The following is a 57671-nucleotide window of genomic DNA, read 5'->3' on the forward strand; positions in this document are numbered from 1 at the left end:
CCAGCCAATCCGTCCAGGGATTCCGGAGGTCGTTGGTTCGAGTTGCTGCCTCTCCGTGCGCGCTAAATAGGAATATAACTCAAAATCGCAGAACTCGATGGTCTGGTGACCGCCAGAGCCGCCTTCTCGAAGTCGTTGCATATGCGCCACAGGTAAGCCTCATTTCAAAGAGGCTTCGATCGGAGCTTGTCAGAGGCCGAGTTCCGGGCCCGAATCTCGTTGCAAACCCAGGTCGTACGCACCGCGTCAACCAGGACGGGTGCGCCGCTGCGGAGCAGGACCGTTTTAGCCGGGGAACAGACTGTCGTCAGTCTCTGCCGCGACACGCCCGGGCCAGCTCGCGAATCTGGTGTGCTGTAGAACGGGAGCTCAAGCCGCCGTGTTGTCGCCCATCTCATGATCCTGCCCCGATTTTGCGGACACGGGGTTGGCTTGCATTCCGTTCGGCTGCTCGGGGGTTATGGAAACGAGAGCCGAGTGGATGCGCTGCCGATTGTAGTAGCCCTGGATGAAGGCGAACAGGTCGCGTCGGGCCTCGTCCCGGGTCGTCCATCATCGCTGGTGGACGAGCTCGACCTTGTGGTTGTGGAAGAAGCTCTGCATCGGGGCATTAACGTGACAACAGCCGGTTCGGCTCATGGAGGGCGTCGCCTTCATGTCGGCGAGCTGGTTTCGGTAGGCCTCGGCCGCGTATTGACTGCCGCGATCCAAGTGGCAGATGAGGCCATCCCCAGGTCTTTCCCGTTGGGTCGCCATCATCAGGGCGGCCTGCGTCAGCGCGGTCCGCATGTGGTTGCGCATGGACCAACCGACGATCTTGCGGGTGGCGAGAGCGAGGATGGCCGCCAGGTAGAGCCAGCCCTCGCCGGTGGCAGGTAGGTGATATCGGCGAGCCAGACCGTGTTGGGCATCGCAGCCGAGAACTGCTCTTCGAGGAGGCTGGGCGCGATTGATAGATCGTGACGGCTGTCGGTGCTGCAGGGCCGGAATCGACGCGCTGCCAGTGCCTGGATTACGGCGGAGCACATCAAATCGCAGTCTGCCACGTATCGGCGGGGACAGATCGGCCGGCTTACGGGCGCCGTTACGATCTAGCTGCTCGGGCGGTGGGCATCTCTAGAAACTAAACATTAACCTTACAAAAATATGATTTTTAATCTGTCGTGGGGCATATGCCATGCTGAAATCGGTCTGTTTGGCAATAGCGGGCTTGTTTTGGAGTGGCATGGCGCTTGCTGAAACCGTTGAAACCACTTCATCCATCGGTCCTGAGATTGAAGGCATCAAGGCCATCCATAGAGATGGCATCGAATTTTGGCCCCGAGAAATCTTGCGCAGGCAGAATATCGAATCGATTGCGAGAATGGGCGTCTTTGAGCAACGTCTTGCGGGTCAAGCGCGACGGTCGATAAGATCGCTCTGCGATGGCTGCGTCTTATCTGGTGATCCTATGAAGGTTTCCGGACTTCGTCGTATTGTGAATCCGAGGGCGGACGAAATGAGAATCGACGATCCCGCGCAGGCGCCTCTCGACTAGCGCCTCGCCCCGGGGGGGGGATCCTGCTACTGACCTGCCAATCATCGCTCTATCTAACCGGTATGGCCAATACACACCCGACCACCGGCGAACTATTCAAGGCGAAGGCCGTGACCGACGCGGACATCGCCGCTGCGGTGGACGCCTTCCTGGCCGACCGGAGTACCTCGCCATCCTTGCTCGGCGAGGGCTACCAGATCGACCTCGCGGAGGCTGTGCGCGCGCACGAATGGGCCTCCGTCACAACGGCCAACGAGCCTGCGACGGATCATTGTGAGCGTGCTGCTGTGCGCACTGCGATCCTGCTCGCCCGGCCGGAGAGGGTGTGATCCCGAATCGGGAGGCACACAAGACCGCTTCCTTGAGCCAACACTTACGCTGTGGCTGCATATTACGATGGAGCTTCGTTGCGTACCGACTCAGGCGTGAGATGGACGTCACACCCCGCCGGTCCTGTCATCAGATCGGGCGGCGGGGTCGTTACCTCGATCGCTCCAGGCGTTCGCCGTCGGCAACTCCGTCACCTGCATCGTGTAGCGGGGGTGAGCGCACCTCGAACGATATTGGCTGTGACCGTTTCGAGGATCCAGTATCATCAGCGGAGAAGCTGATGCACTGCGGCTACGCTGCACGTACAGTGGTCAGGAACCGCTGGACCTCGGCGCTGAGATGCTCACTCTGACGGGAAAGCTCGGATGCCGCGCCGAGTACCTGGCTCGCGGCTGCTCCTGTTTCTTCAGCGGCGTCAGCCACACCCACGATGTTGGTCGTAACAGTCCCTGTGCCCATCGCCGCCTGGGCCACATTGCGTACAATCTCCTGGGTCGCCGCACCTTGCTCCTCCACCGCTGCCGAGATCGAAGTGGCCACGCCACTGATCTCGCGGATGCGCGCCGCAATTCCACTGATCGCCTCCACCGCCTGACCCGTCGAGCCCTGGATCTGACTGATGTGTCCGGCGATCTCTTCGGTGGCCCGCGCTGTCTGGTTGGCCAACTCCTTGACCTCCGCCGCCACGACAGCGAACCCACGCCCTGCTTCACCGGCACGCGCTGCCTCGATGGTGGCGTTGAGCGCCAAAAGGTTGGTCTGGCCCGCGATGCTGTTGATGATCGTCACCACGTCGCCGATGCGGCCCACCGCCGAATTAAGGCTCTGCACGAAGCTGGCCGTCTGGGCGGCTTCCGCTACCGCGGTTTGAGCCATGGCAGCCGAGCTACTAACTTGGCGGCCGATTTCCTGCACGGAGGAGCCAAGTTCCTCGGCGGCCGCCGCCACAGTGGTGACGTTGGAAGCAGCTTCGCTGGCGGCAGCCGCCACACTGTTGGACTGGTTTGCAGTCTGGGTCGCGGTACCGGCCATGCTCTGTGCGGTGGCCTGCAGCTCGGTGGCCGAGCTCGTTACCATGCTGATGATGCCGCCGACCGCGCCCTCGAAGCTGTCCGCCATGGACTGCATTGCCGCCTTGCGCTGCGCCTCGGCACCAGCTCGCGACAGCACCATCTCTACTTCGAGCTTGCGAGTTTGAAGCATATTGTCACGGAAAACGCTCACAGCGGCAGCCATGTCGCCGATCTCGTCGCGTCGGGCTCGGGACGGGATGTCAACGGAGGTGTCGCCGCCTGCTAGTCGGTCCATGGTGAGGGTCATGCGCTCGATGGGACGCGCGACGCCGAACAGGCTGAAGAGCATCGCACCGACAGCAGCGACCAGCGAGATCGCCATTGAAACCCAAGCCATGACCATGGCCGAGCCTGCGCTGGCCTTACTCAGCTCGGTGCTGCGCTTGGATTCCTCCCGGTTGAAATCGACGGCTCGTTGTAAGGCGCCGATCGCTCCGTTGTTCAGGGCAGCCATGTCCGCACTCGTCGTCAGCGCCAGCGCATCGGCCTTCCGTCCCCCCTTCATCAATTGGATGATCGCTTCCTGACCATCGACATAACGAGACCATTGAGGGCTAAACTGATCGTAGATTGCCTTCTCTTTGGCGGAGCTGATCAGGGGCTCGTACCGCCGGCGCAGGTCTTCGAAGGTCTGGATCGCCTTCCGCAGACCCTTTTCATTCTCGACCACCGCCTCCGGGCTCTCCGACGCTACGACGAAACGGTACAGCTTCACGCGCACGTCCCGGGTCGATGTGCTCATCGCGTTGACGACATCGACGGATGGAAGCCAGTTTGTCGCGATCTCATTCACTTCGTTTTCGATTGCGCTGAGCTTCACGACGCTCACCGCACCTTGGCCGATAGCGGAAAGACTGAGGAGGCCAATCGACATGGCGAGGATCGTTTTCAATGAGATGCGCATGGATCCTGCTACCGTCTTCTGCTCCGTCCACACGGGAGCATGATTTTGGTAAATAAATTGCTAGAAGCCATATTCTTTGACACCAGCACCTGATAGATCCTGCACTCTTTCTCCATCATGGCGTTCGCGCCAGTTGCATCGCTGTCGCATCGTTGTGCTTTTTGATAGATTCATAGAAAAACCCGCCACGGCACGAGGCCGGGCGGGTTGGGTGCAAGGCTCTACGGGTGATCGGGCGCGAGCCTCAGCCAAAGCAGCTTTCGCATCATCCCCATCCGCAAGGCAGTCACAATCCGGAGATCGGACGAAAACTTGCCACGGCTGGTGCCGAGCGGGTGAAGCTATTCGACAGGGGCGTTGTCGTTAGCGACTGCCACCGTTGGCACTGCCATTCGGGATCGCTTGCTCGGGGCGGGAGGCGTTGCCGCCAGCGGCGGAGTCGGTCGTCACGGTGTCGGCGCCGGTCGCCCCACGGGAGATAACGACGTTTTCGTCGTTGCCGGTGGTGTTCGCTTCGTTCTGGACGATAACGTCCGACTGACGCGGAGGGCCAACCTGGGCGAACGCGGGTACGGCGATCAGCATGGCGACGCCGGCGAGGATAGAGATTTTCACGGAATGCTTTCGATTGGCCATATGACAAAAGCGTCGTCGGCCGTGAGGGTAGGTAAAGTCGTCGTGGTGGCGACGGTTTCCCCGATGCTGTGTCGCACCCCAGGGCAGGTGCGCACGAAAAACCCGCCGCGGCGCGAGCCGGGCGGGTGAAGGCGATCCCTTGGGAGGAAGATGGTGGATGAACGGCTCGGCGGCCGGACAGTTCCGGTTTATCGCCGCACCGACCCTCCGACGATACCGCCTGGGGGATGTTGTTTGATCGGCTCGACGTGACGAGGCCGGTTGTCGCAGCCGCGCCGGCCCTGGTGATCGTCGGAGGCGCCGGCGGCGTCGGCTCAATCGCGATTCAGCTCGCCCGGCAACTCACCGATCTGACGGTGATCGCCACCGCGTCGCGCCGCAAGACGGCGCAATGGTACCGGGACTTCAGCCCCCACCACGTGATCGACCACGCAAAGCCGCATGCCGCTGAGGTCGCGGCGCTCGGTCTTCCCGGCGCGCCGGGCTTCGTGTTCGCGACCACTCAAACCGGCGCGCATCTCCTGCAGATCATCGAATTTATCGCACCCCAGGGGCGCCTTGAACCAATCGACGACCCGGAAACGCTCGACGTGATGCCGCATAAGCCCAAGAGTCTGTCGCTGCACGGGGATCTGATCTTTACCTGCTCGCTGTGCCACACCGCCGACAACGAGCGACAGCACGCGACCCTGACCGAGATCGCCGGCTTGGTCGATGCGGGACGGCTGCGCAGCACGCAGAGCGAGGCGTTCGGTCCCATTGACGCCACCAATCTGGCGCGACCTCACGCGCTCATCGAGAGCGGCCGCGCCAAGGGCAAGGTCGTGCTTTAGGGCTTCGGCGCCTGAGTCCAGCGATCGTAGGCCGCCGCCGTCAATCCGGTGTCGACCCAACCGGCCCGGGGATGAGATAGACGTCCCACCCCGCCGACCTGCGATCAAATCGGGCGGCGGGGTCGTTACGTTATGATTGGTCCTGGGAATTTGTACGATGGTTTGACGACCAACCGATTGCCTTAGGCCGCTAATCCCGATTGAGTGGTGATCTTTTTCTCTGCCGGAAGAGCTGGACGGCCAATTAAGTAACCTTGTACTGCGTCACAGCCGATCTTCCTCAAAAGATCAAGTTGATCCGCATTCTCCACACCTTCGGCCAAAGTCGGGATATTCATATCACGACCCATTTGGATCACTGCTTTGACAACGGCCAATGAGTTTTTGTCGGAGAGTGCTGCTGCAACGAAACTCCGGTCAATTTTTATGCGGTCGAGGGGAAGATCACGCAAATGGGCAAATGATGAATAGCCGGTCCCGAAATCATCCATGGCGATCCTGATTCCGAGTTGCCGTAGTGCGTTCAGAGTATGGGCGATCTGGTGCCCGTCCTCGACCAAAGCTGTCTCAGTCAGCTCAAGTTCCAGACGGTGCGGCGCCAGGCCACTCCGCGCCAGAGCATCCGCCACATGGATCAGCAGAAGCGGCGAGCGGAGTTGCACCGCCGAGACGTTGACGGCGAGATGCTGTTCGTCCGGCCAGCTTGCGGCCTCCAGGCAAGCCTGTTCCAGGACCCATTTTCCGATTTGGACAATGAGCCCGTTCTCCTCAGCCAAAGGAATGAACTCAGTTGGTGAGACCGCCCCTCGATGCGGATGCGTCCAGCGGATCAGGGCCTCGAACGACACCACCCGGTCGCTCGGTAGGGACATGATCGGCTGGTAGACGATGTGGAACTGGCTCAGGGCGAGGGCATGGCGAAGATCGTTCTCAAGGTGACCGCGCTCGGCGATGGCTTCGATCATGCCAGGTCGGTAGCGAACCGCCTGTCCGCGTCCGCGCCGCTTGGCCTCGTAGAGGGCAATGTCGGCCCGCTGCATTAGGTCGTCCGGGCCGCTGCTGTCGCGGCTGTCGCAGATCCCGATACTGCAGCCAATGACGATCGTGAGCCCGTTGAGTGTATAGGGAATTTCGACTCCAGCTACGATTCGCTCGGGGAGATCCTCGCCCCACGCTGTCTCGCAGCTCAAGAGGATCGCGAGTTCGTCGCCGCCGTGTCGGGCGATCATCCCCGCAACGTCGAGGCTGCGGAGACGGTCCGCGACTGCCTTCAACAACTGATCCCCGACCGCATGACCGAAGGTGTCATTGACGGATTTGAACCGGTCCAAATCGATCAGCATCAGCGTCGATGCGCGGCAATGGATTTGATCGGCCTTCATGCGCTCGCTCAAGGCACGACGGTTGGACAGCCCGGTGAGGGGGTCGTGGAAGGCCAGGTGCGAAATCTCCTCCTGCGCTCGTCGATCGCGAGTCACATCGTCATAGGTGAGGACGGCTCCGTCCTCGACGGGCTGGCATGAGATCGACAGAATGCGACCGTTGTCGAAATGGTGTTCGACGCGCGTTTCCGTACTCCTGCTCATCCAAATCCGATGGTTGGCAATGACCCGGGCGATGCGATCGACATCCCAGCCATTGATCCGCCCCGTCGTCGTTAAGAAGTCTTGTAGGCGCATGCCCATGGAGATGTCGCGCGGTGCAAGGTCGAGCATCGTGCACAGGCGGGTGTTGTAGAGCTGAATAATCCCTTCCGACGAAACCTTAAGAATACCGTTGGACATGTTCTGAAGAGCCGTCGCGAGTACGCGTAGGTGCGCGGCCTCCTGCGCTTCGAACCGGCGTGTCGCTACGAGGGCGATGAATGCTCCTGCCATGAGGATCGTCGCGCCGCCCGCGGTCAGAAGGCTGAGGACAAGCTGGATCTTCGGTAGATGCACACTCGCGACCTGTCCCTCGACGGTTGTCCCGGCAATGGAAACGAAGTGGGCCCCACAGACCGCGATGACAATCAGGGGGCAGGCGATGAGGTAGCTGTAGGGATAGCGCAGGGGCGGCAGGCCTCGCAGGAGGCCCAGAAATAGCCCGCCGATGAGGCAGGCCGCGACGTTAGCGGGAAGGGATTGGATCTGTGAGCAGCCTTCCAGGGCCGCCATTCCGGTGACGTGCATCACCCCGATGCCGATGCCCGCGACAGCCCCGAGGAGGATTCGGGCCCACCGCCGAGCAGGCAAAGCCGATAGGGCGAAGGGTACGCCGACGGCTAGGACCGCAATGAGTGCGGACGCGAGGGTGATGCCGTGAGCGTATCCAAGGATGATGTCGGTCCGGTAGCCGAGCATCGCTATGAAGTGCGTGGTCCACACGCCGAGGCCGGTCGCGAGGGCTGCACCACACAGCCACCACATGCGTTCACGACCGGCTTTGGCGGTCGCGCGGTCGAGCAAATGTACCATCAACGCAGCGCTCAACGCGCATATGGCTGCGGCTGCCAGCGTGGAAATAATGCCCTGATTGTCCAAGATTGTGGTGTTAAGGAACAGCATACCTCGCTGTAAGGCGCATCGAGTTGGTAGTCCGTCAAAATCCTAGGTTAATAGACCTAAATTGTCGTAGGTCGATATTTGCGTTTTATTAGGCAAATAAGAATAATAAAAAACATCCTGAGTTCGCCTAAATTGTTCAGATAACACAATGATCGCAATGGCACTGTGTGCAATGGATGCCCAAAGGGGTTGATGCTCATCCGGGGATAACAACCATTTCCATCTGTCGCCGAGCCTGAGGTGCCGGCTCAGGCGTCAATATTATGCCATTTCGGAAAGACCGCCGCGGCCGGAGCCGGGCGGTAGAAGAGTTTCCATGGAGGCGATGATCGCCCGGCGAGATTAGCCAGCGTTCTTTCGACCTAAAGCTTTGACCGGTTCTGCATGCTCGTCATGGCCACGAGGGCGCCCAAGGCCAATGGACTTCGCCAAAGCCGAGCGCTGCGCCGCGTAGCTCGGCGCGACCATGGGATAGTCGCTCGGCAGACCGAAGCGAGTGCGGTAGCTCTCTGGATTAAGACCGTTTGTGGTCAGGTGCCGTTTCATTGTCTTATAAGTCTTGCCGTCGACGAAGCTGACGATGCCGTCCGGACTGACGGATTTGCGGATTTGCGATGCAGTGGGTTTGTCGTGCGTTTCATTGCGCGCTTGTAGTGATCCGCCCACATGGAGACTGACCAAAGCGGCGTGGACATTGTGTAAGAGGATGGGTAACTCACCTGTTGGAACAGAGTTATTTGAAACATAGGCTGAAACAATTTCACCTGCGAGATTGAGCAAGTCGACCGATTGATATTCGGGTTCTGGTTGGATTTCGCTGTTCACGGTTGATGCCTCCTATTGAATCAAACTCGGACCGCTGTCCTTGAAACAGCTCGCCGCAGCACGATGTGGGGCAGTCAAGGTATAACCTCGTGATCTCAAGACACTAATCAAATTCGTATGACTGAATCTGGTATGCAAGTTGCAAAGCCCCACCTTGCCCTATCAAAGTGTTGAAAAACAGTGGCCTAAACAAAGACCCGCCTGGATTGCTCCGGGCGGGTTGAGGTGTTCCAAGTCCAGGAGAGGCTTGGATAGGGAAAGGAGAAGGGTTTAGCAATAGCCGTGCCAGCACTACCATGTCTTGGTCTGCGCCCCGACGATCGGTGCAACAAGGCTTCCCATCAGCACGGAGACGACGGTGAGGTCTCGGGGCTCGACGGGCGGGGCAAGTCACAGCCCGGCCTTCGGCAGGATCTCGAACTCCAAGGGGCAACAGCATCGAGATGATGGACCAGCCGAACGCCCGCTGCAGCGGGTTGCAGTCTTGAGGCCATGACGCCGCGGAGCACGCCCTTCCCCGCAATGGCATCATAGGAAATGGTCGGGCCAATGATGTCTTCTTCGCGGCCGAGCTCGCCATAGGCCTCGACGTGTTCGGGCTCGTGGTCGAGGCGCCGGCTGGACCTGACGAATCGGTATGCCGCTTGGTCTGCGCAGCTTCCGTGGTCCTTAACCTAGGGGCCTGAACCTTGGCCGGGTCGAGGGTCCCGTCGCTCTCAACAGGGATGCGGCCGGCGGTGATGACCTGTCAGATCGCGGCCTCGGTGCCGCCGTTGATGTCGGCACATTTTCTGCTGCTGACACTCACTGCGTACTTCGGAAATTAAAGCCGTGGAAACTCAAAAGTCGCGAGCGACTCTGCCCCCAGTGGGCTCAGACCGACCAGAGGAGCCACTTGCTGCGGCGCGGTGGTGCGGTGCAGCCCGTGCTCCGCGGGATGGGGCCTATCGAGCCGAGCGAGTGTGGGAAGCGGGCATTCCAGGCAACGCGCTCATCAATCGGTAACGGGGGCGCGCAACACCTCGCCACCGCGGGCCATCAAGACCTGCAGGGGGGATGGGGTAGAACGCACATGGCAACAGCATCAACCGAACTGGGCTACGTGAACCAAAACGACCAGATGGTCCTCCGGAAACCCGGCAGGCCGGGCAACGACCACATCCAAGAGGCCTACCTGATGCGCTGTCTTGAGTGCCAGCACGAGTACGACGCATTGGAATCAGACACTCCCGTTTGCCACTGCCCGTCGTGCGACGGCGGCCTCCAGGAGCTTGCTGAGGCGGCGTGATTAGGGAGCCCCGTCGAGTCCGTCGGCCTCACATTCTCGTTCGGAGCCGAGTGCGCAGCCCCTTCAATCGAGCGCCTCGACGTGACTGAAACGGGGCGTATCCTCGTGTCTGCTCGGTTTGGAGCAAGAGAGGAAAAATGTCCGTCAATCGGAAATCCGCTAAAGAGGACTTTGAACTCAGCTTAAACCACGGCGTCGATGTGAAGGGCCACGCTGAGCTCATGGAGGCATCCCGCAACGGTGATTTCGAGGGAATGGGACACGTGATCGAGGCGTTCAGAATGAGGCAGAGGGACATTCATAAGCTGGCCAACTTCAGGCGTTGTGCGTATAACAACGGGAAGTAGCTGTGAGACCTTGGACAAAAATATCGTCGAGGTGAAAGTTTTGTGTGCGATTACGCTGATCTAGCTCTCGTGGATCAGTCGCAGCCCCGATATGCTCATGAGCAGACCGATCTCGTGATTCAGCAGGGCTTCGAGCTCGCTGCCCACGATCCGGTGAAGACCGCGGTGGAGGCGCCCTGAAGCATCTCGTCGGGGATGTAGACGCCCGAGTTCTCCCGCCGCACCCTGCCGCGCCAGGCGTGGCCCTGGCTGACATTGGTAAATACGTACCTACCCATCATCGGGTCCTACCGGATGGGGCAGCTTCCGCCCTTGACCGGATCTTTGGACCTGAATGGCCTGTCTGCGAACTCAGAAAGACGGAACCGCTTGAGCGGCGACGGGTAAATTCGCACCGTTATTCGAAAGCTGTCCTCGAAGTCGCTTCGTCGCGCTAATATCGATAGACGATGATTGGGGGCTGGGACGTTGGGGGTCAAGGAATGGGTGTGATGGGATCCGAAGTTTTTAGTGGGCGGCGGACCCTTGTGCTCGTGATCGGGATGCATCGGAGTGGCACCTCAACCGTAGCCGGAGCCCTTGGGATTCTCGGTGCAACCATGCCCGCAACGGGCCTTGGACTTTCCGAAGACAACCCAAAAGGTCATTTTGAGCCAAGGGAGATCGTCGCTCTGCACGACCGAGTGCTGGCGTCGGCTGCAATGCATTGGTGGGATTGGGAAAAATTCCCTGACGCTTGGTACGAGTCAGATCAGGCGCAGCCCTTCGTCGATGAGCTAGCAGAGACCGTCCAGACCGAATTCGGGGATGCGCCGCTCTTCGTGGTGAAGGATCCGCGGTCGTGTTTGCTGATCCCGTTGTGGCGGCGAGTGGCGGCAAAGCTTGACTTAGAAATCAAGGCGGTCTTGCCGGTGCGGCATCCGGACGAGGTGGCGCGCTCGCTGCACGCGCGGGACGGATTTCCTTTACCGAACAGTCACATGGCTTGGCTGCGATATGTTCTGGAGGCCGAGCGCGAGAGTCGCGACCTGCCTCGCGTATTCCTTCGTTACGAGGACCTTCTCAGCGACGGCCCGGGTACGATGCGGCGGGTGGTCGAGACCTTGCAACTCCCTCTGAACACAGGCGAAACCGGCGCCGCGCTGGCCGACTTCATCGACCCCGATCTGCGGCGCAGCCGGACCGATTCGGCCCCGCTCCACCCCTGGCTGCGGGACACCCTCGCGGCCTACGAAGACGCAGCGTGGGCGCGGCCGGATGGAACGGCGCACGGGCCTGATGCGTCGCTCCTCGACCGGATTCACGCGGCGTATGGAACGGCGTGCGCCGCGTTCGTGCCGGCGCTGCGCGCGACGAACAAGGGATTTGAGGATGCGCAGGCGCTGAACCGGCTGATTCCAGGCGTTCAGGCCGAGCGCGACGCCGCCTTGGCCGAGGCGGCGTCTCTGCGGGCCGAACTCGCCGCGCGGGAGGCCGACCTCGCGGACCTGCGAGACCGGCCGCAACAGGGCCAATCCAAACCGGCGGTCAAATGGTGGCAGCGTGGCTGACACCCGAGCTTCGGGCCGGCGCGAACCCGGCCCGAAGCGATCTCACCGCTCCTTGAGGGCGCCGCGCAGGGAGTCGCGGACGGGGGCGGTGACGTAGTCGAGGACCGTGCGTTCGCCGGTGCCGATCATGGCGGTGGCCGACATGCCGGGGTAAAGGCGGATGTGCTTGACGAGGTCCTTCAGGGCCTCCGGTTCGATGTTGAGCTCGACGGTGAAGTAGGGCTCGCCCGTGCGCTGGTCCTGCTGGCGGTCGGCCGAGACTTTGGTGACGATGGCGGGGATCGGCGGCAGCTGGCGGGCCTCGTAGGTGGCGAGTTGGATGTGGGCCTTCATGCCCTGCGTGACCTCGTAGGCCTCGTCGGGCTTGAGCTTGGCTTCCACCACTAGGGGGGCGTCGGTGGGCACGATGTCCATGAGGCGCTCGCCGGGAGTGACGACGCCGTTCTTGGTGAACTGGGTGAGGTTCAGCACGTAGCCGTCGTCGGGGGCGCGGACCTCGACCATGTCGAGGGTCTCGCGGGCGGCGTGGAGGCGGGGCAGCGTGTCGTTGATCTTGGCCTGGACGTCGCGGAGCGATTCGGCGACCTCGGCCGAGCGGGTCTGGCGCATGCTGGCGATTTGGAACTCAGATTCGCTCATGAGCTCCTTGGTGCGGGCGACCTCCGAAATCTGGGCGCCGCGATTGCCTACGAGTTCGGCAGCCGAGCGTTCGAGCTGACGCACCCTAGCCTTCGGCACCAGGGCCTTTTCGTACAAGGACTGCACGCCCACGAGCTCGTCCTGGATCAGCGCGGATTGGCTCTCGATGGACTTGATGGTGGCGTCAAGTCCGGCGAGCCGGGTCTCGGACTGGTCCATGCGCTTCTTCAGCACGTCGACCTGGCTCTCGATGGCCGCCTTGCGGGTCTTGAACAGGTTCTGCTGGTCGCGGATCATCATGGCGATCTCAGGGTCCGACGCGCGGGCCTCGATCTCCTTCGGCAGGGTGATCGCGTCGGCGCCGTCGCGCTCGGCGTAGAGGCGGGCGCGCTGCACCAGCAGGCCGTCGAGGCTCGCCGAGAGCACATCGGCCTGGGCGCGGGGCATGGCGTCGTCCATGCGGATGAGCACCTCGCCCTGCTTGACCGTGTCGCCCTCCTTCACGAGGATCTCGCGGACCACGCCGCCGTCGCGGTGCTTGATAGTCTTGCGGCTCGATTCCACCCGGAGGAACCCAGGGGTGGTGATGGCGCCGTGTAGGCTCGCCACCGCCGACCACACAAAGGTGCCGAGCACGAACACCACCACCACGGCCATGCCGGCGACGATGGGCTTTCGGACGCGCGCTTCGAGTTCGGCCAGGATCGCCGCCTCGTCGGCGGCGTGCGGGATGGGCGCGGCGGGCGCGAGGGCGAAGGCCGGCATCTTCACGGGGACGATGCGGCCGAGGGTCTGGCCGAGGGTGGCGGGAAGCTTCATCGCGGTGCCTCGTTGGGCGCAAGTCTGAGTCGTGTGGTGCGGCCGGTCTGCGGCCGATGTTGGGCGGCTTATCCCGGTGGAGCGAACCGCCTGCTCATGGGCGCAACAGGCCCCCTCTCCTGGAAAGAGAGGGTTGGGGTGAGGTGTGTTCCCTCTCCGGAAAGGCCACACACCTCACCCTGTCCCTCTCCTTCCAGGAGAGGGAACCCACGTTACCTGCTCGTCATCACGGAGCGAGCGATGCCCCTACCCCTGCGCAGCCGCCGGGGGCGTCGCCGCGCGGGTCTCGGCGGTGCCCGGCACCGTGGCGGGGGCCATGAGCTGGCCCAAAATCACGTCGCGCTCGCCGAAGGACTGGACCTCGCCGCCGCGCACGAACAGGATCTTGTCCACATGCCGAAACACGCTCGCCCGGTGCGAGACGATGACCACGGTTACGCCGCGCGCCTTGAGGGCACCCAGCACGTCGAGGAGGGCCGCCTCGCCCTCGGTGTCGAGGTTGGCGTTGGGCTCGTCCAGCACCACGAGGCTGGGGTCGCCGAGCAGTGCCCGGGCGAGGCCGAGGCGCTGGCGCTGGCCGACCGAGAACACCGTGGTACCCTGGGCGCCGAGTTCGCTCTCGTAACCCTTCTCAAGGCGGACGATGAGATCGTGGATGCCGGCGTCCTGGGCGGCGCGGGTCACGGCCTCGTCGGAGACGTCGGTGCGGAACCGGGCGATGTTGTCGCGCACCGTGCCGGTGAACAGCTCCGTGTCCTGGGGCAGGTAGCCGACATGGCGCCCGAAGGCGGCCCGGTCCCAGGCATGGACCTCCATGCCATCGAGGCGGACATGTCCTTCGGTCGGCTTCCAGATGCCGATGAGCATCCGCGTCAGGGTCGACTTGCCGGCCCCCGAGGGCCCGATGATGCCGAGGGCTTCGCCGGGCTGAAGAGTGAACGACATATTCTTCAACAGCGGTTCCTTCGCGTTCGGAAGCGTGAAGGTCAGGTTCTGGACCTCGACCGAGCCAGTCGGGCGCGGCATGACTGTGAAGACAGGGTTGGGTTCATATCCATCGAGAAGGCTCGTGAGGCGCTTGTAGATTTGTCCGGCCTCAACGAGACTCTGCCAAGAGCCGGCGACGCGTTCAAACGGAGCCAAGGCTTTTGAAGAAAGAATCATATTTGCGAATAGAACGCCTGGGCCAATGACTTGCTTAAGGACTAGGAAGGCTCCGAGGGCGAGAACTAAAACCTGAATTAGCATTCGAGTGAACTTGATGAGCTCACCAATTTTACCGGCTAGCTCACTTGCACGAGCTTGCCCTTCGATCATCACCAGTCGATCAACCTGCCAACGCTTGGTCAACGCGGGCAGCATGCCAAGTGCTTTGACGACTTCAGCGTTGCGCAAGGCCATGTCAGTGAACTGATAACCACGAATAGCAGCGCTGTTCACACGGTTCAAAGCCGTGCGCGATACGCGATCCTGTAAAATCGCGAGTCCGAGCAGAATGAGACCGCCGACGAGGCAGAGGAGGCCGACCCAGGGGTCGATGATGAACAGGGCTCCCATGAAGATCGGCAGCCAAGGAAGATCGAAGAACACGGCCATACCACTGCCCGTCAGCGTCTGACGAAACACGTCGAGGTCACGCACGACTTGGCTTTGGCCTGCGTTACTTTTTAATTCTGCGGCGAAGAGAGCTCCAAAGACATGACGGGAAAGCAGGCGATCGAATAGAACACCAAAGTGGATGAGGACGCTTGACCTATAGTGATCAACGATTGCCGAAATCAAGAATGCACCTGTAACACTTGCCGCCATAATCACAAGTGTCGCGATGCTCTGACTGGCAAAAACGCGACCGTACAATTGCACCATATATAGTGGCAGCGACAGATATAGAATATTGATAACAAAACTGAATAGGAATGCATACCCCAGCGGCTTCAGGGATACTCGCAAAGCTTGATCAAGTAAATTGCGTGTTGGTTGTGACATCACAGCTTCCGGGTAGTTCAGTTATGTGCGCCCTGGTGTCAAACTATGTAGACCGCTCGAACAACACGAAATGCGACTTAAAGTGCCAATACGGCTAAATTTAGCATTGATAGTAAGACGCAAATGTAATGGATGAGCAGGATTTAAGTTTACAGGTCTGGGGGAGTAAAAAAAATGGGCAGCTTTCGCTGCCCATCGCTTAGACTATCTATTGGTTGTCGACCTTAGACAACAACAATGTTCGCGGCAATCGTAGCTGCGTCGGTTACACCGGTCAGCTTAATCGCGAGATCACTGTTGGCCTGGAAGCCAGAAACCGTGTCATTGCTGACAACGACGTAGGTGTCGCCGTTGAACACCACCGCCGAGACCGTTCCGGCCGCTGCAGTACCGTTCGCAGCATTGCCCGTCGCGTTGTTGGCAGCAAGATCCAAGGCCTGCTGAAGAGAACCACCGGCCGCGACGTTAGAAACCGTTACGGTCGCGCTACCGGCAACACCGTTGTTGACCTTCAGGATATCGATGCCAACAGCGAAGTCGGTGATCGAGATGCCGTTGCCGGAACCCTGAGCTGAGCCGTTGGCAGTCGTAACGTCTCCGTTGATACCAATCGCGAAGGTATCGCTACCAGCACCACCCGTAACAGACTGGGTACCAGTGGCGGCGGTGAGGCCGTTTCCGGTGTTCAGGATGTTGATCGAGTCGTTACCATTGCCGAGGAAGACAGTGGTGCTGCTCGATGCATTGGCGGTAGCGTTAGCGCCGCTGTTCGCGACGGCAGCACCAGTGGTAAGATTGGCGAGGTTACCAGTGGTGTTAATGACGACCGAATCGTCACCAGCAGCTGCGAAGATGGTCGCGGTGCCCTGACCCGAGAAGTTGATCACATCGGCGTTGTCGTTTGCATCAGCGGCAGCAGTGCCACCATAGATGACAGTCGTACCGGTAGTACCCGTCACGGTGATCGAGTCGGCGTTGGCCGCACCAGCAATATTCTCGTCACCATAAGCAACAACGGTCGCAGCAACGTTAGCAACCTTGATCGCAACAGTATCCGAGCCGATACCGCCGTGGACAGTGATGTTGGCGGTGCTGTCGAGGCCGGCGCCGGCACTGCCAAAGTTACCGAGGGTTACAACGTCATTACCGGCATTGGCGAAGATGTTCACAGTGCCGCCGCCGTTGAAGGCGATCGAGTCAGCGAGATCGGTCGAATCAGCTGCGCCCTGACCGCCGTAAATGGCAGTATTGGCGGAGGTGCCCGTGTTGAAAATGTTGATCGAGTCGGTGCCTTCGCCGCCGTAGATTGCCATCTTAGCGCCAGAGTTGGCCGTGTTGGCGAACAGAATCGAGTCGTTGCCGAGATCGTTCTTGCCGCCGAAGACCGTCACGAAGCTCGTGGAGTCAAAAGCATTGCCGGTGGTGCCAGCAGCGCCTTGGGCAATGGTGTCGGCACCAGCGTTTCCGTAGATAAGGAAGCTACCTTTGCCGCCGACATCCATGGTGTCAGTGCCGTCGTTGGGGTCCGAGCGACCGTTACCACCGAACACGGCGTGGACGCTGTTGGCCGTGAAAGCACCCGTACCGGTCAGGGGCGCGGTCACGTTCTCGACGCTGCCGTTGAAATAAAGGCTGTTCTGACCAACGGTGGTGGTGTTGACCGTCGCGCCCGTGGCGAAGGTGCCGCCAGCCAGCGACACGTTCGGAAGCGTCGTGGCGCTATCGCCGAGAGTGGTGCCGGTGACGGTGAGGGTGGTGCCGTTATTGTACGTGAAAACGACGTTGGAACCGGACTGGGCCTGGCTGGTGAACAGAGCCGGGTTAGCGGTGATGACGACGACGTCGGACTTGGCGGCAGTTACGCTCGCCGAACCGTCGAAGAAGAAATTAGCCATAAAGCTCTCCTGGGGTCTTCTGCAGAAATTCGCTTCGTGACCCGGCTATTCTTGCCAGTGTCGCGACACCTACCGTGGCGGTTCCCCCTCAAGGAAGAAGCCCCGTTCAAGGTCGGTGACTTTTTTCAGGAAACCCGGCGCGGTGCAACCGGATTCTGGCGCATCCGCACAGGCCTCTGAAATCCTTAAATTCGTGTGGTGGAAGTATCACAGGGTTCCGTCAGAACGGGACGTTCAGACCCCAAACAACCCCCTGGAGGGGCTTGTTTTTCCCTAGTAATGAATCTTCCACTCGTCGTAGCGCTCGTCCAGCGCCGCGAGGTCGCCGAATCGGTAGCGGTAGCGGTGCTGGTTGGCGCCGCTCTTCTCGTAGTGCGTGTGGAATTCTACCGTGTTCACGTTCTCCGTATCGCACTGGCACGACGAGAACGGACAGGGGGCGGGGCCGGCACGCAAGGCAAGCTCGGCCGATTCGGCGAGGTTGCCGAGCGAGCCATGGTACTTGCCCATGCCGCAGGGGGTGACGACGCCCATGGGGTCGATGAAGATCGCCCGGTAGCCGGCGTTGCAGGCGCCGGGGCGCTTAGCGTTCAGCAGGTACTCGTAATCGTGCCGCGAGTAGATCATCGCCTTGATCTTTTCGCGCTCGGCCTCAGTGTAGGCCTGCGGGTACCACTTCTCTTTGTGTGGGCCGACGAAGGGCTGGATGAACACATCGACGCCGCGTTCCGTGAGGCGGGCCTTGTGGGCGGCGATCTCATCGAGGGCCTCGGGAAAGGCCACCATGATGACAGCGAAATCGTAGCGGCGGTTGAACTCGGCCGCCTTGTCGAACCAATCCGCGTGGTCCTTGATCTGTTCGGGGTGGAAGCTCGCCACCATGGCGATCTTCGATTCGTCGAAGCCCCGGAACGTCTTCTCGAACTGCGCCACCGACAGGGTGAGGTTGGTGATGAGGTTCAGGGCGTGGAGGTTCGGGCTTTGCGACAGGGTGCGGGCGCCGTCCACCAGATCCTTCGAGACAAAGAACTCGCCGCCCACCCCGATGCGGATATTAACGGCGTAGGGGAGCTTCGCGACGTTGGCCATGACGCGGCGGTAGCGGTCCGGATCCCAGCGCGAGGTCGGCGGCTTCTGGAACGTGGTGCCGTGGCCGGCGACGCAATAGGAGCAGGCGAGGTTGCAGGTGGGATAATCGGTGTAATACCGGATGTTCAGGGGCGGCAGGGCGACGGGCGCCTTTTGGGGCGTCGCTACGGCCGGCGTGGCTTTCGCGGCGGGCTCCTTGCCGGGCGCTTTGGCGAGGAAGCGGGAAAACAGGTGTTGCATCGTCCTCGCGTCCCGTCGGTTCGGGGCTGTGGCTAGCGCCCGCAATGGCCGAGAATGTGGCGGTGCGCTATAGGGCGCGACGATTGCCTCTCAAGAGATGTCCGCGCGTGTCGAAAAAGCCCGTGATCGCCTTCGTGCACCAGAACATCCCGGCGCAGTTCCGCAACCTCGCGCCGGCCATGGCGGCGGCGGGCAACGACGTCTACTTCATCACCGCCGGACAGGGGGAATCGCGGGGCACGAAGCGGGTCCAGTACCAGATCGACGTGAAGGCCGAGCATCCGGTGGTGGCGCAGTTCACCTACGCGCAGCGGGTGACGAAGGCGCTGCTCCACCTCCAGACCGAACTCAAGGTGGTGCCCGACCTCATCATCGGGCATGTCGGCTGGGGCGAACTCATGTACGTCAAGGACCTCTACCCGAAGGTGCCGGTGCTCGGCTATTTCGAGTGGTACCTGCGTGCCCAGCCCCTGGCGGATTTTGCTCCGACGGAGCCCGTGGACCGGGACGCGCCGTTCGTATTCCGGATGAAGAACACCGCCAACATCCATTCGGCAGACCTCTGCGACGCCGGCCTGACGCCGACGCATTTCCAGTACGCGAGCTATCCGACCTCGATCCAGAAGAAGCTCAACGTGATCCACGACGGCATCGACACGGTGTCGATCCGCCGTCCGGCGCGCGGCAAGCTGACCCTGCCGGACGGGCGGGTGCTCACGAGTAACGACGAGGTGGTGACCTATGTCGGGCGCGGGCTCGAGCCCCTGCGGGGCTTTCCCACCGCCATCCGGGCCATCGCCGAACTGTGCAAGACCCGGCCGAAGGCGCATTTCGTGATTATCGGGGCCGACGAGCCGGCCTACGGCAACCCGCTGCCCAACGGCGAGACCCACCGGCAGCACCTGCTCGCCGAGCTGGAGATCGACGCAACCCGCGTCCACTTCCTTGGGCGGGTGCCCTACACCACCTTCCTCGATGTGCTCTATGTTTCTAGCGCGCACATCTATCTGACGTACCCGTACTTCCTCTCCTGGTCGATGCTGGAGGCCATGGCAGCGGAGTGCCTCGTCTTCGGCTCGCGCACGCCCCCGGTGGAGGAGGTGATCGTCGACGGCCATAACGGCCTGCTGGTGGATTTCCACGATGCCCACGCGCTGGCCGAGCGGATCCGCGCCGTGTTGGAGCGCCCGCGCGACTACGACCACATCCGGTTGGAGGCGCGCCGCACGATCCTCGAACGCTACGACCTCCACGGCCATTGCTTGCCGCGCCAGAAGGCACTCATCGCCTCCCTGCTGTAGGATGCCACGATTCCGCCACGGCGCGGACCGACATCGCCCTATCCCGGATTTCAGAGACCCCGCGTCGATGCTGAACCTCTTCAAGCGCGCTGCCCCGCCTTCCCCGCCGCCCGCTCCGGCCCCAGTCGGCTCGCCCTTCTTCAAGTTCGAGGACGAGTTCCTCCAGGAGAAGGCCCGCGCCTACGCCCCCGGGTACAACGGCGCCCACCCGTTCCCGCACGTGGTGATCGACGACTTCCTGCCCCGCGACGTGGCCGAGCGCATCCACGCCGCTTATCCGGGCGTGGATGACCCCGTGTGGTTCGACTGGAAGGCCGGCGACACCGTCAACCAGCCGAAAAAGCTCGGCGTGCGCCACGCCTCGCGAATGGAGGGCGCGCCGCCCCTCATCCACAACATGTGCTACGCCTTCAACGGCTACACCTTTCTGCACTTTCTGGAGACGCTGACGGGCCTCAAGGACCTCATCTCCGATCCGTGCCTCAACGGCGGCGGCATGCATCAGATCCTGCCCGGAGGGAAACTCCGGGTGCACGCCGACTTCAACATGATCGAGCCGTTCGGCCTCTACCGGAAGCTCAACGCGATTCTCTACCTCAACAAGGATTGGGACGAATCCTGGGGCGGCGATCTGCAGCTGTGGAACCGCGATGCCACGAAATGCGAGGCCCGGGTGATGCCGCACTTCAACCGGCTGGCGGTGTTCAGCACTCTCTCGACGTCGCATCACGGCCACCCCGAGCCGCTCGCCTGCCCCGAGGGCCGTACCCGCAAGTCCCTGGCGTTTTTCTATTATTCGAAGCATCCAGAAGAGGGTGACGCCACACCGCGTACGGTGAAGTGGCAGGCGCAAGGGGAGACGACCCCTGTCTGAGGCCTTGCCGCCGCTTAACGGGCGCTATCCGGAGTTTCTCCTTGCCGAGCGTGCCCGTGCTGCCGCGTCCACGGACCTGCGCGAGCGGGCGCGCTACGATGTCGAGGCGCGGCCGTTCTACCTGTTCGGCCTGCTGACGGCGGCCGACGTCGCCCGCTTCTCCGGGATCGATCACGTCGCCGCCATCGAGTTCGGCGTCGCCGAGGGCGCGGGCCTCAGGGCCCTGTCGGATCTCGCCGCCAAGGTCACGGCGCTCACGGGCGTGCGCTTCACGATCTACGGCTTCGACACCGGGGCGGGCCTGCCGCCGCTGGTCGATGTCCGCGACCATCCCGAGATCTGGCAAGCCGGCGATTTCCCGACTCGCGATCCCGAATCGCTGTCCCAACATGCCACCATGGTGTGGGGCGATATCGGCGAGACCCTGCCGGTATTCGTTGAGGCCCTGACGCCCGCGATGCCGGTGGGTTTCGTCAGCATCGACGTCGATATCTATCGCTCCAGCGTCGACTGCCTGCGACTGTTCTCCGATGCGAAGGCCGAGTGCCTGCTCCCCGTGGTGCCGAGCTACTTCGACGACACCATCGGCGGCCCGGCCCGAATCGGCAGCCTGTTCCGCAACCGCTGGTGCGGGCAGCTGCTTGCCATCGACGAGTTCAATGCCCGTGCCGCGGTGCCGCGCAAGATCGACACCCTGCGTACCCTGCGCTACCGGCGTCCCTTCGCGGATGAGCCGTGGCTCGAACAGATGTATGGCCTCCACGTCCTCGATCATCCCCTGCGCCAACCCGGCGCGACGCGCCCGGCGCTCAGCATTGGCGGGCACGCGGCCGAGGACCGGATGACCTGGCCGCTTTAGCGGACTGCGTTGCCCTGTTCGGTGCGGCACTCCAGGAGTAAGCCTACGTGTCGCATCCATTCTCACGACGCCCCGATTGGACGGGATTGTCCGACGCGCTCTTCGGGTTCGGTACTGGTTTCGGCCTCGACCCGGTGCCGCGGGACCGGCTGCGCGACTACATCCGGTCGTTGGCACCGACCGCGCGCCTCGATGCCTCGATCTGGAGCGACTACGCGCAACTCTATGGGGAAAGCCTGTCCGAGCTGGCCGGCGAGGAGGTGGCACGGGCGAATCGTGTGGTGGAGCGCCTTTACGCGACCCCCCTCACCCACGGATTCCTCCAGGGCCACATGGTCCACGACTCCCTGACCACCAATCCGGCCGCCCGTCTCCATGTTGGGCGAATCATCCTGGATCGTCTCGTGCGCCTGTCGGAGGCGGTGGGCGCCGCGCGGGTCCAGAGTCGCGAGCACGGTCAGACGCATTTCGTCATCGAGGATCTCGACGGGCTGTTCGGTGCCATCGAGGAGCGGATCGGAACCGATCTCGTCCCGCCGAGCCAAGCCGGTGAGTTGTTCGGGGTGCGGCTCGCTAAGGGCATCTTCTCGGATCGTCATTTCGACGGGGTCTATGGGGCGTGGCGTGCGCATGCGGTCGCACGGGCTTTCGGGATCCAATCCCCGGCCTTCCTGGAGATCGGTGGCGGGTCAGGGCACCTCGCCTATTACGCCCGGCAATTGGGTTGCACCCGCTTTGCCATCGTCGATCTGCCCCCCGTCCTCGTTCCGCAATACGTTCTGCTCGCAACCGCTTTCGGGGCCGAGGCGGTGGGTTTCGGTTATCGGTCGGAACCCGGTATCGCCCTCGTCAATGCCTACGGTGAAGGGGGTGATCGGTTCACCGACTGGGACGTGGTCATCAACATCGACAGCCTGCCCGAGATGGCGCCGGTCGATGCGGGACGCTACCTTGACCGCATCCGCCCCGGTGGCCTCTTCCTCAGCATCAATCAGGAATCCGCCGTGCAGAACGGCGACCACCGTCAGAACGTCGTGGCCGAGCTTGCCCGCGCGCGCGGCTTTCGCTGCCACGCCCGCATGCCGGCCTGGCTCCGGACGGGTTGGGTCGAAGAGGTGTTCCAGGCGCCCTGAGCCCCAGAGCTGGATGGGAGCTCACACGAGATAGGTTTTGAGCACAACCGGCGTCTATCAGGGCGGCGACGGGGGCGCCTGTTCCACTATCGAGGCGCTCATCCCGATGGGCGAAGAGCTGCTCTCCTGGCTGAGTTGGTCGAAGGCAGGCTCGACGGACGTCACGCCCTGCGATGGCAAAACTCTCACGCCGTGAAGCGTTGCGGCCATGAACGAGGGCAAGCCGTGACGGCCTCGTCGCGAAGGCTCACGTGGAGGCGTGCTTCGGGCCGTTTCATGGGAGGCAGAGGCTGCGAATGGCGCGCAGCCCGCCATCCTTGTGCGTCACGAAGGCGACGGCTGGGAGGTGCTGTACGGGGGAAACGGCGCGACGCACCGATCCCTAAGTCGTGCCCTCAATCCGTGGACGCTGCGCAACGGGCGCCGCCTGCCGCTGAGAATCGCTCCGCGTGACGCTAAGCGTGGGCCGGTCGGGCCAACCTTTGCAGCGCCCCACCCTTGGCAGCGCCGCGGGGAAGTTGGAGGCCCAGTCAGCGTCAGCGCGACCGTTGACGCGGCGCCGCCCGACTCGGCCTGCGATTTCCCCGATCCAGCGGAATTCGATGTCAATCGTTCCGGTCTGGGCGCTCGCCGTTGGAGACTGCAGACCTAGAGCGACCGCGTCTGTGTCCGCTGACGTTTTGACCCGCTCCGCCTGCGGGACACTGGAAATTTGTCTTGGTATTCAAAACCGCGAGGGGGCCCTGCACCTCGATCAGCGCTCTGGCACAAGGAACAAGGCTAAAACAATCCAATCATGTTCAGTGTTTCTTAACCATGCCTCGGCGCGGACGAGAAACACCGACGAATAACCGTGTCGAAGCCCTTGTCGATGCTCCACCCGAGGCGCATCTTGCTCGCATCGGGACACGCAAACCCCGGTGTCAGACCCCGTCCTTGCCTAAAGGCGGACGATTGCCGCGATCGAGCCCTTTGCCGAGGGCGACCGTCGATGCAATTGCCGCTGCATCGACGGTCTGGCCATGCACCCTCTGTTAGGAGCAGAGAGCACGATGGTTACCACCTCTTACGGCGAGGCTTCCTCGCCGCGCAATCGTTCCGCGCGCGTTTTCCCGGTCGCCGGCTCCGTCCGCGATCCCGCCCGCTCCGACAGCGTTGTCCCGCGCCCCCGTGACACCCGCCACATCCTGCTTCGTGCCCTTGCCGGCGGGATGCGTGTCGCCATCGGCGACCTCGTGGGCCTTCTGCCGGATCATCCCCAGCCCCTCTCCGCCGTCCTCGACCTCGTCGATGCGGGCGATGCCGTGATCGACCTCGACAGCGCGTTCGACGCTTCAAGCCGTGTCTGGCTGAGCCCGGCGACGCGGGTCTGATCCACAAGCGCGGGTCTAAAGCGAGCGCCGCTCGGCGTTTCCTCGGCATTGAGCTCCCAAAGACAGGAGCAATGCCGGGTTCGGCCAAGTCCTGCGACGTGCCCTCCCCTTCAAGGCTCTGACCAGCGTGCCACAGCCCAGGGCGCCATCCGGGACCCCGGATTGAGCCGAGCATCGTGCTCGGCCGGTGACGCCCGCGCCGTCGTGACTTTTAGCGCCCGCGATAACGGGGGCCGGCCGCCCGATCCAGAGCCCAAGCTATCCGCGATCCGACCTAGCCCCGAGGCATCCTCCCCGGGGCCCCCAGCCCGCCATCGCCAATCCCATTCCTCGCGCCACCGGTCCTGCCGGGGTGCGCTCGCAGGAGCTCGTCCGCATGATCCGTCACTTCCAAGACACCACGGCGTTCACGCAAGGGGTTGCCCCCGATGCGTCCCGGTACGGCGGGGCCGGGGGGCACGCCCACGGCACGGCGCCGTTGGCCGGGGCGGAGCCCCTCGCCTGCCGTCTCGACTGGCTCATCGGCGCCCTGCCCGTCGAGCGCTTGGAGCTCGACCCCACCCTTCTGCGCGCCGTGCGCCGCCTCGACCCGCGCCGGCGCCTGGTTCTGCGCCGCATCCGCATCGCGCACGGAGCCAGCGTCGATCTCATCGCCCTGCCCTACGGCTTCGAGAATGACCCCGCTCGCCTGGCTGCCCTGCGGAACCTGCGCAGCCGGCGTCAGCGCCTCGGGTTTCCGTTGCGCATCATCCGCGAGGCCGTGGTCGATCGTGAACCGCGTCTCTCCAATGCCCGGCTGATCCACGAATCAGCCGGGTTCCACCCCTCGCGTCCGGCCACCGAGCGCCTGCTGCGCCATCTCTTCATCGCCGGGGGATGCGACAGTCTGCGGTCCTGTCTCGTGCCCCTGCGGGGCGAGGTCGATCCGGCCTGCGCCGTCCTCGCCCTCGTCGGATCGAACCGCCTTGCCGTCGATCTCGACCAGCCCCTCGGACCGGCGAGCCCGGTGCGCCGACTGCCGAACCGCGTGACCCAGGGCTGATTCGAACCAGCCGCTCCACCGCGAATCCTCCGCGACGCGGCCGGTCCCACGCGCCTGCCCCCCTCCCCGATCCCCGTCCCTCCTGAAAAGGCCGCGCCCGATGCCGAAGACGACCGTGCCCTCCCATTCCGACGCGTCCGAAGACGCCGACCAAGATGCTGCCGCCGCCACCCCGTCTCATGCGTCCGAGACCCCGGCGACCGATACCGAATCAGCCGAGCCAGCCCAGGCAGCGGTGGCGCGCGAAACCGACATCGACGACTTCTTTGGTTTCAGCGACGCCGACACGGCGCGTGACGGGTCGGGTCCTTCGGCCCGCGCCAATGGGGGCATGGGTTGCGAGCAGGCTGGCCACCCCTGGCCCGATCCGGCAAATCTCCTGGCCGAACTCGCCCTCGCCCGGGCGCTGGGGCGCCCCGCCCTCAGCCGGTTGCGCCGCGGCCGAAACGAGCTCGTGATCATTCAGGTGCCGAATGCCGGCTGGCTCGCGCCGGTCGGGGCCGTGATCCACCGCGACGTCCAGAACGCCAGCGTCGTGCGGTTGCAGACCGAGCGCCAGCGTGGGCGGGACAACGCGACTGCCGAGGTGAGCTTGAGCCTGTTGCGGGGGCGATTCGTGGCGGCCCTGACCACGAACCTCAATGCCGTCCCGGTCGCCCTCGCCTCGGCCGCCGACCACGTGGTGAGGCTCGCCCTGCCCGATGCAGGCCTCATGACCCGGGCCATTCGGGTCCTCACCCGTCGGCGTTCAGGCTTCCGAATCGCGGCCGCCGACATCGCGGGGCTCGGTCTCGACGATTTCGTGGCGGCGATGCGACCGGGATCGAGCCCCGCCGTGATCGCAGGGCGCCTGCGCCGCGCCACCGCGCGATTGGCCCGGGGGGATGATCGACACGGTGCACCGGATCTCGCGACGCTTGCGGGCTACGGGGCGGCGAAGGATTGGGCGCTCGGCCTCGTCGCGGATTTCGGCCGTTTCCTCGCGAATGAACTCGACGGCAATGAGTTGGAGAGCGCGATTCTGGCCGGCCCACCCGGCACGGGCAAGACCGAATTCGTCCGGGCCGTGGCGCGCGCCGCGCGCGTGCCCCTCATCGAGACGAGCGTCGGCGAATGGATGAACGGGTCGAGCTACCTCGATCAGGTTCTGGCCAAGCAGAACGCCTTCTTCGATTCCGTCCTGGCGAAGGCGCCTTGCGTGGGATTCGTCGACGAGCTCGACGCCCTCCCGGGCCGCGGTCAAGTCACGTCGCGCAACGCTGACTACTGGAATGTTGTGTCGGCAAACCAACTCCTGCGTTGCGCCGAACTGCGTTCCTCCGGCAAGGGCGCGGTCTTGCTCGCCGCCACGAATCACCTCGATCGGATCGACCCGGCCCTTAGGCGTCCGGGTCGGTTCGACCGGATCTTCACCATCGCGCGCCCCGACGCCACGGCCCTCATGGCGATCCTGCGTCAGCATCTCGGGACGGATTTGCCCGGCGCCGATCTCAGCGAGGTTGCCCGTCTCGGCGAGGGCGGCACCGGTGCCGATGCCCTCGGCTGGATCCGCATCGCCCGTCAGGTGGCGCGGCGGGCGGATCGTCCCCTTTGTCTCGACGATCTCCTGCAGGTTGTGCGGCCGATGGACGATCGTCCCGATGAGTTCGTCCGCGCCGTCGCCCTGCATGAAGCGGGGCATTGCATCGCCGCTTTTCGCCTCGGAATCGCGATTGAGCGCGTCTCCGTCGCGCCGCGCGGCGTCGCCGCGGGCTGGACCCAACTCGGAGTGGTCCACGACGTGCCGACGCGGGCCCGCATCGAAGCCGAGGTGATTGAGATCCTCGGGGGACGCGCCGCCGACATCGTGCTCGGATCCGGCCCCCAGGCGGGAGCCAGTCACGATCTGCACATGGCCACCGTCCGGCTCACCGCCTTCCATACCACCCAGGGTCTGGGGGAGGCGCTGATCTACCGGGGCACGCCGGAGGGCGCACCCAATCTCGGGGCCCTGGAGCCCCGCCTCGTTCAGTGCGTCGAGGAGCATCTCCAACGGCTGATGGCCGCAAGCCTCGCGCTGATCACAGCCAACAGCGGGGCGGTGGCCGCCCTCGCTGAAACCCTGGTGCGGCGCCGGGTGATGACCGGCGCGGAGGTGGCCGGCATCGCCGCGGCCCATCCGGGCAGGGGTGACACCCCCATGCGCCCGCGCCGGCCCGCCGCCGGGCAATCAATCCGCTCCGCCTGAGCTCGGCGGGACGACCCGTTCGCCCCCCATCCCTCACGCCGAGCAGTCCTGTCCCCCGGCCTTTGCCGGCCAACCCCTCCGCGCCGTGGACGCCGCGTCCCCGGCATTCGCCCGAGCGCCCGCCCCGGCCCCAACCCCGAAAGGACGTCCATACCATGCGCCACCATTCCGATCTGCAGCTTCTCCTTGCCGTCGATGACGCCGTGCGGCTGGAAGCAGGGCTCGCAGCCTTCGACCGCCTCACCGCCGGGACAGCGCCCGATTCCTACGAGTTCGCCGATGCACCGGTCCTGTCCGACTGGCGCCGCAGCCTCATCCCCATCGTCGAACCGATCCTGATCGGAACCGTCGAGGACCATCCTCGCCTGTCGGGCCGGCGGCGTGTGGCCACTTCCCGCCTCATCGCCCTCGACCCGACCGCCGGCTGGGCCAGAACCATGAGCCGCTGGTACCGCCTCGCCGCCCCAGCCGAGTGATGTTCAGCGCCACCGCCCTCCCCGCGCGAACACCTGGAGCCATCAAACCCGATGCCCGATATTCCTAACTACTCTCGCCGACCCCACCCGCAGCGCCGCAACGCCGGTTCGGACGAGTGCTGCGTCATGGTGTTCGACCTCGAAACCGTCCCAGACCTCGCCGCCCTGACCCGGCTTTACGGCCTCGCCCCAACCGAGACGGCGCAAGCCGAGGCGCGCCTCAACGGCAAGTTTGCTAAGCTGCCGTTCCATCGCATCGTTTGCATCGGCGCCCTCGTGGCGCGCCTGCGGGGCGGGGCCTGGTCCGTCGAGACCCTGGACGCCCCCCATTGCGGCGCGCACGACGAAGCCACCCTCATCGGCGACTTCGCTCGCCGGGTCGAGGCGTTGCGACCCCAACTCGTGACCTACAACGGCAATGCCTTCGACCTGCCGGTGCTTCGGTACCGCGCCCTCGTCAACCGGGTCCAGGCGCCCGGATTGACCGGCCGCCCTTATTTTCATCGCTACGCGGACGCCGCCCTCGACCTCTGCGACGTGCTGTCGAACTTCCAGCCGGGCGGCAAGGTCGGCCTCGATGCCCTGTGCCGAGCCCTCGACCTTCCGGGCAAGCCCGACGGGATCGACGGGTCCCGTGTCTACGAATTCCTGCGGGCGGGACGGATCGCCGAGATCGCCGCGTATTGCCGGGCCGATGTCGCCGCCACCTACCGCCTGTGGCTCGTCCTGCAGCACACCAGCGGCAACCTTGACAGCAAGGCCTATCGCCAGAGTCAGGCCGACCTCGACCGGCACCTCACGGAGGGGATTGTGCCGTCGACGCCGATCGCGATTGCAGCGGCATGAGCGCTCCCTCGCGGCCCCGAACACGCTCCCCGACCCCGCGCCGATCCCGCGTCCTGCCGGCGTCGTCTCCGGTCGCGGAGGGGGAGGCCCGAACCCTTCGGCCCGGGGTCGATCGGTTCGGCCAGGCCTGCGCACCCCCCAAACCCGTCCCGTCCGCGAACCCCCGTGGCTGCCCGCGATCCCCGCAGGGTGACCGGGACCGGTGCCGTGGTCCGCCTCGATGAAGTTCGGGCCCGCGACCTCTTCCCAAGTCCCAAACCTTCTTCAGGAGAACCCGCATGAGCCAAGTTCTGCCATCGATCCTCCACGAGTTCCGCCTCGCGACGCTGATGTCGTGCCCGACCCCGAACACGAGCCTGCGCCTCGTCACCGACCGCCTGTCCGGTCAGCAAGTTCTCGCCGCCGATTGGAGGGATCTCGGCCACGTCTGCGCCTGGCTCAATCGCAATCGGCGCAGCGGCGCCTACCTCCTGGTCGGTCACCAGAACGGCCGACGTCGGGTGCGGGTCGGCGAGGGAGTGAAGCTCTGGCGCCGCCTGCCGGACCACCGGGCGGATGCCAGTCTCGGTTTCGTGGACGAGATCTACCTTCTCGTCTCGTCGGGCTACAACAAGAGCGCGACGGTCTACCTCCAGGAGCAACTCTCGGAGATCGTCGCGGGTGACGCCGAGATCGACTGGCACAAGGGCTGCAAGCACTTGCAGGATTTTCCCTTGAGCGACGCGGATCGTAAGATGCTCGATCTTGCCTTGCTCCTCGGCCTGAACCTGCTGAATGCCGCGGGCTTGCGCCTCATGCGGCCGGAGCAGAGCCGTCTCGCCGGACAGGTGCTCGCCATCCTGACCCAGGGGGGCGTCGGCTCGGTCCGGGTCTGATACCCGATCCGTCGCGTTCGGTGGGACGCGGGCGCTCGGCCGGGAATGCTCCGGCCGGGTGCTGGCGCCCCCCAGTTCGCGCGGCTCCCCAGTCTTGCGCGTAAGGCTGTCCACTTGCGAGACGGGCTGCGCCGCCCTCATGCGGCGCAGCCGCGTATCCGGGTCGGCCGCTAGGTCCGGCGACAAGGGCTCGGAACCGGCGCGCCTCGCAGAGGCCGTCATTCACCGACGCAGTGGTGCCGTCCCCGCGAGACTTCATTCCTGGGTAAGGTTGCAGGGGCTGCCAGGATGCCGTCCTCGTAATGCCTGAACACGGGGGTGGGCGGTATGCCGGCCTATGGTCGTGAATCAAGATCGGAGGACGCAGAGTGACGAACCGAGCCCCCATCGCACTGGCAATCGTGCTTGTCTGTGGTCCGGCCCTGGCGGCGCAGATCAACGGGCCGGGACCGAACGAGGACCCCTCGCTGCGGGAGGCCGGCAACGTCAATGCCTTGAGCTTCGTCGCCCTCTCGGATGTCCTGGCCGGGATCGACGTCTCGGTGAAGCTGCAAGCCGCCCTCGACGCGGCGCGCACGGCGCGCAAGGCCCTGTATCTGCCGAATGTGGGTCCCTGCTACATCGTCAACACAACCATCGATCCGTCGGACGTCGAACTCTTCGGCACCGGGACGTGCATCACCACGACGGCGAACGTCGATACGATCCGCACGGACAAGTTCGGGACGAACGTCCACGACCTGAAATTCACCCATTCGGGCGCGGCGGGGCGGGTCGCCAATTTCATCCAGGGCGAGGGAAACCAGTTCTGGCGCAATCGGGTGGTCGCGACCAATCCGGACAATGTCGACCCGATCGTGTTTTTCGCCCTGTCGAACAACCGCATCAAGGACAATAGCTTCACCAACTTCCGTTCGAAATATTCCTACACCTGGCAGCAGCAGACCACTCATCCCAAGAGCATCTCGATCAACAATCAGGTGGTGGGCAACTACATGGGCGGCACCGGGCGGGGCGGCCTCATCGGCGACAACGGCACGGTGGCGCGACCGGAGGGAACCCTCATTGCCCACAACGACAGCGTGCTTCTCGGCGGGCCGTTCATCACCCTGAATTCCGTGCTGTCCGTGCGCCTGATCGGCAACATGATGGACCAGAACAATGACGAGGGCGCCATCCGCATTGAGCCGAAGGGCTTCTCCGGATACGGCGTCGACGGCATCCTGGTGTCGGCGAACTACATCTCGGCCGTGGGCAACAAGGCCGATGCGCCGGCGATCCAGTCGATCAAGACGGGCGGACACGCCGACGGATTCACCTTCACGGGCAACGAGATCGCCTTCGGTTCCATGGCTGCGCGCTTCGCGGACGGCATCACGAACGTTCAGTTCACCGGCAACGTCATGCACGGTTTCTCGAAGCCGTACAGTATCGAGCTCGGCGCGCCGTCCCTCCTGCAGCAGGTCACGGTCGACGACACGAAGCAGTGCCAGGGTGGGGGAGCGCTGTTCGTTCCGGGGCACGGGAATGCCGGCTCGGCCAAATCGACCCGCACCGTCACGTATCACTCAGGGACGGGGGGCAACTACATCAACGTGCCGCACGGTCTCGCCGGCATCCCGACGCAGTTCACCACGGGGGCATCGACGGCCCATGGCGGCACCCTGCAGGCGGTTGCCGTCAGGGTTATGGTCGTCCGGGCCGACGCCACGAACGCCGTTCTCCAGGTTCAGCCGGACGGCGTGGTGAAGAACGGCACCGTCACCATCACGCTGACGTCCGAAATCGCCCGGTAAGCAGTGTTCCCGCCGCCGACACCGATCCGGAGCCGACGGGATGGGCGCGAAACGGAACCGGATGTGACGGGTTCCGCCCGCGCCGCCCGCCGGCGCGGGCTCGTCTGCGCGTTCACGCCGCCCGAACGGTGGCGAGGAAGCCACCGACCTCCGCGCGCAAGTCCGCCGCCTGGCGGGCAAGGTCGGTTGCGGCGGTGAGGACCTGATTCGAGCCGGCCCGGGCGGAGTCGGCCGCCGTGCTCACGCCGGCGATATGGATCGAGACCTGACGCGTTCCCTCCGAGGTGTGGACGGTGGTGCGGGCGATCTCGCGGGTGGCGGCGTCCTGCTGCTGCACGGCCGCCGCGATGTCCTGCGACAGGGTGCTGAGGCGCTGGATCACCTGCGCGATGCCCCCGATGGTCTCGACGGAGGCCGCCGTCGATGCGGTGATCTGTCCGACCTTGGCGGCGATCTCGTCCGTCGCCCGCGTGGTCTGGTTGGCGAGTTCCTTCACCTCCGCCGCCACCACGGCAAAGCCCCGGCCTGCCTCACCGGCTCGGGCTGCCTCGATGGTGGCGTTCAGCGCCAGGAGGTTGGTCTGGCCGGCGATGTTGGAGATCAGCCCGACAATCTCGCCGATGCTGCCGGCGGCGGTGGCGAGCCGGCGGATGTCCTCGCCCATGCGGGCGGTGTCGCGCTCGGCCTCGCCCGCCACGGTGGCCGACATCTCGACGCGGGTGCCGATCTCGCGCACAGAGGCGCTGAGTTCCTCCGTTGCCGCCGCCACGGTGTCGGCGCTCGCGGCGGCCTCGCCCGAGGTGCGCGCCACGGCGCCGCTGAGGCGCGAAGTTTCGCCCGAGGCCTGCGACAGGGCGTGGGCGGCGGCCTCCAGTTGCGCTGCGGCGGCCGAGACCGCTTCGACGATGCGACCGGCCCGGGCTTCGAACCCGCTGGCGAGACCAAGCATCGCCTGGCGGCGCTCGGCGGCTGTGGTTTGCGTCAGGTGGTCGGCTTGCGCCCGGATGCGCTGGCCTTCGGCGAGGCTGTCGCGGAACGCTCCCGCGGCCGCCGCGATGGCGCGGACCTCGCGGGCGCCCCCCGTGGGGAGCGGACCGGCGCTCGCCCCCCGCCCGATGGCCGTCAGGGCGTCGGCGATCCGTGCGAGCGGTCGGGCGATGGCGGTGCCGCAGCCGAAGGCGACGAGGCAGGACAGGGCAAGGGTCGCGAGGCTGGCCGCCAGCCACAGGGTGACGCCGCGCTCGGCGTCCCCCCGCGCGGCGGCGGCCGCGGCGGCGAGGTCCCCGGCGATCCTGTCCTCGATCCCCTTCAGGGCGTCGATGCGCTGGGTGGCGGTGGTGAACCAGGCCGGCGCGTCGGTGAAGCCCAAGGGCTGGCCGGGGATCGTCGCGAGGACGATCCCGCGCAGGCGCTCGACCTCGCGGCCCGCCGGGCTCGTGCCGACGGCATCGAGAAGCGTGGCCTGGGCCGGTTCGGCGGTGAGGCGGAACAGGTTGTCGTAGGTGGCCTGGCCGGCGCCCAGCGCCGCCATCCGCGTGAGGCCGGGCAGATCGAGTTGGCCGGCGCCGAAGATCCCGGCCGCCGTGGCGCGCTCCTGGCCGGCGAGTTCCTTTAAGGACAGGAACGCCGAATAGGCCGAGATCCGGGCGCTCAGGGCGGGATCGGCGGCAAGACCGGACATTTCGCGCACGAGATCGAGGGCCTTGGTGATGAGCCCCGTATAGGCGGCGAGATTCTCGCGCGGCGTCCGGGCCAGATCGTCCACGGCCTTGCGGTGGGCGGAGAGGCCGTCGAGGGCGCTGGCGAGGGCGGCGCTGCGCGCGGCGAGGTTTCCCGTCGGGGCCGCGGCCGCGGTGGCCTGCATCAGGCGCGTCCGGCTCGTGTCCGTGCGGAGGCGCTGGGCATCGAGTTCTGCCCGGAAGCGCGTGCCCTTCGCACCGAGAAACAGGCTCGAAGCGCCGCGCTCGCGCTGGGCCTCGTGGACGAAGAGGCCGACCAGACCGCCGAGATCGAGCACGCCCTCGACTTCCGTCATCCGGGTCCGTTCGGCCATCCGCTCCTTGATCGCCAGCGCCGCCACGACGGCGAAGGCGAGGCAGGGAGCCAGGGCGACGAGGAGGATGCGGCCCCGGAGGGACGCGAGGAATCTGCGGAGCATCGACGGAGACCTGTTGATCGGAAGATCGTCAACCTCGGTCTGAGGCGTAAACACAGGGTTGCCGTATGAAAATATGCCTTACATTTCAGCATTCGTGGCGCATTGCCGGGCGCATTGCAGGGCACGTTTCAGGGTTGGTCCGCACTGAAGGCCCTCAGACCCGGGACGAAGGGCGGCAGGGATCGACGTTAGCCTCGAGCCACGAGGCTGCGCGCCGCGATACTGCGTGATGTCCTACCAAAAGGGGAAAAGCTTCTCGGGGACATAGTCGTCCCACACCAGGGCCAGTGCCCAGCGCCGGGACGGGTGTCCGCCCTCGCCCGCTCGCGGCGCGGTCCAGCAACCTTGTTGCTGTACTTACTTTGTTCTAGAACCGCGTTCCAGACTCCCTGTGGCGTTCGCCGCGACCGCGTGGGAGCCAGACCCCGCCGCGCGTATTCCCTCGTCCGGGCGATCGCCGCACCTTGCCCGGGAGGCTTCAGTGCCCGACATGCGGGGCGAGGGCCAACGAGACCCTGTCCTGCCGGACCTCGCCCGACCGGACTTTGGGCACCCGCCGCGAATCGACTTCGAAGAGACCCCATGGCCAAAGCCAAAGCCGCCGCCCGGCAAGCCCGCGCCGAAGCCATCGAAGCGGATATCGAGAAGCTGTTCGACGGCACCCGCGAGTCCCGCGTCATCTCCGTCCGGGGGGCACGCGAGCACAATCTCAAGAATGTCGATCTGACGATCCCGCGCGATCGGCTGGTGGTGTTCACCGGGCTCTCGGGCTCGGGCAAGTCGTCGCTGGCCTTCGACACCATCTACGCCGAGGGCCAGCGCCGCTACGTCGAATCGCTCTCGGCTTACGCGCGCCAGTTCCTCGAAATGATGGGCAAGCCCGACGTCGACCAGATCGACGGGCTGTCGCCGGCCATCTCCATCGAGCAGAAGACCACCTCGAAGAACCCCCGCTCCACGGTCGGCACCGTCACGGAGATCTACGACTACATGCGCCTGCTGTGGGCGCGGGTCGGCATCCCGTACTCGCCGGTCACGGGGCTCCCCATCGAGAGCCAGACGGTGAGCCAGATGGTCGACCGGGTGCTGGCGCTGCCCGAGAAGAGCCGGCTCTATCTGCTGGCCCCGGTGGTGCGCGGCCGCAAGGGCGAGTACCGCAAGGAGATCGCCGAGTTCCAGAAGAAGGGCTTCCAGCGCCTGCGCATCGACGGCGAGTACTACGCCATCGACGACGTGCCGGTGCTCGACAAGAAGCTGAAGCACGACATCGACGTGGTGGTGGACCGCATCGTCGTGCGCCCCGACATCGCCGCCCGTCTCGCCGATTCCTTCGAGACCGCCCTGGAGCTGGCCGACGGCATCGCCCTCATCGAGTTCGCCGATACTGCTGAAGGCGAAGAGACCCGCGAAAAGATCACGTTCTCGTCGCGCTTCGCCTGCCCCGCCTCGGGCTTCACCATCGCGGAGATCGAGCCGCGCCTGTTCTCGTTCAACAATCCGTTCGGCGCCTGCCCGACCTGCGGCGGCATCGGCCACGAGATGCGGATCGACCCCGAGCTCGTCATCTCCGACGCGAAGCTCAGCCTCAAGCGCGGCGCCGTCGGCCCCTGGGCGAAATCGACCTCGCCGTATTACGGCCAGACCCTCGACGCGCTCGCCCGGCACTACAAGTTCAAGACCACCGTGCCCTGGGCCGAGTTGCCGGAGACGGCCCGCGGCGTGATCCTCCAGGGCACCGGCCGGGAATCGATCCGCTTCGCCTACGACGACGGCATGCGCGCCTACGAGGTGAACAAGCCGTTCGAGGGCGTGATCCCCAACCTGGAGCGGCGCTACAAGGAGACGGAGAGCGACGCATCGCGCGAGGAAATCGCCCGATTCATGAGCGCCACGCCCTGCGCCACCTGCGCGGGCAAGCGCCTGAAGCTCGAGGCGCTCTGCGTGAAGATCGCCATGCAGGACATCGGCGAGATCACGTCGCTTTCGGTACGCGATGCGCACACATGGTTTTCGGCCCTCCCCGAGAAGCTCACGGACAAGCAGAACGAGATCGCGGCCCGCATCCTGAAGGAGATCCGCGACCGCCTGACCTTCCTCGTCGATGTCGGCCTCGACTACCTCACCCTGGCGCGCGGCTCGGGCTCGCTGTCGGGCGGCGAGAGCCAGCGCATTCGTCTCGCCTCGCAGATCGGCTCGGGCCTGACGGGCGTGCTCTACGTCCTCGACGAGCCCTCCATCGGCCTGCACCAGCGCGACAACGAGCGCCTGCTCGGCACCCTCAAGCGCCTGCGCGATCTCGGCAACTCGGTGATCGTCGTCGAGCACGACGAGGATGCGATCCTGCAGGCGGATTACGTGGTCGATGTCGGCCCGGGGGCGGGCATCCACGGCGGGCAGATCATCGCGCAGGGCACGCCCGAGGAGGTGCTGAAGAACCCTGCCTCGCTCACGGCGAAGTACCTCACGGGCGAGATGAGCGTGCGGGTGCCCACGGCCCGGAGGAAGCCCAAGAAGGGCAAGCTCAGCCTCGTGGGGGCCCGCGGCAACAACCTGAAGAACGTCTCGGTGGAGATTCCGCTCGGCACCTTCACCTGCGTGTCCGGTGTGTCGGGGGGCGGCAAGTCCACCCTCATCATCGACACGCTCTACAAGTCGGTGGCGAAATCCCTCAACGGCGCCCTGGAACATCCGGCTCCGTTCGAGCGCCTCGACGGGCTGGAGAACCTCGACAAGGTCATCGACATCGACCAGTCGCCCATCGGGCGCACTCCGCGCTCGAATCCAGCGACCTATACGGGCGCCTTCACGCCGATCCGCGACTGGTTTGCCGGTCTGCCCGAGGCCAAGGCCCGGGGCTACCAGGCCGGGCGCTTCTCCTTCAACGTGAAGGGCGGGCGCTGCGAGGCGTGCTCGGGCGACGGCGTCATCAAGATCGAGATGCACTTCCTGCCGGACGTCTACGTCACCTGCGACGTGTGCAAGGGGCGGCGCTACGACCGCGAAACCCTGGAGGTGAAGTATCGCGACCGCTCCATCGCCGACGTCCTCGACATGACCGTGGAAGAGGCCGCCGACCTGTTCAAGGCGGTGCCGACCATCCGGGAGAAGATGGAGACCCTCGCGCGCGTCGGGCTGGGCTACGTCAAGGTCGGCCAGCAGGCCACCACCCTGTCGGGCGGCGAGGCTCAGCGGGTGAAGCTGTCGAAGGAGCTGTCGAAGCGCGCGACGGGCCGCACCCTCTACATCCTCGACGAGCCGACCACGGGCCTGCACTTCCACGATGTGGCCAAGCTCATGGAGGTGCTCCACGAACTCGTGGACCAGGGCAACACCGTGGTGGTGATCGAGCACAACCTCGAAGTCATCAAGACCGCCGACTGGGTGATCGACATGGGCCCCGAGGGCGGCGACGGCGGCGGCCTGGTGGTGGCCGAGGGGACGCCGGAGCAGATCGCGCAGTCGCGCAAGAGCCACACCGGTCGCTTCCTGCGCGACGTCCTCGCCCGCCGCCCGGCCGACCCGACTCCCGCCCCCGTCGCCAAGGGCCGCAAGGCCGCCCGTTAGGCGACGACACCGGCCCGCCCGAAGGCCGGACCGACGTCGTTTGCCGCCCGAGCGATTCGGCGCCGGCCCTGTCTTTTGCGGGACGATTGGACTCGATCCGAGGCCTCGGGCCCCGCCGTCGAGCGCCGAAGCGTCGAAACGGCTTTTCCGCATCGCGGGACAGGTTCGCGGCGTGGCGAACCAAAGGTTAACGCATGCGCAATCGCCAAGGCACGTTTTCCGCTTTCTCCCAATCCGCGACGGCGGCTCAAATGTCTGCATCGTCAGCGATATCCTTCCGGATGCGCGCTTTCGGCCGTCCGGAACACTGCCCCAAAGGTTAACAAGCCGCACTGTTGCAGTGCGGCCAAGTTGCGGCTTTTGCGCAACGGTCAGTTTGGAACTGCCCCGTTTCAGTGCAACGCGCTGTCCTTTCGAGGCGAGCTGTAGAATAGTTCCCCTCGTTGAGACCGAATTCGGGCCGCAAGGGGGGCCTTCCAAACCAACGGGAACACGCCGCTCAAAAAGCGGCGGACCGGCAGAATGGTGCGGAAGGCTACGCGGCGCCCGCCTGAAATCCTTGGGAAGGACTGACAACATGATGAAGAACTGGCTCGCCGCCGGAGCGGTGGCGCTTTCGGTCGGCATGTCCGCCACCGCCGCCTTCGCCCAGACGACCACGGTTCCCGGCGAGCAGGTCGGCCTCGCCACCGGCGCCCCGCTGCCGGAGGGCATCTACGCCCTCAACACCTTCGTCTACCGCAGCAACGAGAACACCGGCCCCGGCTCCGTCGACGTCGGCGTCAACATCCCGGTGCTCGTCTGGTCGACCCCGTTCGTCCCGCTGGGCGGCCGCGTCGAGCTGCTCGTCGCTCCCCCGACCGTGTTCGCTTTCGGCAAGAACAGCGGCGTCAACGGCGCCCGTGACCTGTCGATCAACGTCGGTACCTTCGTCGGCGGCATCTGGGCCTTCGATCTCGGTAACAACTTCGGCGTCAGCTTGCTCGGCGGTGTCTACCTCAACGAGCTCAACGCCGGTAAGGGCGTCCTCGTCAGCAACGGCGGCCAGCTCCTCGGTACCCCCGTCCTCGGTCAGCTCGCCTCCAACACCTACCGCATGGGTGTCGCCGCCAGCTACACCGGCGATGGCTACAACCTCACCGCCAACCTGACCGCGAACATCTACGATTCGCCGGCGACCTTCGGTGGTAACAACTTCTTCGGCACCCGTGGTCCGTTCAACATCTCCGACTCGCTCAACCTCGATCTGACCGCGACCAAGAAGTTCGGCAAGTTCGAGATCGGCGCCATCGGTTACGGCACCTACAACTTCGACATCAGCCAGTTCAGCCTCGCCGCCGGCAACCGTGGCAGCTTCTCGGTCGGTGGTCTCATCGGCTACGACTTCGGACCCGTCACCGCCCAGGCCTACGTCGCCACCACGGTCGCCAACTCCGTGCGCCGCGCCGACACGGTCGAAGGCTGGTTCCGCCTGATCGTTCCGCTGTACACCCCCACCGCCGTCGCCGCCGTCGCTCCGGCCCCGATCATTCGCAAGTACTGATCGGGCAAGCACCGATCCGATCGCCGCGGGCCCTCGGGCTCGCGGTCCTCGCGACGCGAAAAGCCGCGCTTCCCTCGGGAGGTGCGGCTTTTTCGTGTTCAGGGTTGGCCCCCGATAAATCGGGTTCGAATGGCAAGCCGTCCGCAGGGTCCAGGCCTGGCCCTGGAAACATCGTCGGGCTCCGCCGGACACCCGCCGAGGGCTCGGCCCTTCGGAAACCCGGGACCGAACGGAGCCTAGACCACCCGGTTGAGGCGGCGCGCGCCCGCGAAGCGATTGAGGAAGCGCGGTTCCTTCTCGGGGGCGATGCGGAAGGCAAGGTGCATGGTGCCGCCCTCCTCTTCGCGGCGGTCCAGAACTTCACCGTTCTCGTAGAGCCAGTGCAGGGCGGCGCCGTCCTCGGGCGGCAGCACCACGGCGAAGGTCGAGCGCTGGCGGGCGATGCGGGCCTCGATCCGGCCGGTGAGCGCCGCGAGGCCCTCGCCCGTCAGGGCCGAGACGAGGATCGGGGCGTCGCTGTCCCGGTCCGTGCGCCCCTGGGCGCTGAGGTTGAGGAGGCGGGTGCGCTCGCCCTCGTCGAGGAGGTCGGACTTGTTCCAGACCTCGATGATGCGGGTGGCGGAGGTCTCAATGCCGAGTTCACGCAACACCGTCCCGACATCCTCGGCCTGGGCCTCGCTGTCGCCGTGGGAGACGTCGCGCACGTGGAGCAGGATGTCGGCCTCGATCACGTCCTCGAGGGTCGCCCGGAAGGCGGCGATGAGGGTGGTCGGCAGGTCTGAGATGAAGCCCACGGTGTCGGACAGGATCACCGTCTCGCCGTGCGGAAGCTTCGTCGCCCGCGCCGTCGGGTCGAGGGTGGCGAACAGCATGTCCTGGGCCATCACCTGGGCCTTGGTGAGGGCGTTGAACAGGGTCGACTTGCCGGCGTTGGTGTAGCCCACGAGGGCCACGATGGGGTACGGCACGCGGGCGCGGCCCTGACGATGCAGGCCGCGCGTGCGGGTGACGCCGTCGAGCTCGCGCTCGATCTTGGTCATCCGCTCCTGGATCATGCGTCGGTCGGCTTCGATCTGGGTCTCGCCGGGGCCGCCGAGGAAGCCGAAGCCGCCGCGCTGACGTTCCAGGTGGGTCCAGGACCGTACGAGGCGGCTGCGCTGGTAGGCGAGGTGGGCGTGCTCGACCTGAAGCGTGCCCTCGCGGGTGGAGGCGCGGCGCCCGAAGATCTCGAGGATGAGGCCGGTGCGGTCGATGACCTTGCAGCCGAACGCCTTCTCGAGGTTGCGCTGCTGAACGGGCGAGAGGGCGCAATCCATCACCACGAGGCCGATTTCGCGGGCCTTGATCACGCCGGCGAGCTCCTCGACCCGGCCCTTGCCGAGATAGGTCGAGGGCCGGATGCGCTGCACCGGGGCGAAGATGGCCTCGACCACGTCGAGTTCGATGGCGGCCGCGAGGCCGGACGCCTCGTCGAGGCGAGCCTCATTGGAGCGCAGGGCCTCGGCGCTGTGAGCCCCGCCGACGCTGCGCTGGGCCACCCGCCCGAGATACGGCCCGACCACGAGCGTGTGGGTCGCGGCGGCGATGTCGCCCTCGGGGGCCGCCATCGCCTGGAGCCGGGCTTCGCCGGGCGTCATGGTTTCCGTCATTGCGTGAGTGTCAGACCCTGTCCTGTGGTTATGGGACATTGGGCTTGGAGACACGCCAGACAAGAGTAGGCGGTCTGACGATTCGGGAAATCGGGGCCTTGTCGCCTCATGCGCCGGTTCTTTCTCCCCTCTGCGGGAGAAGCTGGCCCGCGACGCGGGTCGGATGAGGGGGCGACCATATCCGGAAAGGTCGCTCCCCTCTCCCGCAGAGGGGAGAGGGGAAACCAGGTGACTCAGGCGCCAGCCTTCTCCGGGGCGGTCTCGTCCGGCTCGAACAGCTGCACGGGATGGCCCGGCATGATCGTCGAGATGGCGTGCTTGTAGACGAGCTGGGAATGGCCGTCCCGGCGCAGGAGCACGCAGAAATTGTCGAACCAGGTCACCACGCCCTGAAGCTTGACGCCGTTGACGAGGAAGATGGTCAGCGGGATCTTGTTCTTTCGAACATGGTTCAGGAACGTGTCCTGCAGGTTCTGAGCGCGTTCGCCCGCCATTGATCTTGTCCTCGATACACTGCCGCCCGCCGCGAGTGACGGGTTCTCATCAGTCGGTGGTGCGTTGAAATGGAGCGTACGACTTGTCGTCGGCCGGTCCGGAGACGCAAATCCCATTACACGTGCATCGGCGTGACGATGCAAGTCCGTCTCCCTACGTCGTTCGTACCGATCGTCACGGTCCGATGCCGAGGGACTTCAGCTTCCGGTGCAGGGCCGAGCGCTCCATGCCGATGAACTCGGCCGTGCGCGAGATGTTGCCCGAGAACCGGGCGATCTGCGCCACGAGATATTCGCGCTCGAAGATCTCGCGGGCCTCGCGGAGCGCCAGACTCATGAGCTTCTCGCCGCCCGAACCGTTGGGGGTCGTCGGCACCAGGGCGCCGATCTCGGTGGGGAGCATCTCGGAGGTGACCTCCTGCTCCGGGTCCGTATGGGTGAGAATCATGAGGCGTTCGACGTTGTTGCGAAGCTGGCGCACGTTGCCCGGCCAGTCGTGCGACTGCAGCACCGCCATGGCGTCCTCGGCGATGCGCCGGCGCGGCAGGCCCGTGGCGGCCGAGATCTGTTCCATGAAGAACGCGATGAGTTCCGGCACGTCCTCTCGGCGCTCCGACAGGGACGGCACCCGGATCGGCACCACCGAGAGGCGGTGGAACAGGTCCTCGCGGAACCGGCCCGCCGCGATCTCCTCCGCGAGGTCGCGGGACGAGGAGGAGATGATGCGGACATCGACGTGGACCCGGGTGGTGCCGCCGACCCGTTGGAAGTTCTGATCGACCAGGACCCGCAGGATGCGGTTCTGGGTCTCGCGCGGCATGTCGGCCACCTCGTCGATGTAGAGGGAGCCGCCATGGGCCTCCTCCAGGGCACCGACCCGGCGCGCCCGCCCCTCCCCCGCCTCGACGCCGAACAGCTCGGCCTCCATGGTGTCGGGCGTGATGGTGGCGGCGTTGATCACCACGAACGGGCCGCTGGCGCGGGTCGAGGTCGCGTGCAGGGTGCGGGCCGACAGCTCCTTGCCCGACCCCGGCGCGCCGAGGATCATCACGCGGGCGTTGGTGGGGGCGACGCGCTCCACCGTCTGGCGCAGCTGATTGCACACCACCGAGGCACCGACGATGCGGCTCGCCTGCCCCGAGCGGGTCTTGAGGTCGCGCACCTCGCGCTTGAGGCGCGACGCCTCCAAGGCGCGCTCGGCCACGAGGATGAGTCGGTCGGCCTTGAACGGTTTCTCGATGAAGTCGTAGGCGCCCGCCTTGATGGCCGCCACCGCCGTCTCGATGTTGCCGTGACCCGAGATCATCACCACGGGCAGGTCCGGGTGGCCGGCCTTGATCTGGTCGAGCACCTGCAACCCGTCGAGGCGCGAGCCCTGCAGCCAGATGTCGAGGAAGACGAGGTGGGGCCGGCGCGATTCGATGGCCACCAGGGCCTCGTCGGAGCCGCCGGCCGTGCGGGTCCGGTGGCCCTCGTCGTCGAGGATGCCGGCGACGAGGTCGCGGATGTCGGCCTCGTCGTCGACGATCAGGATATCGGCGCTCATGACTGCATCTCCGCGATTGGGGGGGCCGTCCGCGCGGCGCCCTTCTCATCCTGCGCGGAGGGTGTGCCCTCCGGCGTCGTTGGCCCTGGCGTGGGCCGATCCTGCGGGACCTGATGGTCCTGGGGAACTTGCGGCACCCGCATCCGCACGCGTCCGCCCCGTCCCTCGGGGTTGTCGTTCAGTTCGATCCCGCCACCGTGCTCCTCGAGCACCTTGCTAACGATGGCGAGGCCGAGGCCGGTGCCGCCCTCGCGGGTGGTCATATAGGGCTCGAGGAGGCGCTGGCGCCCCTCGGCGGGAAATCCCTTGCCGTTGTCCGTGACCTCGATGACCGCGAACCCCTCCTCCAGGACGAGGCGGACATCGACCTTGCCCTTGCCGAGATCGGCTTCCGGCACGGCCTGCACCGCCTCGACAGCGTTCTTGAGGATGTTGGTGATGGCCTGCGACAGCAGGCGGATGTCGAAGGCGGCGACCACCTTGTCCGTTCCGGCCTCCGTGAAGGTGAAGTCCATGTCCGGATGGGCGACGCGCATCATGAACAGGTTCTGCCGCGTGATCTCGCTGAGATCGTTCTGGGCGATGGCCGGTTTCGGCATCCGCGCGAACGACGAGAATTCATCGACCATGCGCTTGATCTCGTCCACCTGCCGGATGATCGTCGCCGTGCACTGGTCGAACACGTCCTTGTCCGCGACGATCACTTTTCCGTATTTGCGCCGGATGCGCTCGGCCGAGAGCTGAATCGGCGTCAGGGGATTCTTGATCTCGTGGGCGATGCGGCGCGCCACATCCGCCCAGGCCGAGGTGCGCTGGGCCGAGACGAGGTCGGTGATGTCGTCCAGCGTCACCACGAAGCCGCGGGCACCGCCCTGCGCCTGCTCGCTCGTGACGCGGACCGTCACCGTACGCTCGCGCCCGTCGCGGGTGAGCTGGATCTGCTGTTGCAGGGCGCGCTGGCGCCCCTCGCCGCCCTCGGGGAACAGGGGGGCGAGTTCCGGCACCGCCTGGATCAGGGGCTGGCCGACGATGGCGTTCGCGGTCAGGCCGAGGGTGCGCTCCACGGAAGGGTTGGCGATGGTGACGCGGCCCGACGCGTCGACGCCGATGACCCCGGGCGAGACACCCGAGAGCACGGCCTCGGTGAAGCGGCGGCGCCGGTCGATGAGGTCGCTCGCCGCCGTCAGCCCGTCGTGCTGGCGCCTGAGCTCCTGGGTCATCTTGTTGAAGCTCTCGGACAGGTGCGCGAGGTCGCCGTCGCTCTTGTGGGCGGGAACCTGGGCGTAGAAGTTGCCCGACGCGACCTGATCGGCGGCGTTGATGAGGCGACGGATGGGCGCCACGAAGCGGTTGGCGAAGTTCAGCCCGAACCACACCGCCGACAGCAGGGCGATGAGGGCGATGAGCACGAACACCGAGGCGAAGCTGATCTGGATCGAGCGCTTCAGGGAATCGTAGGTGAGGTACTCGGCCGCCGCCGCCCGCGACACGCCCGGGAACTCGATGGCGAGCTGGCTCACCTCGCGCTGCACGAGGAGCACGGCGCCGTCATAGGCGGGCATCCGCAGGAGGGCGGCAAAGATGCGGCCCTCGCTCGGCACGAGGCAGATAGGATCGTTGGATTTCGCCGCGTCGTCGAAGGCGGCGGCCGAGGGCAGGCGCCGGTCCTTCAGGACCTCGATCTGGGCCCGCGCCACCACGGTGTCGGGGCCGCGCATGATCTCGGCGATGGGCAAGCCGAGCGCCGTGGCCCGGGTGGTGAGGAAGCTTTCGAACCATTGCCGGTTGACGTCGAAGTTCGGCCGCGCCCGCGTCAGGTCGTCGGCGAGGATCCGGATCTCGCGGGCGAGCGACTGGCACTGGTTCTCCTGATAGGCGTCGGCCACCTCGACGGATTTCAGCACCACGTCGCGTACCCGGTCGGTGAAGCCCAGCGACAGGCCCCGGTCGATGGTCACCGCCGCCACCACGGCCAGCAGCACGGTCGGCAGGATCGCGATGAGGGAGAACAGGCCGACGATCCGGGTGTGGAGCCGTGCCACCGCCGCGTTGGTGCGCCGGGCATGCAGGAAGACGCGCGCCTCCCAGGCGATGATGACGATGAGGCCGAGCACCAGCACGACGTTGATGCCCAGCAGCGTCAGGCCCACGGTGGGTGTGGGCGTGACCTTGAGCACGCCGGCGAGGATGAGGAAGGTGGCGATGGCCGAGACGAGGGCGGTGACCACCACCAGGGCGCCGACCCAGCCGGGCCCGCGCGGCGGCGGCCTGAGGGCAACCGGTTCGACACCTGTTTCCCCTGGCGTTCCGGCCGTGCCGGACACCCCGTCGTAAACCCCCGATGTCCGGAAACGCTGCAGCCACGGCATGGCTGATGCAACGCCACAACAGTGTGGCGAAATTAATACGAATTGGGCCGACAGAGGTGGTTTGCCCCGCCCGTCGGAGAAACGCCAAGGCTGTGAGATGCGGTATCGCGCTTGCATCCAACGGCCATCGACGCCTCTAAGAATACATTATTTCCAGCTCATCCCATCAGAGATCCCCATGCCCGACACCCCCGTCTTCGCGCACGCCGCCGTGGCCGCGCCCCATCGGCTCGCGGCTGAGGCCGGGCAGCATGTCCTCGCCCAGGGCGGCAACGCCATCGAGGCCATGGCGGCCATGGCGGCGACCATCGCGGTGGTCTACCCGCACATGAACGGCATCGGCGGCGATGGATTCTGGCTCGTGCGCGAGCGCGGCGGCCGGGTGCGCGGCATCGAGGCCTGCGGCCCGGCGGGGTCCCTCGCCACGATTCGGCGCTACCGCGAAAAGGGCTACGACGTGCTGCCGTCGCGGGGGGCCGACGCGGCCTTGACCGTGGCGGGCGCCATCGGCGGCTGGGCACTCGCCCTTGATCTCGCCAAGGCGCTCGGCGGGCGCCTGCCCCTCGAGACGCTTCTGGCCCACGCGATCCGACATGCCCGCGACGGCGTCGCGGTCTCGCCCTCGGAGGCGCGCTACGTCCCGAAGGAAATCGACACCCTTCACGATCAGCCGAACTTTTCGGCGACGTTCCTCGATGACGGAAAACCCTTCGCCGCCGGGGCGATCCGGCGCCTGCCGGCGCTGGCCGACACCCTGGCGCAGCTCGCCCATGCGGGGCTCGACGACTTCTACCGGGGCGACCTCGGCCGCGAGATCGCCGCCGACCTCGACCGGCTCGGCTCGCCCGTGACCCGCGCCGACCTCGAAGCCTACGCCCCGCGCGAGCGACAGCCCCTGACCCTGCGCCGGCGCGACGCCACCCTCTACAACTTCCCGCCCCCGACCCAGGGGATCGCTGCGCTGCTCATCCTCGGGATCTTCGACCGCCTGAAGATCGACCGGCCCGAGACCACGGCGCACTACCACGGGCTCATCGAGGCGACGAAGCGGGCCTTCGCGATCCGCGACCGCATCGTCACGGATTTCGACCGTCTCACCGTCGATCCGCAGAGCTTCCTCGACGCCGCCCGCCTCGACGGCGAGGCCGCCGCCATCGACATGAGACGGGCCGCGACCCTACCCCTACGCAATCCCGGCGAGGGCGATACCGTGTGGATGGGGGCCATCGACGGGGACGGGCTGGCCGTCTCCTACATCCAGTCGATCTACTGGGAGTACGGCTCCGGCGTCGTGCTGCCGAAGACCGGCATCCATTGGCAGAACCGTGGCACGTCGTTCTCCCTCGATCCGAAGGCGGTGAACCCCCTCGAGCCCGGCCGGCGCCCGTTCCACACCCTGATCCCGGCGCTGGCCTGCTTCGACGACGGCCGGGTGATGGCCTACGGGTCCATGGGCGGCGATGGCCAGCCCCAGTTCCAGGCTCAGATCTTTGCGCGGTACGCCGATTACGGCATGAGCCCCGCCGCCGCCGTCGATGCGCCGCGCCTCCTCTACGGCCGGACCTGGGGCGCGGAATCCCTCACCGTGAAGGTCGAGGACCGGTTCGATCCGGCCTGCATCGCGGCTCTGCGCTCCATGGGGCACGCGGTGGAGGAACTCGGCGGCGCCTACATCGATTCCCTGGGACATGCCGGCATGCTGGTGCGCCACCCCGGCAACGGCCGCATCGAAGCCGTGCACGATCCGCGCTCGGACGGGGGATCGGAAGGGTTGTAGACACCGGCCCGGCGCCCTTTCGCGCGGCAGAGATCGAGACCCCCATGGCGGCAGCGGACCTCACCCAGGCCGAATACTGGAACGGCGAGGCGGGCCGGCGCTGGGCAAGCCATCAGGCGACGTTCGACGGGGTCTTTGCCCCCCTGACCGAACGCCTGTTCGCGGGCGCCGACCTCCACCCCGGTGAAACCGTGCTCGATATCGGCTGTGGCGCCGGGGCCACCACCCTGCGGGCGGCCGAGGCCGTCGGCCCGTCCGGCCGCGTGACCGCCGTCGACGTGTCCGCGCCCCTTCTCGCGGCCACGGCCGAACGGGTCGCGGCGCGGCCGGCCGGGGGCGGCGCCATCGCCCTCGTCGAGGCGGACGCGCAGACCCACGCCTTCGCGCGCGGCGCCTTCGACCGGGTGATCTCGCGGTTCGGGATCATGTTCTTCGACGAGTCCGTCGCGGCGTTCACGAACCTCCATGCCGCCCTTCGCCCCGGGGGCCGTCTCGCGATCCTGTGCTGGCGGACGCTGGCCGAGAATGCCTGGATCGCCCATCCCCTCGACCTCGTCCGGTCCCTGGTGCCGGAGCCCGCGCCGACCCCACCCGACGCCCCCGGCCCGTTCCGCTTCGCCGAACCCGAACGGCTCTCCGGCATCCTCGCGGTGGCGGGGTTCCGCGACATCGCCTTCACGCCTGTGGACGAGGTCCTGGTGCTCGGACGGTCGGATTCGGGGGAGGCCCGCGCGGCGGCCGAGGCGGCGGCTGCCTTCTCCCTCGACCTCGGACCCGCCTCCCGCCTCGTGCGCGACCAGCCTCCCGAGATCCGCGACCAAGCCTTCGCGCGGGTCCAGGCCGATTTCGAGGCCCGTGCGCGCGACGGGGCCGTGCGCCTTGCCGCCGCCTGCTGGCTCGTCACCGCTGTCCGATGAGGCGTCTGCCTGCTCGATGGGCAGGGTTGAGCGTATTCGTGCTGCGGTCCCGGATGAGTACGACCCCCGTGAAGCAGTCGTGGAGTTGTCGTGCTCCGGCTGGCACGGCCCGTGCTTAACGCACTCCGGCTCAGGAGTGTATTATGGATACGATCGTCTCTCGACAGCGCTGGCTCCAACTCGGCCTCGGCCTTCTCGCCATGATGGCGATTTCGAGTCCGCAATACGTGTGGACGCTCTTTACCAAACCCCTGATGGCGACCACGGGGGCGACGCTTGCCGCCATCCAGGTCACTTTCACCGTCGTCATCGTGCTGCAGACATTCTTCTCGCCGGTGCAGGGCTACCTCATCGAGCGGTTCAGCCCGAAGGTGATGATCGCGCTCGGCGCCGCCCTGTCGGGCCTCGGCTGGGTGCTCGCCGCCCGCGTCGACACCCTGTGGGGGCTCTACGCCACCTACGGGCTGTTCTGCGGGTTGGGCACCGGCATCGTCTACGTGGGCATCGTCGGCCTGATGGTGAAGTGGTTTCCCGACCGGCGGGGCTTCGCCGTCGGCGTCGTGGCGGCCGGCTACGGCATGGGCGCATTGCTCACCACCTTCCCGATCACCAACATGATGGCGGCGTCGGGCTACCGTGAGACCCTGACCACCTTCGGGATCATCCTCGGCCTCGTCGGCGTGCTGGCGGCCTTGGGCCTGCGCGCGCCCCGCCCTGGTGAGGCTCTTCCGGCCCCGGCCCGCAACCTCTCGACCTGCGTCCACGACACGGCGCCGAAGGAGATGCTGCGCACGCCCCTATTCTGGCTCATGTTCGTGATGATGACGATGATGTCGACGGGCGGCCTCATGGTGGTGGCCCAGTTCGCCTCCTTCGCCCGCGACTTCGGCGTCGCCGACGCCCTGGTGTTCGGCTTCGCCGCCCTGCCCTTCGCCTTGACCTTCGACCGCATCACCAACGGTCTGACCCGCCCGTTCTTCGGCTGGGTCTCCGACCGGATCGGCCGCGAGAAGACCATGGCCATCGCCTTCGCGGCGGAGGCCGGCGCCATCGCGCTGATGCTGGTATTCCGCGAGAACGCCTACGCCTTCGCCCTCCTGTCGGGCGTGGTGTTCTTCGCCTGGGGCGAGATCTTCTCCCTGTTCCCGTCGCTCCTGACCGACACCTTCGGGACGAAGCACGCCACGACGAATTATGGCTTCCTCTACATGGCGCAGGGCGTCGGCTCGTTACTTGGTGGCCCCGTGGCGGCGATGATCTACGCCGCGCAGGGTTCGTGGATCCCGGTCTTCGGCATCGCCATCGGCCTCGACCTTCTCACGGCGGCGCTGGCCTGGTTCGTTCTGCGGCCCATGCGCCGGGAATGGCTCGGGCTCGGCGGCGCCCCGGCGCCCCTGGGCAAGCCCGCCCTGGCCTGAGGCGGCGCGCCCATCCACGCGCAGCAAAACGGCGGGGCTCGCGCCCCGCCGTTTTGATTCGTGTCATACGATGGCGCGTACCCGACGGGCTTGGAAGAGCCTGCTCAGGAGCTCAGGAAAGCCTGCGACGCCCCCACGAGGGTGAAAGCTAGGCCGCCGGCGAAGGCGGCGCCCATGGCGTAGGAGAAACCCTTCAGCAGCATGACGACACCGGCCTTGCCGGGATCAGCAGCGGTTGCCGCCCGAGGTCTGGCCGTACTGCTGCACCGGGAAGTTCTGCTGATTCGCGTTGCCTTCGGCGGCCGAGCTCATCGCGCAGGAATAGGGAGAACGAGACTCCGGGGCAGCGTAGATCGTACCGGTGGTCTCGATCTCGTTGGCAAAACCCGTGTAACGAGTCGGCCGGTCGAGGGCCATGGCCGACGTGGCGGAAGCAACACCAAGAACGAGGGCGGCGGTGGCGGCGGCGATACGGTTCATCATGGCTTGTTAATAATCCCTTGATCAGTCTGCACTGCGGTAGCGGTGCGTTCGTTGCTGTCTGATACTGATATAGGGCCTCGTTCTCCGCCATGACGTGTCGCCGCGCACGCGGCAACATGGATTAGAGTCCCTGACGAAAACGCCCGGATACCGCCGGCCCCGGCCCCCGGTACGACGGCGCAGCGGGCGTCTCGTCAGAGAGGGTCAGAAGCCGCCGATGCCGCTGCCCCAGGCGGCGGGTACGCGCTCGGGCGGGCGAGGCGCCTCCGGCCAGTTCACGGCGTAGAGGGGAAGGCCGCGGGTGTCGTCGCATTCGGACGGGGGCAACGCCGTCAGGGCGAGGTTCGAGCGCACCGCCGGACCGAGCAGTTGCAGGAAGGTTTGCGAAGCCGAGAGCGTCAGGTTCTCGGCCTTGGCCCGGGCCTCGATCCGCGCGAGCGTGTTCATCGCCTGCCCGAGGACGGTGAATTCGGCGCGATGGCCGTCGTCGAACACCCCGACGAGCACCTCGCCGCAATGAAGGGCCATGGTGATCCGCAACGTCGGTCGCCCTTCCCGGGCGCGCTCCTCGTTCAGGCTGCCGAGACGGGCGAGGATGGCGCGCCCGCAGGCGAGAGCCGCATGGGCCTGGGCCTGCGGCCGCCCGGCGACGAACTGGGCGAGGATGCCGTCGCCGACGTACTTGTCGACGATGCCGCCATGCTCCGTCACCGTCTCGTGGGTCAGGGCCCGGACATCGAGGAGCGCGCGCACCACCTCCTCCTGAGCATGGTCGCGGGTGAAGGCGGAGAAGCCGCGCACATCGAGGGCGAACAGGCAGGCGTGGCGCGAGCGGACCGCTTCGAGGCCGGCATTCTCGAGTTCGCCGACCACGCGGGTGGGCACGAACCGCGCGAGCGCGGTGCGCTCGCGCTCCATCCTGAGGGCGGTGGTCACGGCCGAGCGCAGGCGCCGCACCCCATCGATGACCACGAGGCTCGCGGCCATGAAGGTGAGGAGCCCCGGTACCTCCTCGGCGAGGGTGACGTGGGGGCCGAGCAGCGCGCTGTCCGGATCGACGAGGGCGAGCACGATGGTGCTGCCCCAGGCGAGGCTGACGAGGCCGGAGAACACGGCGGTGTGCAGCACCCGCATGCTCAGGCCCGTCTGGAGCAGGAGCAGGAAGGCCGGCAGGCGGCTCACCGCCGTGGCGGTCTCGCCGGTTTCCACCGCGCCGACGATCATGTGTTCGACCACGAGGAACAGGGCGACGCCGGCGTTGAGGAGCGTCGCGGTCCAGGCGAGCCATTCCGGATCGGCCGAGGTTTCCGGATCGGTGCCGCCGTACTCGCGGCGCCGGCCGCGATAGGCCTCGCGCCAGTCGGCGATGCCGAGGCAGATCGAGCAAACGGCGTAGACGACAAGGACGATCCAGTGATTGACCGTGTGGGTCGATCCATCGAACCCCTGCGCGGTGGCGAGCAGGACCAGCACGATGACGAGGTGCAGCACGAGGGAGCGCCGGCCCGAGGCGGTCTGGACCAGCCGCATGACGGTGGGGTCGCCCTGGGCCGGGCGGCGGGGTGTGGAGAAACGCATGAGGCTCCGGATGGAGAAGCGGGTGGGCCGGTCCCTTACATTGGGGCCCGGTTCGGGCCAGAGGAGGGACGCCGCGGCGCCACGTTCCGGCCCGCAGGGCGGTGTCGGGCGGCGAAGGCCTTTCGACCCGGCCTGTCATGAACGCGCAGGTAAGCCCTCGTCATCCGGCCGGGGGCTTTCGATCACGCCATCGTCATGCGCGGCGCGGCGTCACCGCGCGTTGCGGAACACCTGCAGGTCGAGGTCGCGCACCTTCTTGCGCAGGGTGTTGCGGTTGACGCCCAAGAGCTCCGCCGCGCGGATCTGGTTGCCCCGCGTGGCGGCCAACGCCGCGCCGATGAGGGGGCCTTCGATCTCGCGCAGGATGCGGTGATAGAGGCCCGGCGGCGGCAGGGTGTCGCGATAGTTGCTGAAATAGTCGGCGAGGTGGCGCTCCACGGCGCCCGACAGGCTCTCGCCCTCGGCCCCGGCCTTGCGCGGGGCGCCGCCCGCCGGCTGGCTCGGGGCCAGGGGCAGGGTGTCGAGCTCGGCCTCGATGACCGGGCCCGTGATGGTCTCCTGCGGGTAGAGGGCGGCGAGGCGCCGGACGAGGTTCTCGAGCTCGCGGACGTTGCCGGGCCAGCGGTAGCGCTTGAGCCGCTCCATGGCCTCGCCGTCGAGCTGCTTGCGGCTCAGGCCCTCGCGCTCGACGAGGATGAAGAAGTGCCGGATGAGGTCGGGCACGTCCTCCGAGCGCTCGCGCAGGGCCGGCAGGCGCAAGGGCACGACGTTGAGCCGGAAGAACAGGTCCTCGCGAAAGATCCCCTGCTGGATCGAGACGCGCAGGTCCTTGTTCGTGGCCGCGATGATGCGGACGTTGGTCTTGATCGGCACCCGGCCGCCGACGGTGGTGTACTCGCCCTGCTGCAACACGCGCAGGAGCCGGGTCTGGGCCTCCATCGGCATGTCGCCGATCTCGTCGAGGAACAGGGTGCCGCCCTCGGCCTGCTCGAACCGCCCGGCCGAGCGGGTGAGCGCCCCCGTGAAGGCGCCCTTCTCGTGGCCGAACAGCTCCGACTCGATGAGGTCGCGGGGAATCGCCGCCATGTTGACGGGCACGAACGGGCCGGACCGGCGCCGGCCGTAATCGTGCAGCGCCCGGGCGACGAGCTCCTTGCCGGTGCCGGACTCGCCGGTGATCATCACGGTGAGGTCGGTGGGCATCAGGCGGGCGAGCGCCCGGTAGATCTCCTGCATGGCGGGCGAGCGGCCGACCAGGGGGATGTCCTCGTTGCCGGGGTCCGCCCCCGGGGCCGGCGTGCCGCGCGGGCGCGACAGGGCGCGGCCGACGATGGCGATGAGTTCCTTCAGGTCGAAGGGTTTCGGCAGGTACTCGTAAGCGCCGCGCTCGGAGGCGCGGATCGCCGTCATGAAAGTGTTCTGCGCGCTCATGACGATGATCGGCAGCTCGGGCCGGACCCGCTTGATGCGGGGCAGGAGGTCGAACACGTTCTCGTCGGGCATCATCACGTCGGTGATGACGAGGTCGCCCTCCCCTTGCGCGACCCAGCGCCAGAGGGTGGCGCAGTTGCCGGTGGAGCGGACCTCGTAGCCGGCCCGCGACAGCGCCTGGTTGAGGACGGTGCGGATGGCGGCGTCGTCGTCCGCGACGATGATGTGGCCGTTGGGCATGAGGCTGCTCTACAGCTCCGCGCTGGATTCGCGCCCGTCGCGGGCGCTCGACATGGGAAGGAGAAGGCGGAAGGTGGTGCGGCGCGGGGCGGGATCGCACTCCACGATGCCCCCGTGATCGCCGACGATCTTGGCGACCAAAGCAAGTCCCAGGCCGGAGCCTTGGACTTTAGTGGTGACGAACGGATCGAACAGGTCCGGCAGGAGGTCGGCGGTGACGCCCGGGCCGTTGTCGCGCACCGCCACCTCGATGGGCAGGCTGACGCGCTCGCGCGAGCCCGGGATCTGCAGGCGCAGGCCCGTGCGGAAGGCCGTCGACAGGGTGATCTCGCCGTCCACCGTATCGGCCCCGATGGCCTCGGCGGCGTTCTTCACGAGGTTGAGGATCACCTGGATGAGCTGGTCGCGGTTGGCGCGCACGGGCGGCAGGGACGGATCGTAGGTTTCGACGAACCGGATGTGGCGGGCGAAGCCCGACTGGGCCGAGCGCTTCACCTGATCGAGAACGCCGTGGACGTTGACGGCGGTGTGCTCTACCGGTCGCTCGTCGCCGAACAGCTCCATGCGCTCGACGATGCGCACGATCCGGTCGGATTCGTCGCAGATGAGCCGGGTGAGGAGGCGGTCGTCGTCGGTGGCCACCTGCTCGAGGAGTTGGGCGGCGCCGCGGATGCCGGCCAGCGGATTCTTGATCTCGTGGGCCAGCATGGCGCCGAGCGCCACCATGGAGCGGGCGGCCCCCCGGTGGGTGAGCTGGCGCGTCATCTTGTCGGCGATGGTGCGCTCCTGGAGCATGAGCACCACGGGGCCGGCCTCGTCACCGAGCGGCGTGGCGAACACGTCGACGCTGCGCTCTTGCCCTGAGCGCGGCTGCACGAGTTCGACCCCGTATTCGCTCACGCTGGCCCGGCGCCGGCGCACCTCCGCCACCAGGGCCGAGATGGGCGAGGCGAACGGGATGATGTCCGTGAGGCGCCGGCGCTGCATCAGCCGCGCGGAGTGATCGAAGAACGTTTCGGCGGCGTGGTTCACGTGCAGGATTCGGTCGTCCACCCCGATGGTGAGCACCGGCAGCGGCAGGGCGTTGATGACCGCCTCGCTCGTGGGGGCGCCGATGGGCGGCCCGTCGAACTCGTCCTGGCCCGTCATGCCGCCTCCCCCATCGCCGTTCCGCTCCCCATCGATCGATCCCCTGTCGCCGCGCCGAAGGCCGCCGCCAGCAGGCCGACCACGCGGGCGGGGTCCGTCGTGGTGAGGAGCTGCGTGCGGGCCTCCGTCGAGAGGCCGCCGCCGGCTTCGGCATAGGCCGCCAGGTGCTTGCGGGCGTGGCGCACACCCATGCGGACGCCGTAGAGGGCAAGCAGCCCCTCGTAATGCGCGATGGCGAACGCCGCCTTGTCGGCCTCGCTCAGCACCGGCGCGTCGCGGCCGGCGAGCCCCGCCGCGATCGCGCCGACGAGCCAGGGACGGCCCACGGCGGCGCGGCCGATCATCACCCCGACCGCGCCGGACTGCGCGAGGCAGGCGCGGGCCTCGTCCAGGGTGGTGACGTCGCCGTTGGCGAAAACGGGAATCGACACCGCCTCGGCGACGGCGCGGATGGCGCCCCAATCCGCCCGATCTTTGTAGAATTGCTGGCGGGTGCGGCCGTGGACCGTGACGGCCCGCAAGCCGAGGCCTTCGGCCCGCCGCGCGAGTTCGGCGGCGTTGAGGCTGGCATGGTCCCATCCCAGTCGCATTTTCACCGTCACGGGGATGCGCACGGCGCCGCGTACGGCGGCGAGGATGCGGGTGGCGCCCTCGATGTCGCGCATGAGGGCCGAACCGGCCGCACCTCCGGTCACGGCTTTGGCCGGGCACCCCATGTTGATGTCGATTACGGCGGCGCCGGCGTCCTCGGCCAGACGCGCCGCCTGCGCCATCGGCTCGGGGGCGCAGCCGGCGAGCTGGACCACGTGCGGATCGATGCCCCCGCCCTCGGCCCGCAAGGTGGCCTCGACGCTGCCGCGCGCGAACTCGGCCGCCGCAACCATCTCGGACACGACGGCGCTGGCGCCGCAGCGGCGGGCGATCCGCCGCATATGCACGTCGGTGACGCCCGAGAGGGGGGCGAGGAGGACCGGCACCGGGCGTGGCTCGGTGCCGGAGGCTTCCGGGGTAGGCGAGCGCAAAACGCTCAAATAATCATCATCGATCATTGTGCTCAACGAATAGACAAAACCGCGTCGGGCGCAAGCGGCCGGCGCGATTTGATTTCGGGCTATGCCCCGCTTAAACGCTGGGCTCGATCTCACCCATGCGCGGGAGCGTTACGATGTCCGGCACCGCGTTCGAGGCGGCGGCAGTGGTGGTCGCGGCCGGTCGCGGAATCCGCATCGGCGGCGACGTGCCCAAGCAATATCGCCGCGTCGGCGGCCAGGCCGTTCTGACGCGGACGCTCGCGGCCCTGGCGGCGCATGACGGCATCGTCACCATCCAACCGGTGATCGCACCGGACGCCGAAGCCTTCTACCACGAATGCGTCGCCGATTTGCCCGCCGCGGCCCGTGAAAAGCTGCGGGCTCCGGTGCCGGGCGGGGCGACGCGTCAGCTCTCCGTTCGGGCCGGCCTCGAAGCCCTGGAGGATGCGGCGCCCGATCTCGTCCTCGTCCACGACGCGGCCCGCCCGCATGTCGACACCGCCCTCATCGACCGGGCGCTGGCCGCCGGGCGCGACTACGGCGCGGCGGTGCCGGGCATCGCCGTGACCGACACCGTCAAGCGCGTCGAGGCCGTGGCCGCCGGCATCGGCCGCGTGGTCGAGACGCCGGACCGCGCCGATCTGCGCGCCGTCCAGACGCCCCAGGCCTTCGTGTTCCGGCGCCTCCTCGACGCCCATCGCGCGGCGGGGGCGGAAGGGCTCGACGGTTTCACCGACGACGGGGCCCTGGCCGAATGGGCCGGGCTCCCCGTGGTGGTGTTCGACGGCGACCCCCGCAACCGCAAGATCACCCAGCCTTCCGATCTCATCGACGCCGACCGTGATTTTTCCGGGGCCGTCCCCACCTGAGGGACATGCGTCCCTCCTCGCGAAACCCGGCCAGCCTGGAGCCACCATGACGACCTACCTCACCCGCCTCGGCACCGGCTTCGACGTGCACGCCTTCACGGAGGGCGACCATGTCTGGCTCGGCGGCATCAAGATCCCCGCCGACCGGGGCGTGCTCGCCCATTCGGACGGCGACGTCGCCCTCCACGCCCTGACGGACGCCCTGCTGGGCGCCATCGCGGATGGCGATATCGGCACGCACTTCCCGCCCTCCGACGAGCAGTGGCGCGGCGCCTCGTCCGATCGCTTCCTGGCGCATGCGTGCGACCTCGTGCGGGCGCGCGGCGGCCGGATCGACCACCTCGACATCACCGTCCTGGCCGAAGCCCCGCGCATCGGCGCCCACCGCGAGGCGATCCGCGCCCGCATCGCCGAGATCGCCGGCGTGCCCCTCACCTCCGTCTCGATCAAAGCGACCACCACGGAGAAGCTCGGCTTCGTCGGACGCGCGGAAGGGCTCGCCGCCCAGGCCGCCGCCACCGTGCGCCTGCCCGAGATCGACATCGACAGCGCCGCCGAGACCTCCGAGCGCCGTTCGTGATCGACGATCCCGCCCTCATGGCCCGGGCGGAGCGGCTGGTCGCCGCCTACGCGGCGGCGGGTCGGCGGATTGCGACGGCGGAATCCTGCACCGGCGGTCTCGTCGCCGGGCTTCTCACCGCCGTGCCGGGCTCTTCGGCCGTGCTGGAGCGGGGCTTCGTCACCTATTCCAACGCGGCGAAATCCGACTGTCTCGGCGTACCCGGCGCCCTCCTGGACGCCTACGGCGCCGTCAGCCTGGAGACGGCCCGCGCCATGGCGGAGGGGGCGCTCCAGCGGTCGCAGGCGGATGTGGCGGTGGCGATCACCGGAATCGCCGGCCCCGGCGGCGGCAGTCCGCAAAAGCCCGTCGGGCTCGTGCATTTCGGCCTCGCGGCGACAGGCACTCCGACGCGGCATCTCGAACGCCGCTACGGCGACCTCGGCCGGGCCGAGATTCGTCGCCGCGCCGTGGCGGATGCCCTGGCGCTGCTCGAGGACGCTATGGGCTTGGACGCGCAACCGGCGTGACCGCCGCCGCCACCGCCTGACGCGGCGGGGCAAAGTGCAAGGACGCGTGGTCCTCGCTCGGATCACGCACCTTTGATGGGCGGCCCTCGGCGCGCATGCGCCGGTCGGCCTCCGGCCAGGATGGGAGGGCCGCGTCCGCCTGATCCCAATGTACGATGGACGCCTCGTCGCACCACCGCGCCAGATGCGCCATGGCGCTCCGGTGCGGCCCGGCGGTGATGTAGGCCAGCATGCTCGCGCGGTCGTCCCAGGCCGTGACCGTCCAGAACGTCCAGCGCCGGTCGTTCAAGAGCGCGCCGCCGCGAAACCCGGCCGCCCGGCGGGCCTGGTTGCGGGACCGTACGGCGAACCACGCGAAACCCGGCAGGTATCGGATCGCGCGAAGCCGGAGGCGCGTCACGCTGATGAAGGGCATGGGTGGGGTCCGCTCCGATCGGGACAAGGGTTCAGGATCGTCATCGGGGTGCCGCTGTCCGTCCGCTCACGGTACCGGCGGATGTCGGGGCTGTCCCAAGGATCTGGCGAGCGCCGGCCACGTCTCCAGAAATTCCGCGCGGACCCGCATCCCCCCGGAGACCGGTTGTTTCGTCTCGTCCTGATCAAGCCGCGCAAACGCCAGCGTTCGCCCGTCTCGCTCCGCCCAACCCACGTACCAGCCATAGGCACGGGCCTCGTCAAAGCTGCCGTCGGGCTTGCGCGGAAACGCCGTACCGGTCTTGCCGTGCAGGCTCCAACCGTCCCCGGTGCGATTCACAGGGACGATCTTCCTGGTTTCGTCGAGGGTGTGGGCTGAGACCGCCAGGGTCCGGGTCGCGAGACGGCGCAGGAAATCGATCTGCTCGGCGGGCGAGACCCGCAGCGAGGACATGATCCAGGCCCGGTCGAGGCCGTTGTCCTGGCCCGGATCGCCGGAGAAGTCCGCGTTGCCGAAGCCGAGGCGGGCGGTTTGCGCTTCGAGCGTCGCGCGGCCGAGCCGATGCGCGACGATCTGCGAGTACCAGACCACGGAGTGAGCCAGCCAGCGCGT

42 protein-coding genes and 3 pseudogenes (1 of these 45 only partly in view) are annotated in these 57671 nt (G+C 66.4%); 23 read left to right on the forward strand and 22 right to left on the reverse strand.

From position 1 onward, the window contains the following. Positions 1-447: 447 nt before the first annotated feature. A pseudogene (locus MFF01_RS11835) lies at positions 448-1013 on the reverse strand (IS3 family transposase); the annotation flags it as partial. 164 nt (positions 1014-1177) lie between these two features. Here MFF01_RS11835 and MFF01_RS11840 point away from each other — a divergent pair. Beyond that, positions 1178-1537: a hypothetical protein gene (locus tag MFF01_RS11840; RefSeq protein WP_238225566.1), complete on the forward strand. Its 360-nt coding sequence runs from the start codon at positions 1178-1180 to the stop codon at positions 1535-1537. Between the two features lie 62 nt (positions 1538-1599). Next, entirely contained in the window at positions 1600-1866 is a 267-nt protein-coding gene (locus tag MFF01_RS11845) for a hypothetical protein (protein WP_238225568.1), read from the forward strand. A 292-nt stretch (positions 1867-2158) separates the two neighbouring features. Here MFF01_RS11845 and MFF01_RS11850 read toward each other — a convergent pair whose 3' ends face one another. Both MFF01_RS11850 and MFF01_RS11855 read right to left on the reverse strand, forming a co-directional pair. Continuing rightward, the gene (locus MFF01_RS11850) at positions 2159-3844 is read right to left on the reverse strand and encodes a methyl-accepting chemotaxis protein (RefSeq protein ID WP_238225570.1); all 1686 of its coding nucleotides are present in this window, start codon (positions 3842-3844) and stop codon (positions 2159-2161) included. A gap of 363 nt (positions 3845-4207) precedes the next feature. Further along, positions 4208-4480 (reverse strand): hypothetical protein, encoded by a 273-nt coding sequence (locus tag MFF01_RS11855; RefSeq protein ID WP_238225572.1) that lies wholly within the window; start codon positions 4478-4480, stop codon positions 4208-4210. A 215-nt stretch (positions 4481-4695) separates the two neighbouring features. On the opposite strand from MFF01_RS11855, the pseudogene MFF01_RS11860 reads away from it, so the two are divergent. After that, positions 4696-5313: pseudogene (locus MFF01_RS11860) on the forward strand (zinc-binding dehydrogenase); the annotation flags it as partial. Between the two features lie 182 nt (positions 5314-5495). On the opposite strand, the gene MFF01_RS11865 reads toward MFF01_RS11860, so the two are convergent. The 3 genes from MFF01_RS11865 to MFF01_RS11875 form a co-directional block, all read right to left on the reverse strand. Then, on the reverse strand, positions 5496-7859 hold the full coding sequence (locus MFF01_RS11865; RefSeq protein WP_238225574.1) for a bifunctional diguanylate cyclase/phosphodiesterase: 2364 nt from the start codon (positions 7857-7859) through the stop codon (positions 5496-5498). A 342-nt stretch (positions 7860-8201) separates the two neighbouring features. Next, positions 8202-8672 carry a Ros/MucR family transcriptional regulator gene (locus MFF01_RS11870; protein WP_238225744.1) on the reverse strand — a complete coding sequence of 157 codons (471 nt, stop codon included), beginning with the start codon at positions 8670-8672 and terminating at the stop codon, positions 8202-8204. A 1766-nt stretch (positions 8673-10438) separates the two neighbouring features. Beyond that, positions 10439-10600 (reverse strand): hypothetical protein, encoded by a 162-nt coding sequence (locus tag MFF01_RS11875; protein ID WP_238225576.1) that lies wholly within the window; start codon positions 10598-10600, stop codon positions 10439-10441. A gap of 318 nt (positions 10601-10918) precedes the next feature. Here MFF01_RS11875 and MFF01_RS11880 point away from each other — a divergent pair, with 318 nt between their 5' ends. Continuing rightward, positions 10919-11869 carry a sulfotransferase family protein gene (locus MFF01_RS11880; RefSeq protein WP_238225577.1) on the forward strand — a complete coding sequence of 317 codons (951 nt, stop codon included), beginning with the start codon at positions 10919-10921 and terminating at the stop codon, positions 11867-11869. Between the two features lie 42 nt (positions 11870-11911). On the opposite strand, the gene MFF01_RS11885 is transcribed toward MFF01_RS11880, so the two are convergent. From MFF01_RS11885 to MFF01_RS11900, 4 genes are all read right to left on the reverse strand, one after another. Continuing rightward, positions 11912-13327, reverse strand: coding sequence for an HlyD family type I secretion periplasmic adaptor subunit (locus MFF01_RS11885; RefSeq protein ID WP_238225579.1), 1416 nt, complete (start codon positions 13325-13327; stop codon positions 11912-11914). A gap of 246 nt (positions 13328-13573) precedes the next feature. Next, positions 13574-15313: a type I secretion system permease/ATPase gene (locus MFF01_RS11890; protein WP_238225581.1), complete on the reverse strand. Its 1740-nt coding sequence runs from the start codon at positions 15311-15313 to the stop codon at positions 13574-13576. A gap of 224 nt (positions 15314-15537) precedes the next feature. Further along, a complete protein-coding gene (locus MFF01_RS11895) occupies positions 15538-17208 on the reverse strand; it encodes a beta strand repeat-containing protein (RefSeq protein WP_238225583.1) in 1671 nt (556 codons plus the stop codon). Between the two features lie 273 nt (positions 17209-17481). Continuing rightward, a complete protein-coding gene (locus tag MFF01_RS11900) occupies positions 17482-18537 on the reverse strand; it encodes a radical SAM protein (protein ID WP_238225585.1) in 1056 nt (351 codons plus the stop codon). 107 nt (positions 18538-18644) lie between these two features. On the opposite strand from MFF01_RS11900, the gene MFF01_RS11905 reads away from it, so the two are divergent. The 12 genes from MFF01_RS11905 to MFF01_RS11960 all read left to right on the forward strand — a co-directional run bounded on the left by MFF01_RS11905 (position 18645) and on the right by MFF01_RS11960 (position 31339). After that, positions 18645-19838: a glycosyltransferase gene (locus MFF01_RS11905; protein WP_238225587.1), complete on the forward strand. Its 1194-nt coding sequence runs from the start codon at positions 18645-18647 to the stop codon at positions 19836-19838. 67 nt (positions 19839-19905) lie between these two features. Then, positions 19906-20712, forward strand: a complete 807-nt coding sequence (locus tag MFF01_RS11910; RefSeq protein ID WP_238225589.1) for a 2OG-Fe(II) oxygenase — start codon at positions 19906-19908, stop codon at positions 20710-20712. Positions 20713-20716: 4 nt separating this feature from the next. After that, on the forward strand, positions 20717-21571 hold the full coding sequence (locus tag MFF01_RS11915; RefSeq protein ID WP_238225592.1) for a hypothetical protein: 855 nt from the start codon (positions 20717-20719) through the stop codon (positions 21569-21571). 86 nt (positions 21572-21657) lie between these two features. Further along, positions 21658-22704, forward strand: a complete 1047-nt coding sequence (locus MFF01_RS11920; protein ID WP_238225594.1) for a class I SAM-dependent methyltransferase — start codon at positions 21658-21660, stop codon at positions 22702-22704. Positions 22705-22741: 37 nt separating this feature from the next. After that, a complete protein-coding gene (locus MFF01_RS11925) occupies positions 22742-22900 on the forward strand; it encodes a hypothetical protein (RefSeq protein ID WP_238225597.1) in 159 nt (52 codons plus the stop codon). Between the two features lie 856 nt (positions 22901-23756). Beyond that, positions 23757-24077 (forward strand): hypothetical protein, encoded by a 321-nt coding sequence (locus tag MFF01_RS11930; protein WP_238225599.1) that lies wholly within the window; start codon positions 23757-23759, stop codon positions 24075-24077. A gap of 376 nt (positions 24078-24453) precedes the next feature. After that, positions 24454-25119 carry a hypothetical protein gene (locus MFF01_RS11935; protein ID WP_238225601.1) on the forward strand — a complete coding sequence of 222 codons (666 nt, stop codon included), beginning with the start codon at positions 24454-24456 and terminating at the stop codon, positions 25117-25119. A 100-nt stretch (positions 25120-25219) separates the two neighbouring features. Further along, complete coding sequence (locus MFF01_RS11940; protein ID WP_238225603.1) at positions 25220-27346, forward strand: AAA family ATPase; 2127 nt, start codon at positions 25220-25222, stop codon at positions 27344-27346. A 155-nt stretch (positions 27347-27501) separates the two neighbouring features. Then, positions 27502-27822, forward strand: a complete 321-nt coding sequence (locus MFF01_RS11945) for a DUF6634 family protein (protein ID WP_238225604.1) — start codon at positions 27502-27504, stop codon at positions 27820-27822. 51 nt (positions 27823-27873) lie between these two features. Beyond that, positions 27874-28668, forward strand: a complete 795-nt coding sequence (locus MFF01_RS11950) for a 3'-5' exonuclease (protein ID WP_238225606.1) — start codon at positions 27874-27876, stop codon at positions 28666-28668. Between the two features lie 278 nt (positions 28669-28946). Beyond that, positions 28947-29543 (forward strand): GIY-YIG nuclease family protein, encoded by a 597-nt coding sequence (locus MFF01_RS11955; RefSeq protein ID WP_238225608.1) that lies wholly within the window; start codon positions 28947-28949, stop codon positions 29541-29543. A gap of 368 nt (positions 29544-29911) precedes the next feature. Further along, entirely contained in the window at positions 29912-31339 is a 1428-nt protein-coding gene (locus tag MFF01_RS11960; protein WP_238225610.1) for a hypothetical protein, read from the forward strand. Positions 31340-31451: 112 nt separating this feature from the next. Here the strand turns inward: MFF01_RS11960 and MFF01_RS11965 are convergent, their stop codons facing one another. Further along, the gene (locus MFF01_RS11965; protein ID WP_238225612.1) at positions 31452-33497 is read right to left on the reverse strand and encodes a methyl-accepting chemotaxis protein; all 2046 of its coding nucleotides are present in this window, start codon (positions 33495-33497) and stop codon (positions 31452-31454) included. 582 nt (positions 33498-34079) lie between these two features. Here MFF01_RS11965 and uvrA point away from each other — a divergent pair. Next, positions 34080-37061 (forward strand): excinuclease ABC subunit UvrA, encoded by a 2982-nt coding sequence (gene uvrA, locus MFF01_RS11970; protein WP_238225613.1) that lies wholly within the window; start codon positions 34080-34082, stop codon positions 37059-37061. A gap of 577 nt (positions 37062-37638) precedes the next feature. Next, positions 37639-38604, forward strand: coding sequence for a transporter family protein (locus tag MFF01_RS11975; protein WP_238225615.1), 966 nt, complete (start codon positions 37639-37641; stop codon positions 38602-38604). Between the two features lie 236 nt (positions 38605-38840). On the opposite strand, the gene hflX is transcribed toward MFF01_RS11975, so the two are convergent. The 4 genes from hflX to MFF01_RS11995 form a co-directional block, all read right to left on the reverse strand. Beyond that, positions 38841-40253: a GTPase HflX gene (gene hflX / locus MFF01_RS11980; protein WP_238225617.1), complete on the reverse strand. Its 1413-nt coding sequence runs from the start codon at positions 40251-40253 to the stop codon at positions 38841-38843. A gap of 233 nt (positions 40254-40486) precedes the next feature. Then, on the reverse strand, positions 40487-40747 hold the full coding sequence (hfq, locus tag MFF01_RS11985) for an RNA chaperone Hfq (protein WP_238225619.1): 261 nt from the start codon (positions 40745-40747) through the stop codon (positions 40487-40489). 175 nt (positions 40748-40922) lie between these two features. Further along, positions 40923-42293: a nitrogen assimilation response regulator NtrX gene (ntrX, locus tag MFF01_RS11990; protein ID WP_238225621.1), complete on the reverse strand. Its 1371-nt coding sequence runs from the start codon at positions 42291-42293 to the stop codon at positions 40923-40925. After that, on the reverse strand, positions 42290-44662 hold the full coding sequence (locus tag MFF01_RS11995) for a sensor histidine kinase NtrY-like (protein WP_238225623.1): 2373 nt from the start codon (positions 44660-44662) through the stop codon (positions 42290-42292). Before MFF01_RS11995 ends, ntrX begins: the two co-directional genes overlap by 4 nt. Positions 44663-44840: 178 nt before the next feature. Between MFF01_RS11995 and MFF01_RS12000 the strand changes: the two genes are divergently transcribed. The 3 genes from MFF01_RS12000 (at position 44841) to oxlT (ending at position 48774) form a co-directional block, all read left to right on the forward strand. Next, positions 44841-46439, forward strand: a complete 1599-nt coding sequence (locus MFF01_RS12000) for a gamma-glutamyltransferase family protein (protein WP_238225624.1) — start codon at positions 44841-44843, stop codon at positions 46437-46439. A gap of 44 nt (positions 46440-46483) precedes the next feature. Next, entirely contained in the window at positions 46484-47356 is an 873-nt protein-coding gene (locus tag MFF01_RS12005; protein WP_238225627.1) for a class I SAM-dependent methyltransferase, read from the forward strand. A 143-nt stretch (positions 47357-47499) separates the two neighbouring features. Beyond that, positions 47500-48774, forward strand: a complete 1275-nt coding sequence (gene oxlT, locus MFF01_RS12010; RefSeq protein ID WP_238225629.1) for an oxalate/formate MFS antiporter — start codon at positions 47500-47502, stop codon at positions 48772-48774. A gap of 225 nt (positions 48775-48999) precedes the next feature. Here oxlT and MFF01_RS12015 read toward each other — a convergent pair whose 3' ends face one another. The 5 genes from MFF01_RS12015 to dusB all read right to left on the reverse strand — a co-directional run bounded on the left by MFF01_RS12015 (position 49000) and on the right by dusB (position 54704). Beyond that, positions 49000-49257, reverse strand: a complete 258-nt coding sequence (locus MFF01_RS12015) for a hypothetical protein (protein WP_238225631.1) — start codon at positions 49255-49257, stop codon at positions 49000-49002. A 204-nt stretch (positions 49258-49461) separates the two neighbouring features. Further along, positions 49462-50835: an adenylate/guanylate cyclase domain-containing protein gene (locus MFF01_RS12020; RefSeq protein ID WP_238225633.1), complete on the reverse strand. Its 1374-nt coding sequence runs from the start codon at positions 50833-50835 to the stop codon at positions 49462-49464. Between the two features lie 210 nt (positions 50836-51045). Next, complete coding sequence (gene ntrC, locus MFF01_RS12025; protein ID WP_238225636.1) at positions 51046-52506, reverse strand: nitrogen regulation protein NR(I); 1461 nt, start codon at positions 52504-52506, stop codon at positions 51046-51048. A gap of 9 nt (positions 52507-52515) precedes the next feature. Continuing rightward, entirely contained in the window at positions 52516-53655 is a 1140-nt protein-coding gene (locus tag MFF01_RS12030) for a two-component system sensor histidine kinase NtrB (protein WP_238225638.1), read from the reverse strand. Continuing rightward, a complete protein-coding gene (gene dusB, locus MFF01_RS12035) occupies positions 53652-54704 on the reverse strand; it encodes a tRNA dihydrouridine synthase DusB (protein ID WP_238225640.1) in 1053 nt (350 codons plus the stop codon). The genes MFF01_RS12030 and dusB overlap by 4 nt, the downstream gene beginning before the upstream one ends. A gap of 116 nt (positions 54705-54820) precedes the next feature. On the opposite strand from dusB, the pseudogene MFF01_RS22110 reads away from it, so the two are divergent. Both MFF01_RS22110 and MFF01_RS12050 read left to right on the forward strand, forming a co-directional pair. Next, positions 54821-56135: pseudogene (locus MFF01_RS22110) on the forward strand (bifunctional 2-C-methyl-D-erythritol 4-phosphate cytidylyltransferase/2-C-methyl-D-erythritol 2,4-cyclodiphosphate synthase). Beyond that, on the forward strand, positions 56132-56644 hold the full coding sequence (locus MFF01_RS12050; protein ID WP_238225646.1) for a CinA family protein: 513 nt from the start codon (positions 56132-56134) through the stop codon (positions 56642-56644). The pseudogene MFF01_RS22110 and the gene MFF01_RS12050 overlap by 4 nt, the downstream one beginning before the upstream one ends. On the opposite strand, the gene MFF01_RS12055 is transcribed toward MFF01_RS12050, so the two are convergent. Both MFF01_RS12055 and blaOXA read right to left on the reverse strand, forming a co-directional pair. After that, a complete protein-coding gene (locus MFF01_RS12055) occupies positions 56616-57059 on the reverse strand; it encodes a DUF3291 domain-containing protein (protein ID WP_238225648.1) in 444 nt (147 codons plus the stop codon). The two genes, MFF01_RS12050 and MFF01_RS12055, sit on opposite strands and share 29 nt — an antisense overlap. A gap of 66 nt (positions 57060-57125) precedes the next feature. Next, on the reverse strand, positions 57126-57671 hold the 3' portion of the coding sequence (gene blaOXA, locus MFF01_RS12060; RefSeq protein ID WP_238225650.1) for a class D beta-lactamase. The gene runs 285 nt beyond the window's last position; only the last 546 of its 831 coding nucleotides appear in the window; its start codon lies off the right edge, out of view; it ends in the stop codon at positions 57126-57128.

Origin of the sequence: Methylobacterium adhaesivum, from assembly GCF_022179065.1 — a bacterium.
Classification (GTDB): domain Bacteria; phylum Pseudomonadota; class Alphaproteobacteria; order Rhizobiales; family Beijerinckiaceae; genus Methylobacterium; species Methylobacterium adhaesivum.

What these genes read in the sequence shown, in the direction of transcription:
- MFF01_RS11940 (WP_238225603.1), top strand. Translation starts at nt 25,220, where the DNA reads ATGCCGAAGACGACCGTGCCCTCCCATTCCGACGCGTCCGAAGACGCC.
- MFF01_RS11885 (WP_238225579.1), bottom strand. Translation starts at nt 13,327, where the DNA reads ATGAAGCTTCCCGCCACCCTCGGCCAGACCCTCGGCCGCATCGTCCCC.
- MFF01_RS11850 (WP_238225570.1), bottom strand. Translation starts at nt 3,844, where the DNA reads ATGCGCATCTCATTGAAAACGATCCTCGCCATGTCGATTGGCCTCCTC.
- MFF01_RS11875 (WP_238225576.1), bottom strand. Translation starts at nt 10,600, where the DNA reads ATGATGGGTAGGTACGTATTTACCAATGTCAGCCAGGGCCACGCCTGG.
- ntrC (WP_238225636.1), bottom strand. Translation starts at nt 52,506, where the DNA reads ATGCCCAACGGCCACATCATCGTCGCGGACGACGACGCCGCCATCCGC.
- MFF01_RS11890 (WP_238225581.1), bottom strand. Translation starts at nt 15,313, where the DNA reads ATGTCACAACCAACACGCAATTTACTTGATCAAGCTTTGCGAGTATCC.
- MFF01_RS12055 (WP_238225648.1), bottom strand. Translation starts at nt 57,059, where the DNA reads ATGCCCTTCATCAGCGTGACGCGCCTCCGGCTTCGCGCGATCCGATAC.
- MFF01_RS11995 (WP_238225623.1), bottom strand. Translation starts at nt 44,662, where the DNA reads ATGCCGTGGCTGCAGCGTTTCCGGACATCGGGGGTTTACGACGGGGTG.
- MFF01_RS11865 (WP_238225574.1), bottom strand. Translation starts at nt 7,859, where the DNA reads ATGCTGTTCCTTAACACCACAATCTTGGACAATCAGGGCATTATTTCC.
- MFF01_RS11955 (WP_238225608.1), top strand. Translation starts at nt 28,947, where the DNA reads ATGAGCCAAGTTCTGCCATCGATCCTCCACGAGTTCCGCCTCGCGACG.
- MFF01_RS11910 (WP_238225589.1), top strand. Translation starts at nt 19,906, where the DNA reads ATGCTGAACCTCTTCAAGCGCGCTGCCCCGCCTTCCCCGCCGCCCGCT.
- oxlT (WP_238225629.1), top strand. Translation starts at nt 47,500, where the DNA reads ATGGATACGATCGTCTCTCGACAGCGCTGGCTCCAACTCGGCCTCGGC.
- MFF01_RS11840 (WP_238225566.1), top strand. Translation starts at nt 1,178, where the DNA reads ATGCTGAAATCGGTCTGTTTGGCAATAGCGGGCTTGTTTTGGAGTGGC.
- ntrX (WP_238225621.1), bottom strand. Translation starts at nt 42,293, where the DNA reads ATGAGCGCCGATATCCTGATCGTCGACGACGAGGCCGACATCCGCGAC.
- MFF01_RS12000 (WP_238225624.1), top strand. Translation starts at nt 44,841, where the DNA reads ATGCCCGACACCCCCGTCTTCGCGCACGCCGCCGTGGCCGCGCCCCAT.
- MFF01_RS12020 (WP_238225633.1), bottom strand. Translation starts at nt 50,835, where the DNA reads ATGCGTTTCTCCACACCCCGCCGCCCGGCCCAGGGCGACCCCACCGTC.
- MFF01_RS11975 (WP_238225615.1), top strand. Translation starts at nt 37,639, where the DNA reads ATGATGAAGAACTGGCTCGCCGCCGGAGCGGTGGCGCTTTCGGTCGGC.
- MFF01_RS11945 (WP_238225604.1), top strand. Translation starts at nt 27,502, where the DNA reads ATGCGCCACCATTCCGATCTGCAGCTTCTCCTTGCCGTCGATGACGCC.
- MFF01_RS11895 (WP_238225583.1), bottom strand. Translation starts at nt 17,208, where the DNA reads ATGGCTAATTTCTTCTTCGACGGTTCGGCGAGCGTAACTGCCGCCAAG.
- uvrA (WP_238225613.1), top strand. Translation starts at nt 34,080, where the DNA reads ATGGCCAAAGCCAAAGCCGCCGCCCGGCAAGCCCGCGCCGAAGCCATC.
- dusB (WP_238225640.1), bottom strand. Translation starts at nt 54,704, where the DNA reads ATGATCGATGATGATTATTTGAGCGTTTTGCGCTCGCCTACCCCGGAA.
- MFF01_RS12005 (WP_238225627.1), top strand. Translation starts at nt 46,484, where the DNA reads ATGGCGGCAGCGGACCTCACCCAGGCCGAATACTGGAACGGCGAGGCG.
- MFF01_RS11950 (WP_238225606.1), top strand. Translation starts at nt 27,874, where the DNA reads ATGCCCGATATTCCTAACTACTCTCGCCGACCCCACCCGCAGCGCCGC.
- MFF01_RS11880 (WP_238225577.1), top strand. Translation starts at nt 10,919, where the DNA reads ATGCCCGCAACGGGCCTTGGACTTTCCGAAGACAACCCAAAAGGTCAT.
- MFF01_RS11900 (WP_238225585.1), bottom strand. Translation starts at nt 18,537, where the DNA reads ATGCAACACCTGTTTTCCCGCTTCCTCGCCAAAGCGCCCGGCAAGGAG.
- MFF01_RS11930 (WP_238225599.1), top strand. Translation starts at nt 23,757, where the DNA reads ATGGTTACCACCTCTTACGGCGAGGCTTCCTCGCCGCGCAATCGTTCC.
- hfq (WP_238225619.1), bottom strand. Translation starts at nt 40,747, where the DNA reads ATGGCGGGCGAACGCGCTCAGAACCTGCAGGACACGTTCCTGAACCAT.
- MFF01_RS11935 (WP_238225601.1), top strand. Translation starts at nt 24,454, where the DNA reads ATGATCCGTCACTTCCAAGACACCACGGCGTTCACGCAAGGGGTTGCC.
- MFF01_RS11855 (WP_238225572.1), bottom strand. Translation starts at nt 4,480, where the DNA reads ATGGCCAATCGAAAGCATTCCGTGAAAATCTCTATCCTCGCCGGCGTC.
- MFF01_RS12015 (WP_238225631.1), bottom strand. Translation starts at nt 49,257, where the DNA reads ATGATGAACCGTATCGCCGCCGCCACCGCCGCCCTCGTTCTTGGTGTT.
- MFF01_RS11845 (WP_238225568.1), top strand. Translation starts at nt 1,600, where the DNA reads ATGGCCAATACACACCCGACCACCGGCGAACTATTCAAGGCGAAGGCC.
- MFF01_RS11965 (WP_238225612.1), bottom strand. Translation starts at nt 33,497, where the DNA reads ATGCTCCGCAGATTCCTCGCGTCCCTCCGGGGCCGCATCCTCCTCGTC.
- MFF01_RS12030 (WP_238225638.1), bottom strand. Translation starts at nt 53,655, where the DNA reads ATGACGGGCCAGGACGAGTTCGACGGGCCGCCCATCGGCGCCCCCACG.
- hflX (WP_238225617.1), bottom strand. Translation starts at nt 40,253, where the DNA reads ATGACGGAAACCATGACGCCCGGCGAAGCCCGGCTCCAGGCGATGGCG.